The 40,469-nt window shown below is 43.8% G+C and carries 27 protein-coding genes and 2 pseudogenes; all 29 read right to left on the bottom strand.

The genetic code is table 11. The features are described from left to right. Positions 1-411 precede the first annotated feature (411 nt). Positions 412-687 (bottom strand): annotated as a pseudogene (locus ACH2DQ_RS24365) (EscU/YscU/HrcU family type III secretion system export apparatus switch protein); the annotation flags it as partial. Next, on the bottom strand, positions 674-2,074 hold the full coding sequence (locus ACH2DQ_RS24360; RefSeq protein WP_394912089.1) for an antitoxin: 1,401 nt from the start codon (positions 2,072-2,074) through the stop codon (positions 674-676). The gene ACH2DQ_RS24360 and the pseudogene ACH2DQ_RS24365, both read right to left, overlap by 14 nt. A gap of 107 nt (positions 2,075-2,181) precedes the next feature. Beyond that, positions 2,182-3,702: a DUF342 domain-containing protein gene (locus ACH2DQ_RS24355; RefSeq protein ID WP_394912088.1), complete on the bottom strand. Its 1,521-nt coding sequence runs from the start codon at positions 3,700-3,702 to the stop codon at positions 2,182-2,184. A gap of 68 nt (positions 3,703-3,770) precedes the next feature. After that, the gene (locus ACH2DQ_RS24350) at positions 3,771-4,502 is read right to left on the bottom strand and encodes a flagellar hook-basal body protein (RefSeq protein WP_394912087.1); all 732 of its coding nucleotides are present in this window, start codon (positions 4,500-4,502) and stop codon (positions 3,771-3,773) included. A gap of 14 nt (positions 4,503-4,516) precedes the next feature. Beyond that, positions 4,517-5,254 carry a flagellar hook-basal body protein gene (locus ACH2DQ_RS24345; RefSeq protein ID WP_394912086.1) on the bottom strand — a complete coding sequence of 246 codons (738 nt, stop codon included), beginning with the start codon at positions 5,252-5,254 and terminating at the stop codon, positions 4,517-4,519. 3 nt (positions 5,255-5,257) lie between these two features. Next, a complete protein-coding gene (locus ACH2DQ_RS24340) occupies positions 5,258-6,028 on the bottom strand; it encodes a sigma-70 family RNA polymerase sigma factor (RefSeq protein ID WP_394912085.1) in 771 nt (256 codons plus the stop codon). A gap of 19 nt (positions 6,029-6,047) precedes the next feature. After that, positions 6,048-8,096 (bottom strand): flagellar biosynthesis protein FlhA, encoded by a 2,049-nt coding sequence (gene flhA, locus ACH2DQ_RS24335; protein WP_394912084.1) that lies wholly within the window; start codon positions 8,094-8,096, stop codon positions 6,048-6,050. After that, positions 8,093-9,121, bottom strand: coding sequence for a flagellar motor switch protein FliN (fliN, locus tag ACH2DQ_RS24330; RefSeq protein ID WP_394912083.1), 1,029 nt, complete (start codon positions 9,119-9,121; stop codon positions 8,093-8,095). Before fliN ends, flhA begins: the two co-directional genes overlap by 4 nt. Positions 9,122-9,127: 6 nt before the next feature. Continuing rightward, the gene (locus ACH2DQ_RS24325) at positions 9,128-9,973 is read right to left on the bottom strand and encodes a motility protein A (RefSeq protein ID WP_394912082.1); all 846 of its coding nucleotides are present in this window, start codon (positions 9,971-9,973) and stop codon (positions 9,128-9,130) included. 23 nt (positions 9,974-9,996) lie between these two features. Then, positions 9,997-10,275 (bottom strand): flagellar FlbD family protein, encoded by a 279-nt coding sequence (locus tag ACH2DQ_RS24320; RefSeq protein ID WP_394912081.1) that lies wholly within the window; start codon positions 10,273-10,275, stop codon positions 9,997-9,999. 4 nt (positions 10,276-10,279) lie between these two features. Continuing rightward, positions 10,280-11,977, bottom strand: coding sequence for a flagellar hook protein FlgE (locus ACH2DQ_RS24315; protein WP_394912080.1), 1,698 nt, complete (start codon positions 11,975-11,977; stop codon positions 10,280-10,282). Between the two features lie 72 nt (positions 11,978-12,049). Continuing rightward, entirely contained in the window at positions 12,050-12,457 is a 408-nt protein-coding gene (locus tag ACH2DQ_RS24310) for a TIGR02530 family flagellar biosynthesis protein (protein WP_394912079.1), read from the bottom strand. A gap of 42 nt (positions 12,458-12,499) precedes the next feature. Beyond that, positions 12,500-12,970 (bottom strand): flagellar hook assembly protein FlgD, encoded by a 471-nt coding sequence (locus tag ACH2DQ_RS24305; protein ID WP_394912078.1) that lies wholly within the window; start codon positions 12,968-12,970, stop codon positions 12,500-12,502. An 84-nt stretch (positions 12,971-13,054) separates the two neighbouring features. Beyond that, a complete protein-coding gene (locus tag ACH2DQ_RS24300; RefSeq protein ID WP_394912077.1) occupies positions 13,055-14,434 on the bottom strand; it encodes a flagellar hook-length control protein FliK in 1,380 nt (459 codons plus the stop codon). Positions 14,435-14,465: 31 nt separating this feature from the next. Next, positions 14,466-14,915, bottom strand: a complete 450-nt coding sequence (gene fliJ / locus ACH2DQ_RS24295; protein WP_394912076.1) for a flagellar export protein FliJ — start codon at positions 14,913-14,915, stop codon at positions 14,466-14,468. A gap of 10 nt (positions 14,916-14,925) precedes the next feature. Beyond that, entirely contained in the window at positions 14,926-16,233 is a 1,308-nt protein-coding gene (locus ACH2DQ_RS24290) for a FliI/YscN family ATPase (RefSeq protein ID WP_395028578.1), read from the bottom strand. A gap of 15 nt (positions 16,234-16,248) precedes the next feature. Next, positions 16,249-17,010, bottom strand: coding sequence for a FliH/SctL family protein (locus ACH2DQ_RS24285; protein ID WP_394912074.1), 762 nt, complete (start codon positions 17,008-17,010; stop codon positions 16,249-16,251). Then, positions 16,994-18,001, bottom strand: coding sequence for a flagellar motor switch protein FliG (fliG, locus tag ACH2DQ_RS24280; protein WP_394912172.1), 1,008 nt, complete (start codon positions 17,999-18,001; stop codon positions 16,994-16,996). Before fliG ends, ACH2DQ_RS24285 begins: the two co-directional genes overlap by 17 nt. A gap of 1 nt (position 18,002) precedes the next feature. Beyond that, positions 18,003-19,637: a flagellar basal-body MS-ring/collar protein FliF gene (gene fliF, locus ACH2DQ_RS24275; RefSeq protein WP_394912073.1), complete on the bottom strand. Its 1,635-nt coding sequence runs from the start codon at positions 19,635-19,637 to the stop codon at positions 18,003-18,005. A 65-nt stretch (positions 19,638-19,702) separates the two neighbouring features. Next, complete coding sequence (locus tag ACH2DQ_RS24270; RefSeq protein WP_394912072.1) at positions 19,703-20,017, bottom strand: flagellar hook-basal body complex protein FliE; 315 nt, start codon at positions 20,015-20,017, stop codon at positions 19,703-19,705. A 469-nt stretch (positions 20,018-20,486) separates the two neighbouring features. Further along, the gene (locus ACH2DQ_RS24265) at positions 20,487-21,011 is read right to left on the bottom strand and encodes a spore maturation protein (protein ID WP_394912071.1); all 525 of its coding nucleotides are present in this window, start codon (positions 21,009-21,011) and stop codon (positions 20,487-20,489) included. 91 nt (positions 21,012-21,102) lie between these two features. After that, a complete protein-coding gene (locus tag ACH2DQ_RS24260) occupies positions 21,103-22,407 on the bottom strand; it encodes a diguanylate cyclase domain-containing protein (protein ID WP_394912070.1) in 1,305 nt (434 codons plus the stop codon). A gap of 131 nt (positions 22,408-22,538) precedes the next feature. Next, positions 22,539-23,384 carry a carbohydrate ABC transporter permease gene (locus ACH2DQ_RS24255; protein WP_394912069.1) on the bottom strand — a complete coding sequence of 282 codons (846 nt, stop codon included), beginning with the start codon at positions 23,382-23,384 and terminating at the stop codon, positions 22,539-22,541. A gap of 1 nt (position 23,385) precedes the next feature. Continuing rightward, complete coding sequence (locus ACH2DQ_RS24250) at positions 23,386-24,306, bottom strand: carbohydrate ABC transporter permease (RefSeq protein WP_394912068.1); 921 nt, start codon at positions 24,304-24,306, stop codon at positions 23,386-23,388. Positions 24,307-24,408: 102 nt separating this feature from the next. Next, positions 24,409-25,851, bottom strand: a complete 1,443-nt coding sequence (locus tag ACH2DQ_RS24245; protein WP_394912067.1) for an ABC transporter substrate-binding protein — start codon at positions 25,849-25,851, stop codon at positions 24,409-24,411. A 134-nt stretch (positions 25,852-25,985) separates the two neighbouring features. Continuing rightward, positions 25,986-32,339, bottom strand: coding sequence for a malectin domain-containing carbohydrate-binding protein (locus ACH2DQ_RS24240; protein ID WP_395028577.1), 6,354 nt, complete (start codon positions 32,337-32,339; stop codon positions 25,986-25,988). A gap of 45 nt (positions 32,340-32,384) precedes the next feature. After that, entirely contained in the window at positions 32,385-33,497 is a 1,113-nt protein-coding gene (locus tag ACH2DQ_RS24235) for a hypothetical protein (RefSeq protein WP_395028576.1), read from the bottom strand. A 47-nt stretch (positions 33,498-33,544) separates the two neighbouring features. After that, a complete protein-coding gene (locus ACH2DQ_RS24230) occupies positions 33,545-34,285 on the bottom strand; it encodes a hypothetical protein (RefSeq protein WP_394912065.1) in 741 nt (246 codons plus the stop codon). A gap of 396 nt (positions 34,286-34,681) precedes the next feature. Beyond that, positions 34,682-40,469 (bottom strand): annotated as a pseudogene (locus ACH2DQ_RS24225) (hypothetical protein); the annotation flags it as partial.

The following is a 40,469-nucleotide window of genomic DNA, read 5'->3' as shown; positions in this document are numbered from 1 at the left end:
CCAGTTTGTTATAGTTGATTTCCGGGAACTCGTTTCTGCTGTCACTTATATCTATGTAGCTGTCTCTGATCTTACGCAAGGTACCCATGGTAAGCAAATCATTTTTTTTGGTTTTGATTACGCAAGAGGAATCTACATATCCTTCTGGTATTAAGATCATCTGCCTGTCTCCTCTGTTTTATTCGTCTCATCCGGCGTACCTGACCGAAGTTTTGTTGAAATCAGTCTGGATCGTACGGATTGCCTTACTGGTTCTTTTCCTGTTTCTTGTTGGGATCCTTGTTGGGATCCTTGCATAGATCCTTGCTGAGATCCTTGTTGGGATTCTTGTCTGGGTTGTTTTTTTGTTTCTTTACCTGGCTGCTTATATTCTTTGGCAGTATGCCTTTCTTCACGGCTGTAATACTGTACTTCTTTTCCTTTTATGGATTCCGACACTTCCATCAGCTTGCCGTAAATCGCCGCTACAACTTCATATAGTTCTACCGGAATATCACATCCCACCTCAAGCATACACAGCATGGATGCCGTGCTGTCATCTTTATAGACAGGTATCCCCTTTTTTTCAGCAATATCTATAATTTTCTCTGCTACATTTCCATACCCGGAAGCGATTACAACCGGCGCAGTATCCTCGCCTGCATTATATTTTAGCGCCACCGCTTTATTTTTCTTATATTTTGACATCCACACCCGTCCTCTTATAGGGAAGATCCTTAAACACATCCATCAAAGAACGTACCTTCTCCATTTTATCAATATTGATTTCTTCCATCTGGTATCCATGTTCCTTTGCAATGCCCGTAAAATCACCGGTCAATTTCTGAAATATATTCAGATATTCCGCCGGACACAGCAAATTGATGCGAAGCCCTTTTCCTTTTGACCACAATTCCGCCTCAAACTGTCCGATTCCATTAATATCAAAAGAAATTAAAATATGAATGCTCCGTTCCCCATCAGAACTTCCGGCAGCACTCTCACGCCCATCATTGGGATCAATCCACAACTCTGAAAAGATATTCATTCCATGATAGACTACCGGAATCACATAATGTAAAAGAGGGGTATAGTTGCAGGGAGAAGACAGCAAACTGGTGATAATTTTTTCAATTTTGTCACCATTCAAACTGTTCATATCGGTTTCCTGATCCTGCTTTCCAATAATATCCGCAAGGATATTCATAATTCTGGACCGGTTTTCATTGCGCGCTCCACCAGCAAAGGAGTCAATGTATTCCCGAATGAGTTCTTTTAAATGTTCTTTATTCTCTCTCCCCTTAACATGCACCAACACATTAAGAAGCGCCTCATTGAGATATACGGGATTATCCTGGAACCTGGAAAGGTTATAAATAATAATAGGAACCACTTTTGCAGTCTGAGGAGTATAGAGTATGCTTCCTTCTACCTCTCTGATGATTGCCATAATATCCTGTTTCAGTTCCTGAAAATGTTCCATATTTTCCGGCCTGCGAAGCATTGCTGCAAAGTCCTCCAGCCTGGCTGACAACAGACTGTTTCCACGCATCTGACCTGCCAGATATTCCAGACTGTTGGCAACAGAGTCCATGACATCCTGTTTTGCAATTGTTCCGTTTACCGCTTTCAGCAATGAAGCTATTTCCATTTTCAGTCCCGGGGATTCTCTTAGCATAGTTCTCAGAAATTCAAATAGTGCACCTTTAAATAAGGTGGAAGAATACTCCTGTTTTAAAAGTTCTTCTACTATCTGATCCGGGTTTATCAGCAGTTCCCTAAAAAGCTGCCTGATCTCCTGGGTTACGGTGTTATTATTGACGGGAAGAAGGTTAATAATTTCTTCCAGCATGTAGATATTCTTAAGATAATTCACGGTCACTGCAGGATCTTTCAGCAAATCCATCAGCGTCGCAGCACCAGTTTCATTTTTCAGGATATTATGATGTCCAAGCAGCCCGCTGCTTTCCGGATTCTTTACAACATGGTTAATCTCCTGCAGGTCAAATGGAATAGACGGATCCTGTGCCGCTTTATTCGGCGATATTACATTTTTGCCGACTGCCGGGGCAGTTACTCTTAATATGTCTGCCATAATCCTCTATTCCTCCATTTATACGTATCTTTTATGACTCGTTCTCTGTCAAATCTCATGTCCGGTCTTTCCTTACTCAATCTAAGTGCCGACCGGCACTTAGTCTGTTAAAAAGTTCCCCTTTTTATCTCTCCATCCATATAATAGAACATACACATGGACTCTACCCTTTTAATAATTAACTTGGATTCACCCATGGTAATAACCGTTCCCGGATAAACCAGATCTGCCTCCAGCCTGCTCTTGCCCACCTGCATAACCAGCTGCTCCAGCTCCTGCCGCCTTTTCTTTAACTGGGTTATTTTCAGACGGTTTACCGGAATCTGGATTTTAAACTCACTTAACTGCAGTTTCTGCGCTTCCGTCAGCCTTCCTGTCTCTTCCCGGTTCGTAAGGTATTCAACATTTTTCACGCAGTCCTCATAGCTTCTCTGTATATTTTTCAATTCTTTCTGGACTTTAGCTGTCTCTTCCAGCAGCTCGGGAGTGATGCCCAGAGCCACCGCCGTACTGGTCTGGCTCGCCGATCCCAGATTTTTTACTCTCAGTCTGTTAAAAACCGCACAGCTTCCTCCGATCAACGCTCCCCGTCTGCCCATAAGGGTCAGATCTTTATTACAGGATACTCTGGAATTAATGATATATTCTGCCTGAATACTGCCCTGCGCCCTGATGGTACTGTCCTCCAGAAACTTTCCGGTTATATTTCCCTTTGCCTCCAGAATGCCTTTTTTCATTCCCCGCATCCCTTTGTGAAGTATGATATCTCCCCCGGACTCCAGATGTGCACCTTCCACAATTCCGACTACGGTGATATCCCCTCTTGCCTTTACGGTGTAACCCTCGAACACATCGCCTTTAATATATACACTGCCGGAAAAATCAATATTTCCTATGGAGTTATCCACATTACCCTCTACCGAATATACATTCTCTACCTGGAAACGTCCCGACCGGAACGTAAGGTTTCCTTCACAGGATGCAACTAACTTTAACCGGTCTTCAGAATAAACAATATTCCTGCCCTGAGGTATTTCCGGCATTTTACCACGCTGTCCATGAACGGGTCTGCCCAGAATATCCATGCCGTCCTCTGGTTCTGTAGGCCGGGTTATTTCGCACACTACCGTACCCTTTTGTACGTTATGGATCAGATTCAGATTTTTAAAATCAATTCCTCCATTGGATTTGGACGAAAATTTCAGCTTATGTTCCCTGGGAAAAAAATCCTTGATTTTCCCATTGCTTCCATCAACCGGGGGTTTACCCGCTGCAATTTCGAATAACTGTCGGTATTGCTTTTGTTCTGCAATCTCTGTTATCTTTTCCCGGTTTATGCCAAATACGATTCCCTGCCTCAGCAGCTCATCTTCGATGTCCTGCTGTTCCACATCCGGTCCCCCTCTTAAGGGTGGATGTACATACAGAGTTGCCCGCATATCTCCATTTTCGATTACAACCTCCACAGCTGCCGGCCTTGGCATCAGATCCTCTTCCTGCGGGTCCGGAGACTCCTCCTCATTGAGTATGCTCCGTATCCGCTCCTGGTCTTTATCGTTCCAGTCCTCAACCGTCTCAATAAGGTTCTCTTCCTCATGCACTTTCTCATGCATATTTTCTTTTTCCATCTCTCATACTCCTCAATGCTCGCAGGAACGTGTTAATATTGCGCCCCGGAGCGTGCTTGCCGGCAAATCTACCTCAAATTATTGATCATTTCTTCTACCTGGTCTGCAGTCTGTACAATCCTGCTGTTCATTTGAAAAGCTCTTTGAGCCTGTATCATATCAATCATCTCTGAACTGATTTCTACTTTTGAGGATTCCAGGCATCCACTGAGTATTCTGTTTACCGCACTGTTTGGGACTATGTTCCATCCCCCGGATGTCTCTGTCTCGGCAACCTGGTTGTCTCCCAGCGGTCTCAGCCCGTAAGGATTTTTGAATTTATACATCCCGATCCGTCTGGTGATCCCCACCAGATTCGGAGTATTCGTGCCATTGTACATGGTAATCTCAATACGTTTCTGAGTAGCGCTTAACACATAGCTTCCATCCTGGCTCATCAGGTAATATTTGTCGTCATTCCCTTTTCCTACCCGGAAGGAGCCGTCCCTGGTAAATACCGGGGTGTTACCTCCATTGTCCAGTGCAAAATAACTATCTCCCGCAATGGCAAAGTCCAGGTTTCTTCCGGTATTTTTCAACAGTCCCTGTCCAAACATATAATCCGTATCTGTAATTCTGGTTCCATGTCCTGTCTTATGCTCTTCTTTGGTATTCATATTGGTATATAACAGGTCATTAAATGACGGTGCAAGCGGCTTATACCCTACAGTATTTACATTTGCCATGTTATTTGCCGTGATATCCAGTTCCTGCTGAAAAGCTTTCATTCCAGTCACAGCAGAATAAAATGCTATATTCATCTTTTGTCCCCCGTCTACAATTTTCCAATCTCAGAAGCTGTCTTCTGATTCATCTGGTCAATAATCGTCAATGCCTTGCTGCAGGATTGGAATGCTCTTTGTATTTCCATAATATGTGTCATCTCATCATTTAAGTCCACATTAGAACCCTCTATGGAACCTTGTACCGTATCCGGATATACACGCACCATCTGCGCCTGTCCTCCCGCATACAAACCATTCTCAAGCGGCGTAAGGTTAGCTTCCCCCTCAGGCTGTACAATCTGCAGCTGATCAAGCAGGTTGCCATAAGAGCCATAGATATTCCCGGTTTTACCTACTACAAACTCACTGTTTCTAACCTGAACCGGTCCTCTGTCTCCCAGCACGCGCCCTGCTCCGGGAAGTACGAGATACCCCTCCTCGTCCATATCAAAATTTCCGTTTCTGGTGAGATATTGTCCGTTTTCTCCCTGAATGGTGAAAAATCCCTCACCCTCGATTGCAATATCGAAGGGCCTGCCCGTCTCCTTAATATTGGTTCCATCAAAATTTGTCATCACTTCTGACACCACTGAAATTGGAGAGCCGGTTCCAATATCTGTTTTCTGCTGTCCCTGTACCCTCTGCAGCTGTGTCTCAAACGCTGTTCCCACTACTCTTTTAGCACGAAATCCGGGAGTATCCTGGTTCGCCATATTGTTCGCACTTACATCTAAGGAACGCCGGTTCATTAACATTCCGGATGCTGCGGTATAAAATCCTGAATACATTTTTTACCCTCTCATATATTCTTCCATAATAGTTTTCAGTTTTAAGATTGCCTTGGTATGTATCTGGCAGACACGGGATTCACCGATTCCCATAATCTTTGCAATTCCTGCATACTTTATTTCTTCATAATAATAAAGGGATATAACCGTCTTCTCTTTATCCGATAAGCTGTCTATTCCCTCCGCAAGTATGGTCTGTATCTCCTGCCTCATGAAACTGTCTTCCGGCTTTAAATCCATGTCAGTCATGGGAAGCTCCTGTTTCATTGCCATGCCGGTAACCTCATTCAGCATTCCCTCAAACGAAAGAATAGCACTGTTATTAATATCCTTCATATATTGATTCAGCTTATCTGCATCAACTCCCATATAGCCGGATAACTCCTCTAATGTGGGTTCACGCATTGACTGGTTCGCCAGATGCATATATGCCTCATTAATCTTTTTACCCATATTTCTGGTTCTATGAGGAATGAAATCCTGTTTTCTGATATAGTCAATTAAAGCACCTCTCACGCGAATGTAAGCATAGGTTTCGAATTTAGCACCTTTCGAAGCATCAAACCGCTCCATGCACTCCATCAGCGCCAGAACTCCCTGGTTCAGAAGATCCTCTTCCTGTCCGGTACTGGCGGTGACTCCTCTTAACTGAACTGCAGCAGAACGGACGATATAGAGATAGGACAGCACAAGCCGGTTCCTAACCTCTAAATCACCACTTTTTTGATATTCCAGCAGTTCTTCCATAGAATCTTCTATATATGCCTGCTCCATTCTCTCATTTTCACCTCTTTTAATTCAGTGCAATACTTCCCAATGCCTGAATCTGTATATTATTGTCTATCTCACTAAAGGACACTACCGCCACATTGGGATAAAACTGGTCGATCAGTTTCTTAAAATATATTCTTACAACCGGAGAGGTCAGAATAATGGGAACCTGAACCAGGTCTTTGATCTTATTGATCTCATCAGTTACGACAGATACAATTCCCTGGATTGTGTTTGGATCCAATGCCAGGTAAGAACCAGTATCTACTTTTTTTACGGATGACATAATCATAGTCTCTATTTTTTCATCCAGACTGATGACTTTCATCTGCCCCGCTTCGGAGAACCGGTGGGAGATGGTACGTTTTAACGCCTGTCTCACATACTCCGTCAGCATGTCCGTATCTTTAATCTGATTCCCATAGTCACTTAAAGTTTCCAGAATAGTTTCCATATCTCTTATCGGTACGTCTTCTCTCAGAAGATTCACCAGAACTTTCTGGAGATTCCCCACCGTAATCACTGCCGGTATTGTATCTTCTATAATGTTGGCATTGCTCTTTTTGAGATTTTCCAGTAAGTTGTTGACTTCCTGTCTGGTCAGTAATTCGTGCAGATGCTCTTTAATAACCTCTGATAAATGTGTGATAATAACAGAGGTGGGATCAATTAAGGTATAACCTGCAAGCTCTGCCTGTACTTTTTTATCTTCACTGATCCACTTTGCCGGAATATGGAATGCAGGATCAATGGTGTCTATACCGCTGATTTCCTCCGCCATGTCTCCCGGTGAAAGCGCCAGATAGTGGTCTGTCAGGATATCTCCGCTGGCAACCTCTTCTCCTTTCAGACAGATGCTGTACTGATTGGGATTCAGCTGACCGCTGTCCTTTAATCTTACGGATGGAATTACAAATCCAACCTCTAACGCCATCTGTTTCCGGAACATAACCACACGGTCAATAAAGCTTCCTCCGCTTGCTTCATCCACCAGAGGGATCAGGCTGTAGCCAAATTCCATTTCAATCGGTTCCACATTCAGCAAACCATATACATTTTCTATATTCTTATAAAAAGAAGCTTCACTGGTCACTTCAGTTTCAATAATCCCCTGTTCCGGCACCTCTTCCGTCTGCTTCTGACGCCGTCCCAGATAAATACCGCTGCCGATTAAGACCGCAGCTATAATCAGAATCTGGAACACCGGAAATCCCGGTATCAGGCACAAACAGGAAACTGCACATCCCGCCATAATCAGTACCCTGGGCTGCGCAAGAAATTGCCGGCTCACCTCTTCACTCAGATTACTTTCCGAAGCGGACCTGGTTACTACCATACCAGTGGAAACAGAGATCAGCAATGCAGGAATCTGGGACACCAGTCCGTCTCCAATCGTAGACGTGGTATAGATCTGCATAATTTCCTGAAAACTTCCCTGGTTATTCATAAAACCTATAATCAGACCGCCTACAAAGTTGATCATGGTAATAATAATAGAGATAATCGCATCCCCTTTTACAAACTTTGTAGCACCATCCATAGACCCAAAGAAGTCAGACTCTCTTTGAATCTTATATCTTCGCTCCCTTGCTTCCTGATCATCGATCATTCCTGTATTCAGATCCGCATCAATCGCCATCTGCTTTCCCGGCATTGCGTCCAGGGTAAATCTGGCTGCAACCTCTGCAACTCGTTCGGAACCTTTGGTAATAACAATAAATTGTACCAGTACAATAATCAGGAATATGATAAAACCGATCACCGCATTGCCACGTATTACAAATTCTCCAAAGGTTTTTACTACCTGGCCTGCATAACCATTGTCAAACAAGATCTTTCTGGTGGACGAAATATTCAGTCCCAGCCGAAATAAAGTAGTAATCAAAAGCAGAGAAGGAAAGATTGAGAATTCCAGCGGCTCCCTGATATACATGGTCATACACAATATCAGAAAGGATATGGCTATGTTCACAATAAACATAAAATCCAGCACAAAAGTCGGCAGGGGAATTATGATTAAAAATATAATTCCTATGATTCCGGCTGTTATGATATAGTTAAAACGTTTCAAATCATTTCACCATTTCCAATAATGTTTTTTGTGTTAATAATCTCTGTGATTCTGACGCCGAAATTGTCGTCAATTACAAGCACATCACCCCTGGCAATCAACTGTCCGTTTACAATAATATCTGCCGGTGCATCTGCCTGCTTCTCCAGTTCTACAACGGTACCGTTGTTAAATCCAAGAATGTCTTTTAATTTACGCTTTGTTTTTCCCACTTCAACAGACACATTGAGGGGTACGTCCATAATTAAATTAATATTGCTCTGATAAGGCATCTCCGGTGCTTCACCCGTATTTCTGGTGCCACGGCCTGCCCCTGCCTGTCCGATGATTCCGGATTGTTTATTGGTACCCACCAGGATATCAGCTTTTCCACTTGCCGACAGCTGTGATTCCTCCTTAGATTCCAGCTTCTCTTTTTCTTCTTTCGCCTCTACTTTTTCGCAGATGCTCTGGGCTGCATCCAAGGACAGGATCTGAATGAATTCGCTCTCAATCATCTCCTGAATCATTATTTTATAAGTAATAGTTAGAACCTTACGATCCCCTTCTTCCCCAAAGACCTGGGCAAGTTCCTGATCTTCCTTTCCAACCATGGATTTTACATCTGCAGACTCCATGGTACAGCTCAGGTACTCGGCAAGGGCCGCTACAGAAGTTTTCATCATCTGATTCATCACTTCATTTGTGGCACTCAGCGCTACCTCATCGAATTCAAAATCAGGCTCCGGAAGTTCGTCTATTCCCATGAGTTCATTCAAAAAAATCTGAACATCCCTCTGCCTGAAAACCAGCATTGTCGTACCTGCTGCGTTAGAGGTCAGGCAGCTTTTTACAAATACCACCGGTTCCAGTATGGAATACTGCACCTGGTTCAACGAAACCTCTTCCACTTTTGGGTCATATATTTCAATCTTAGATTTTATTATTGATGATATCGCTTGTGATGCAGACTCCATATAGATTTTTACCAGTTTCGGGAAATCCTGTTTATCTGCCAGTTGAATACGCTCCGTTTCATAGGACATATCTGCTTACTCCTTCTTTGCTTTCCTGCTTCTGCTCTTTTTTTCTTTTGGCTCCCCGTTTTCCTGACCCTCTTCTTTAGCCTTTCTACTTGCGGGTAGTAATTTATATAGCTTTTCTTCGATAAATTTGGGGTTATCACCTTCCTGTATTGCAATAATCCCTTCCATGATTAAGTTCTTACATAAAAATTCCTCATCATGCCTTGCTTTTAATTTTGTTGAAATTGGCAAAAATATTATGTTTGCCAAGATAGATCCGTATAATGTAGTAATCAGTGCTGTGGACATTCCGGCTGCCAGAGTATCTACATCAGACATGTTTCCTAACATCAGAATCAACCCTACCAGGGTACCAATCATACCAAATGCCGGTGCAAAGGATGCCCCTTTTTCATAGAATTCTCTGTCCAGAGCATGCCGTTCGTCCAGCTGCTCCAGTTCTGATACCATTAGTGCCCGTACTTTTTCTACATCCACGGAGTCTACAACCAGCATGAGACTGCTATGTAAAAAAGGATCTTCGATTTCATGAAGCTTGTCCTCGAGAGACAGCAGTCCCTTCATACGAGCCTCCAACGCAAGTTCTACTATTTTGTCTATATACTGTTTCGGATCATATTTACGAGGTTTCACCAGTATTTTCAGATGTTTGCCTACTTTTAAAAAGTTCTTGCCCGGAAATGAAATCATCATTACGCCGATGGTTCCGCCAACGGTAATAAAAATACTGGACACATCAAAAAACGCTGTCATATTTGACCACATTACCTTCATGGTTTCCTGATCAAATACCATTCCAAGTAAGGTACATAGAACCGCCAGTACAATTCCGACGATTGACATTATATCCATAACCTTTTTCCATCCTCTGTCATTTACTGAAATTCTTTATCTCCGCGGGAGCGTTCATATATCTTCCTGCGGAACATGATTACCTTTTCGGTAATTTCCTTCATACTTTCCTGCACGATCAGATATCTGCCGTTGGTCAGCAGTATTGTAGTATCTGGATTTTCTTCAACCATTTCGATCAAATCACAGTTGAGCATAAACTTGTCTCCACGAAGCTTTGTTAACTCAATCACATAATACTCCTTTCCAACAGCAGCCTGTCTGCTATTCTTATACTTATGCCCCTTGCATACCGCTGACAAATTTTTATCTCTTCAGATTAACCAGCTCATTCAGAATCTCATCCGATACCGTTATAATTCTGGAGTTTGCCTGGAACCCTCTCTGGGTAATAATCATATCTGAAAATTCTGAGGAAATATCCACATTTGACATTTCCAGTGCCGCCGCCTGAATTCCTCCGGAGCCATTGATACCCGGCTGTGTGCGGGAAGCTCTTCCTGAGTTATCTGACTGTGAGAAGTAGGAATTCCCCACCTCCTGCAGTCCGCCCGGATTTTCAAAGGTAACCACGTCTATTCTTCCCAGCTGAAGCCTTCCAAGGTTCGGATGAATAGCCTCAATTACACCGTTTGATAAAATGGATACGCTGGTACAATCTTTTGTAGTCTGAGGTCCCCCCGACGTTCCCTTTGTAAGCTTAAAGGTTCTCCCTCCAAATCCGATATCCCTGGATACAGTGGACGGGCTTGCTGTAGCACCGGCAATTGCCCTGAATTCGGAACCGTCCACCAGATCCTGGTCTTTATTTTCACTTTTCCAGGCACTTGTGATAGCACCAAATCCACGATGGGACATTTCAATATACTGACCTGTGCTTTCAACGCCATTTTCATCGACTTCTTTCAGCAGTACAGATTTAGCCGTTGTACTCTTGGAATTTACTTTTCCCACAAACTGCCTGCCATCTCCCAATACCGCAGTGATCGTCCATTCTGCAAGAATACCCGCATCTTCATCAGCCGGAGTATATTTCGCACTGAAGTTCACATCTCCCGTCCCGTCAAACATGGGGTTGCTGCTTACCGACTTGGGCAGCATTCCGCCAAAGATACCGCTTGACTTTAAGTTCTGAGGCAGTGTCACGGTTCCTTCTTTCACAGCAAAGTTCTGCCCTACAATTTCTTCTCCGGTAAGTCCGCCAGCCGGAAACAGGCTGTCACTTGGAACTGCCATAATATTGAAGTTTCCGCCCGGATGGGTTTCTCCATTGTTCGCCTGGGCAATTGCTCTGTTCATTTTCTCCGTAAAGTCATCCAGGCTCGTAAATATTGCCGCTTCATTTACACGTACCGTAATCGTTGCATTTGTTAAATCTCCGGATTTTACAACTACATCGGAGCCATCCGGCAGTTCCGGATCCAGAATAAAGTTAAACGCAACATTGGCATCCGTTGTAGCCTTCTCAGAAGAAATCTGAAAGGATACATCATTAATTGTCTCTGTGGTATCCGCTCTTGTAGGCTGTACAGACGGAACATAAAGCTGCAGCTTTTCTGATCCTGCGGCTTTTCCCAGCGGATTGCCGGCAACACCTAAGATGATATTTCCATTTGAATCCGTCAGATTTCCCGCACTGTCTATATTCAGTGCGCCTGCCCTTGTATAATAGATATTCCCGTCTGCATCCTGTACCTGGAAAAATCCTTCGCCTGCAATCGCAACATCTAAGCCCCTGTCCGTTGCCTGAAAAGTTGAACGGTTCATATTCAGATCAATACCTCCGATCTGGGTACCGAATCCCACCTGGCTTGCATTAGTTCCACCGGAAACGGCAGTTCCTCCCGTAGCATTATTTACAGTCTGGTAGAACACATCCTTGAAACTGGTACGGCTGGCTTTAAATCCATAAGTATTTACATTTGCTATATTATTACCGATAACATCCATCTTTGTCTGATGGGATTTCATACCTGATACGGCTGAATATAATGACCTTAACATATTTCTAATCTCCTTTTCTTACCGCTCTGTCCTTCCGTCGTTCGGGACAGATGTAGCCTCCATAAGGTCCGGCTAAACTAAAACGGTTCCATCAATATTTGTAAACACGGTACCTTTCAGGTTTTCCTGATTCACCACCGTAATCACTTTGTTATTCTTTACGTTTACCACAAATGCTGTTGAACCAACTAAAATCAGCGGATCACTCAATCCCTTCTCCACTGCAAGCTTCAACCCTTCATTTAAACGCTCCATATTCGGACTGGAGACATTTACGTTTCTGGAAATCACTCTTTCCATTGCATGTTTGGTGAAAACCAGCTGGCTGTCTTTCTCAATCCGGCCTTTTAGTATTTCCTTAAATGACTGTCCGTCCGCCTCTGTATCCATGTGGCCGGCAGCTCTCTTTTGTTGAACCTCCCAGGGTGATCCAGTATATATCGTGTTATTCAACATCTTATTATATAAAAATTGATCCATACACCGCTCCTTACCTATGACTTCCTTGGGATAATGATTCGCTTATTCCGTAACCCGTTTAGGTTCCGGCTTCACTTCCATAATCTGGCTCAGGTCAAATGTCTGATCTCCCACCGAGAATTTAAATTCATTATTTACAAAGGAGATTTTATCCACTACTCCTTCGGTGCGTTTAACAGAACCGCCCACTGCTATCTTCGCAGCAACTACCGTCTTGCCTACCAGGGATGTAAGAAATGTAGTCTTGGAATTGTAAGCCATTTCCTGCATTTGCTGCATGGTAGTAAACTGCGCCAGCTGTGTAATATACTGGGTATCATCTACCGGATTCATAAAATCCTGGTTTTTTAACTGGGCAATCATTAACTGCAGAAAATCATCTACCGACACATTCTGGTCAGAATCATCTGCAAATACCGCATCTATTACATTTCCCTGTGTATTTGTCTTACCTGCCGCACTATTTGCCCCATAGGGATTTGCGTAACTGGAACCATCAAAATTTACTGGCATATACTGTCCTTTCTATTTTTTATTATTTTTTTGATTTTGTGTTTTCCTTCTGGTTTATTTCCTGTTTTTTATCACTTTCGTTGATCAAATATATGTATTCAGCATCTCCGTATCACCGGCATACACGGGCTGAAGCCCTATCTCAGAAACAGCCTCGTAAATATCTTCGTCCTCTGTCCCATCCTGTCTGACAAAATGGTTTCTTCCTGACATCTGATTTTGCTGCTGGTAAAAACTCTGCTGGTAATTGGTAAATTCCATTCCTCCCGTGCCATTATGGTAAATTTCCTCCACCTGTGCGTTAAACGGCTGGAGCGCCTCTTTTAAGTTCACCAGTTCACTGCTCAAAAGCTTTTGCGTCTCTGCATTGGTCACACCGATACTCATAGAGATCTTACCTCCGGCGGAAACCATATTTACGATAATCTCACCCAGACCTTCCGGTTTCAGCTTTATCGTAAAGTGCTGCAGTTCCTTTTGGATTCCCCGCTCAATGCCGCTTTTTACCTGGTTTAACAGTGCTGTGCCCTGCTGTTCTCCCAATGTCTTCTGAATGCCGGTATTTCCATAGAGATTTTTGCTGATTACCCTGCTTTGGTCCAGATACATTCCGGAATCCACTCTTTTTTGCAGTTCCTGGAAACCGGGCTTCTCCTCTGTCTTCGCCGTTTTATTGATCTCTGCCTTCTCTTCCGGCTTTCCGCCCGTACCGCTGAACCCCTGTGCACTCTGTTCTTTCCCCGCTGTCGTTTCCCCTTCTTTGGATACCACTGTCATGATTTCCCGGGCTGTGTTTCCGGCCTCTGTACTTCGAATTGTTTCACCGCTTATGGCTCTGTCTGTGTTCTTTGGCTCCAGCCGGTTTCCTGTAACAGGCACTTCATTCTGGGTCACCGATGCCTCAGGTATCCGCTTTTCTCCCTCTTGTACATTTACAGCCTGAGTCATCCGGGGCGCATCCTGAACCCTGAGCGCCTCTGCCAAACTGTCTGCATCGATTTTATTCTGCTGCGTCACCATTGGTATATCCTGCTGTACCTGTGCCTTTTCATTTCCGGTTATGAAGACTTCTGTTTCGCTTAACTTACCGTTTTGCACCAGGTTTACAGCAACTGTCTGATACCCGCCTTCATTTTCCGGAACGCTTTGTGCGCTAACCTTTTCCCCTGATTCGGGAGGGCATACCCCATCCGGATTCTTGAGTTCAGGCTGCATTGCCTCTGCCGGCTGCTCCTGTTTTGTGTCTCTTGCCGCTTCTGCTTTTTCTTTCTTCTGCTCTTTTGTTTTCTTCACTTCTTCTGGTTTCTTCTTTTCCGGCTCCCTGGGTTTGTCATTCTTTACCTCAGGTTTTTGAGCCCCGGATGCTTTTTTAAATACATCCATAAAAGTTTCCACCGGTTCCGGCTGGTTTTTCTTCGTTCGGCCTCCCGCAGCAAAATCAGCCATATTCACTTTAAATACCACTGCTTATCACCTCCTGCACCTTCTTATCTATTTAGGAAACGCCCTGCTTTACAAACTTTCCGGAAATGTACTCTAATACGTTTTCCTGTTCTTCCTTTGCAACTGCCTGGCGGTATTCCTCCCTTTGTTTTTCTTCCAGCTTAGTCAGCTTGGATACTTCTTTAGATGCCTCTACTACAATCTGCCGCTGCACTTCAATTTCCGTTTCTAATACACTTATCTGCCGTTTAATATCTTCCAGGTGGGTCTTTCCGTTTTTTATCATCATGGTAAATGTATTGATCCGGTAAATCGTTGTTCCCTTTCTGATTTCACGGTCCATCTCCCAATGAATGTCCTGGAGCTGAATTTTAATTTCTTCCTGACAGGCTGCCAGCTCATTTCTCCTTGCCTGCAGCTGTCCCATTGCATTTTTTTCTTTCTGCAGAACTTGTTCCTGATAGTTCTGCATCTTTTTCAAAGTAAATTCAAACTTCTTCATAACCGCCCTCTTATTCCACCAGGTTTATCAACCGGATTACGGTTTCTTCCAGGGTAAAAGCCTCATTTGTTTTTTGCTGTAGGAAATCATAAACCTTGTCAATATGCAGCATTGCCTCATCCAGCTCTTTGTTGCTTCCTTTTTTATATGCTCCGATAGATATCAGGTCTATATTCGCCTCATAGACGGAGAGTATTTTTCTGAATCTGGCGGCTGCCGCTTTGTGTTCCGGCAGCGCAATATCATTCATCAAACGGCTGACACTGGAGAGAATGTCAATTGCCGGATAACGGTTTCTCGCCGCTACTTTTCGGGATAACATAATATGCCCGTCTATAATTCCTCTTACTGTATCTGAGATCGGCTCGTTGGTGTCGTCTCCCTCTACCAGTACGGTATAAATTCCGGTAATGGACCCTTCCTCAAAATTACCTGACCGCTCCAGCAGTTTCGGCAGATCGGAGTAGATAGACGGTGTATATCCCCTCGCCACCGGAGGCTCTCCTATACTGAGCCCAATCTCCCTCTGTGCCATGGCAAACCGGGTAAGGGAATCCATCATCAAAAGTACATCCATTCCCTGATCTTTGAAATAATCTTCAATTGTTGTTGCCCTAATCCTACATTTGGAACGCATCATAGCAGACTGATTAGATGTAGCGACTACCAGAACTGACCTGCGGGCGCCTTCCTCTCCCAGATCCCGCTGGATAAATTCCACCACCTCACGGCTTCTTTCCCCTACCAGTGCAATTACATTCACATCTGCTTTAACATTTTTGGCAATCATCCCCATAAGGGTACTCTTACCCACACCGCTCCCTGCAAAGATGCCCATTCTCTGACCTTTACCGATCGTCAGCAGTCCGTCAATTGCCTTTACCCCCATCTGAATCGTCGTATCAATTCTGGGACGGAGCATGGGATTGGATTCTTTTCCCGTGATAGAGTAAAACCTTTCTCCCCTGATTGGACCTTTTCCATCTATCGGCTGTCCAAGGGCATCTACCGTTCTTCCGATTAAATCATTGGTCACCGGTATTCTCAGTTTGTCTCCTGTATTGCTTACGGCGCTGCCGTATCCGATTCCCTGAATCTCATCATAAGGCATTAAGAGCACCTTATTTTCCCGGAATCCAACCACCTCCGCATATGCCGGGGCAGTTCGGTTTGGGATTTCAATTGTACAGACATCCCCGATATTGCAGACAGGTCCAATGGATTCCACCGTCATTCCCACGATTTTGTCAATCTTCCCCATCTGTGTATAGAGATTTGCTGTCTTTATTACATTCATTACTTTTTCAATGTTCCGCATATTTCACCTGACATATTAGTCACTCTCAAGTTTTTGAAGCTGTCTTCTGAGATTTTCGATCTGAACGGAAACCGATACATCCATGATTCCTTCTTCTGTCTCAATCCTGCAGCCCTCTTTTTCCATGCCGTTGGTCTTTATTCTTATATTCCCGGGAATCCGTTCCCTGACAGAATCCAGTTCCCATTCAAGTTTATCTATCAGTTTCGTCATTTCTTCGGATAAAACAATGTTAATCTGCCGTTTATCTTTTTCAGCCAATACCGCAGTCTTCACCAGCTCTGCCATCTGGGTTTCATCCTCCTGTATACGCATACTCATAATCCGTGATGCGATTTCCAGAGACATATCCACAACGCTCTTTTGAAGGCTGCTGCTGCTTTTGGCAACCTGATTCTGTAACGTCTCAAGTGCCCTATTCAATTCATCCAGAGAAGCCGCCACCTTCTCTTCCATCTGGCGGATTCCTTCTCTTTTCCCTTCTTCAACCGCCTGCTTTTTTAATCGTTCGGATTCTTCAATTGCAGTATTTACAATGGTATCCCGCTTTGCATAAGCATCTTCTAAAATCTTGGCCACAGATTTTTCAGCTCTCTTGGTTGCTTCAGCCAGTAAATCCTCCAGCTCTTCTTCCGGACCTGCCTGGTTATCTTCCACCTGCCCGTTTACGATGGTGATTTCTTCCGGTATATCCTGCTCTTCTCTTTTGTATAATTCAATTTTTCCATCTTCCAGGATGGTGTCTTCCGACTTAATAATCCTATACAAGAATGTCATCCTTTCCATCCTTAGAAATTACAACTTCTCCTTCTTCTTCCAGCCTTCGGATTACAGCCACAACTCTCTGCTGTGCTTCCTCCACATCCCGCATACGGATATTGCGAAGGTATTCCATATCTGTCCGAATTGAATCCCGCATTCTGGCGGACATATTAGAGAAGATAGCATTTACCACTTCTTCATTGGCAGCCTTTAACGCCACTGCCAGATCCTTAGAATCCACTTCACGAATAAACCGCTGTATAGACATAGGATCCAGGTATGCAATATCTTCGAATACGAACATCAGCTTCCGTACACTGTCTGCCAGTTCCGGATTCTTTATTGTTAATTCATCAAATATATCCCGTTCTGTTCCACGGTCTACATGGTTCATAATATCTGCAATATAGTTCAAGCCGCCCACTTCCATCATGTCAGCCATTCCTGTTGTATCCAGCTTGCTCTCCACCACATTTTCTACAATTTTTATAAAATGGGGCTGTGCCCTTTCCATATTAGCAATCCGCTCTACCACATCTACCCTGACTTCTCTGGGAAGACTGGCAATAATCTGAGATGCCTGTTCTGCATTGGCATAGGACAGGATCAGCGCCAGCGTCTGCGGGTGCTCGTTCTGAATGACAGTCATAAGGCTTTTATAATCAACTTTCCGAAGAAATCCAAACGCCTGGGTCTTTAAGGTTCTCCCTACACGTTCCATAAGATTATTCGCCTGCTGGGAGCCAAACGCCTTTTCCAAAACGCTTTTTGCATAGTCCATTCCGCCCTCAGTGATTATCTTCCGCGCCATACAGCATTCTGTAAATTCTTTTGCTATAGTATCCAGTTCATCTTCTTTTAATCTCGGCATCCTTGCCAGTTCAACCGATAACTGTTCTATTTCACTTTCTTTTAATAACTTAAATACAACTGACGCATCATCTGTTCCCAAAATGGAAATAATGGCAGCTGATTTTTCCGCCAGGCTCCTTCCCTCTAAAGCCATCTTACTTTTCATCCTCCTTCAACCAGGAACTGAGCATGGCAGCAACAATCTCCGGATTGGACTTTGCAAATGACCGCACTTCCTCTGTAGGCGCTTTATTCAGCTTAACTTCCTGGTTAATTGTATTCTGTACCGCATCTTCTTCTGCACGTTCTGCCGGATCGGTACCATCCGCTGTCGTTTCCGGATCCAGACTGACCGCCAGTGCCTCTTTGAAGATTTCGTCTTCTTCTTTTGATATCTTTTTCCTGCGGCGTACCAGCAGGCATAACAGCAGAACGATCAGCAGTACTGCTGCCACCCCGCCTCCAATGACAATCCGGTCATCTAAATTACTAAATATTGATTTTGGTTCTTCCGGTTTTGCAGCCGGTTCTGTCTGCTTTGTCTCCTGTATCTGCTGGAAACTTGTCACAACAATATCAGCCGGATCAATATTCGCCGCCTTCGATGCAGAATTGATTAACTCCTGCCGCTTCGCATCGGTCAGATTATTGTCATTAACCGTTATTGCCACCGTAGCCTTCTCCAGCTTGACATTATCTTTTTCAATTTGTTTCTTTATGTAACTTACTAAGTAATCCTCACTTCTGGAATAGTCTCCGGTTGTTTTATCCGCACCGGTATTATCCCCATTTGTATAGGTAGGAACATCTGTATTATTCTCTTCCCCCGCAACAGCCCCGGCTGCTTTTGCTTCTTTGTCTGTCAAATCCCGATTTTCTTCAAAATGTTCCTGTACCCCCTTATTATCTTCGGAAGGAACATATTTTAAATTTTCCGTAAGCATTTTATCATAATCAATCACTACGGTAGCCGATACCCGGAATTGATCCGCAGGGTAACCCAGGGACATGACATTGCTTATTTTATCTTCCAGCTTTTTTTCTACTTTTGATTCAAAATCCAGGCGGTCCAAACCATAGTAGCTGCTGTCTTCACCTTCATTTGCAGCCAGTTCTTCCATTGTATCGGAGTTTACTACCGTTACCTTATCCGTGGTCAGCCTGGGTACACTGTTTGCCACCAGATTCTTGATAGCCGTCACTTTTTCCGGTGTTAGAGAAAAACCCGGAAGCAAATTCAATGATACCGATCCCGTACTCCCAGACTCATTATCATCCCAGACATAATTACTTTCATCAGGTACATTCAGCGTAACAATTGCTTTTTTAATCCCCTGCATATTATTTAAAGTTCGTTCCATACGATCCTGAAGGTTCAAAAGCAGGTATTGCTTCTTCTCGAATTCCGTAGTTGTAAATCCTGTATTGTCGGAAAATATATTAAATGGAAGTGTTGTCTTTGGATAACCAAGCGCAGACATATCCAGCATAATATCACCTAATTGTTCCGACGGAACCATAACTTCGCCTTCCGCATTCCTCTTTGTTTCCACGGAACGGCTCTGTAAAACTGCTAAAACTTCTGTATTCTCTTCTCTGCTCATACCGGGAAACAGCACTTCATAGGACTGGTTATTCATATTCAGTGCTACCGTTAATCCAATAGCCAGTATAACTATTCCCGCCAATACCCCGATTAATATCTTTTTCTCTTTGCTGCCCTTCTCTAACAGCCTGCCCAGGCTTTTCTGATTACCTGCCTTCTCCTTTATCTTATCCACTGCACTCATTTGCTCTCCATCATTATCCTATCTTTTTCATATTCCACGCCTTTATTTACTTCCAGAAACATGCTCTAGACCTGCATTCCCATAATCTGATTATAGGCTCCTACTGCCTTACTCATAAGCTGTGTCGTAAATTCCACTGCGGCCGCACTCTGTTCCGCCTGTATCATAGCTGTATGCAGATCATCCAGTTTTCCCGTTGCCAGCAGCACATCTGTCTCCTGCGTTTTCTTAACTTCATTCTCTGTATTCTGTATGGCTTCTTTAAAAATATCCTGAAAAGATTTCCCCGTCTTATCCTGGACGTTTCCATTATCCGAGGGCTTATTTATTTCTTCTAACGATTTTACTGGCTCCATTCTTGTTATTGGCACTAAATACATATCTTCTCTCCTTTACACCGCTTCTTATTTATTCCATTAGAGTAAAACCCTTTTTTACATCTTCGCTCAATTTCGTTAACCTTCCAAGTCACATCCGACAATAATTACCAATTTTCGCATAATATTATTAATTATACCATATAAAATTTAAGAAAGACATCATTATTTTTATAAAATATTACTATATTCTTCCAATATTTTAGGCCTTCTGTATTTAATTCGTAATAAAGATTTTTTTTTACAAAAACATACAAAATTTTGTTCTGCTATATATTTTATTTTTTCTTATTCTCCATCACAAATAAGGTTCATTTCATGCTGAAATTAAAAGTTATCCACATTTTATTCAAATAAAGTAAATATTGTATCCACATTTTCCACAAAAGAGTGTGAATTGTTCACAAAAAAGAAAGGCATGCTAATATCTCAGCACACCATACTTATCATTGTTTCATTATTAAATTTTCCCTTACATCCTCCCAGCCAGTACAACACTGGCAATAATACCAGCAAGCGTAGCCACCAGGGCTCCTGCCAGAGTATATCTGGTCTTCTTTACTTTCGCTGTCATAAAATAAACAGACATGGTATAAAATATGGTCTCCGTACAGCTCATCATAATGGAGGTAAGAATCCCCATTGCAGAGTCCGGTCCATATTCTTTGAAAATATCCAGAACCAGTCCTGTTGCAGCGCTGGACGAGAACATCCTGACAATCGCAACCGGCATGAGCTGGGGCGGAAATCCTACATTTTGCAAAAGCCCTCCCAGCACACTAGACAGCATATCCAGGAATCCGGACGCCCGCAGAATTCCAACCGCTACCATAAGCCCAATCAGCGTAGGCATGATCTGGATTACTGTGTGGAATCCATCCACAGCACCTTTTATAAATGTTTCATAAACATTTTTCTTCATTAGCAGTCCATATCCCACGATATAAAAAATAACAAAGGGAATCATAAAAGTAGAAAGAAAGACGAGTACCTTCATCCGTATCTCCTGCCTGTACATCTCTTACTCACAGCATATGAACGTTTTTCTTGTTTTATGTCCCATGAAATCGGGGTCATCAGAACTTTGTCTAGAACTCTTCCACCTTTGATATAAACCCGGCAAACAATTCCGGAATATCATACTTGTCACGAAACAGATAGCCTCTGCACCTGAGACGAACCCATTCTCCATTCCGGTTTTTAGCACGGTATACGACATTATGGGTGTCTACCCTTCCATCGGCAATTTCCTGGTTTGCCTCCAGAAAACATTTTTTATCATCCGGGTGGATAAAACTCCCCCAGACTGCTGCTGCATTGGGAATAACCTGTCCTGGAAGTCCAAATTCTTCTACCATAGCCGCAGAGTACCGAAAAGTTCCTGTTTTCATATTACCCGCATATATGTAGTCATCTGTACTTTTCATCAGAGCATCATACAGATGCTCCTTATCGTAGTCAAAATCCTCTACCGCCGCCTGATACTCACTCCGGCTGCTGCTCAATTTTTCTTCCGCCTTCCGGATGTGATACACCTTTTTCTGGCGGTACATTTCCTCATCGGCAAGGGAAATTACTTTTGAGACTGTAAAATTGTCCCTTCCTGATATTTCTACAATTCCAAAGCAGAAGGATACCTCATAGGGAATATCCTTTTCCTTTACAATTTTCCTCAGGTCCTTTTGGATAGAACGGACCCGTCCGCCTGCCTCGTCCAGACCGATACCCGGAAAAATAATTACAAATTCATCACCGCTGAGCCGAAATGCCATATCCTCCGCCGTTAAATTGTCCAGTGCTGCCTGGGCTATGCAGGAGATACTTTTATCCCCTTCATAATGTCCGTAAAGATCATTAATCTGTTTTAATCCATTGAGATCATACAGACAGACGCACAGGGACCGATCTGTACCCTGCAGCTTTTTTAAAGCCTCCTGCAGTAGTACTTTCCCTGCACGTCTGTTAAACATCCCGGTCAATTCATCCGTACTGGCGATTTCCGTAATGCGCTTAAACTCGGTAATATCCACGGAGTGTTGCAAATGCACCAGCCTGCCGTCCGCCCATTTAATCAGGCTGTCATAATTTTCATAGATGCGTCCCGTTGCCGTATTTTCCTCCTCCCAGATACAGAAAGGCGTTTCGCTTTCCTGCTCCAGCAGACGCGCAATCGGGCAAAAGGAACACCTTTGATTCATTCCCCGCTGCAAAACCTGCCAGCAGATCTTACCTTCCGGATTCTCCACACCAAAGATCTCCTGCATGTTTTTGCTCATAAAAATAATCTCATCTGTTTCAATATCGCTGACATACAACACAGCATTCATATTATTTAACAACGAGTCAAATACGAAGCTCTGCATATTCAATGCTTTTCTATCATCTTTGTCCATAGAAAATCCCCTCTGCCTGTTATTACTGCAATGCGGTTTATGACCATAATTCAATATTTTTATTATACCATGGAATGATAAGTCCTACAATAATATACGGGTAATTTTCCGTAGGGCATTTGCCGTACCGTTTATTCCTTCACTGCTCCCGCAGACACACCTTCTAATATATATTTCTGGAAGAATATATAAATGATAATCGTAGGAATCATGACGATAATAATGCCAGCTGCCAGCCGCTGCCACGATCCCTGCTGCGCATTGGCAAAGTTCATCAGGAAGGTTGTCAGGGTTCTGAGGGAATTCTTCGGCATATATAAATACGGAATATACATGTCATTAATAATTGTAATTGCTTTGATAATGACTACTGTTGCGGTTGCAGGTGCCAGCAGCGGGAAGATGATTCTTCCAAACAGCCCAAAATATCCGCATCCGTCCAGAAGAGCGCTCTCATCCAGGGAAACCGATATCTTGGATATAAACTGCCGGTAAATATAGAGCTGCATCAGATCCGAAGCTACATAAATGATGATTGGCGCTCCCAGTGTATTATAGGCACCGATTCCCTGAATGATCTTAAACCTTGCAATTTCAGTTACAAAAGTAGGGATCAGCATTCCAAGGAAGAAAAGAGCAAATACAACTTTCTTAAAGCGGAATTCAAAGCGTTCCAGAATAAATGCAGTTACAGATCCCAGCATAATATTGAAGATAATACTGATAATTGCAATTAAAAAAGTGTTCTTAAATCCTACTAATAAATATTTATCTCCTAATACCCTTTCAAAGTTTTCAAAGGTAATTTTGTCCAGTGCCGGGAGCAGCAGGGGGGATGTCTTAATCATATCACCCCTTGTCTTCAGTGCCGCAAACAGCGTCAGGAGAATGGGGAGCACCACAATGATGACCATTCCGATACAGATCAGCTGCTTTGCGCACTGGGTCATAATTTTCTTAGATTTGCCTGATGTCATACTATTTTCCTCCCTTTCTTCTGACTTTCAATACTTTTTCCGGTTTGGGTTTGCCGATATGAAGCACTCTGTTTTGAACTACATAGATAATTACAATTAAGACCATAATTGCAACCGCCATAGTAGATGCCAGACCAAAGTTGTTAAAGGTAAATGCCGTCTTAATGGTATACAGCGTAAATGTGGAAGAGGCATATCCCGGACCGCCCTGAGTCATTACAAACGGGATATCGAATACCTGTAATGCACCTCTGATATTGTCAAACAAGATGAAGTCCAGAACCAGAGAAATGGATGGAACCTGAATGTAACGGAAGATCTGGAATGCATTTGCACCATCTACATTTGCCGCTTCTACAATATCTTTGGGTACGGACTGTAATGCGGCTATAAACAATACGATATGGTAGCCGCTGAACTTCCACAAAGATACAAACGCCAGCACAAAGTTCACGATTTTCGGATCGGATAACCAGTTTCTGCTCAGTCCGCCCAGATGAAGTACTTCTAATATAGAATCAAATGCTCCGTTTACCGGGGAAAAGAAGTACGAAAATGCATAGGCAATTGCCACACCATTGATGATATATGGCAGGAATACGATGGTCTTATACGCCTTAGCCGCTCTTAACCTGGAGGTTAAGATGACGGCAACCGCCATTTCCACCGGAATCATCAACAGATGGACTGCAAAGTAAATGCCGTTGTTGCGCAGTGACAGCCACAGGTCTTTATTTTTAAACATAGATATGTAATTTTCGATTCCAATAAAATTGCTGTTTGCTGAGTACCCGTCCCAATTTGTAAAACTCATCCGAAATAAATCCACCGCCGGAAATACAACGAATGCTATGAGTAATACCACCGGAACTAACAGACTCAGAATGATAAAGCGATTCCTTTTTTTCGTTAAACTATTCATGAGATCCCTCCATTTCTATTTCACACACACGCTTATCTGCATAAAAAATGCTGCCCCATCACAGACTGTTGCAACAGTTGTGCTGAGGCAGCCTATTTCTATTTATTTAATTCCTAACTTTTCTCTGGCTGCTTTCCATTTTGTGTTCAGGTCATTTAATGCCGATGGAAGATCGAATCCGCTTACCAGCATTTCAGCCCCTAATTTCTTGTAATCAAAGGTTGTCTCTGCTACCAGTGCGGTAAAGTCATCCCCGCCGCCGTCATACATAACCAGTTCTTTGTCCGGCTGTAATTCGTCAGCCTGTGCAAGGATCGGGTCTTTGTCTTTCTGAACAGTCTTCATGGTATTGTCATCCGCCTGGGATTTGATGTACTCCGGATACCATGCATCACTGAAATAGAACTCTACGAATGCCTTAGCCAGATCAGGGTTCTTTGCATGTGTGGTAATTGACATGAAGTTATCGCCCTGTGTGATTGCTCTAAATGGATCTTCGGCCGTATCTCTGGTTGGCAGATAGAAGGTTCCCAGCTCATCTGTGCTGTCAGCGCCTTCGGATATGCTGGTAAGTGCCCATCCGCCGGATGCAACCATCGCTGCCTGTTTCTGGGCAAATAATGCAGTTGCCTGATCATTTCCGATACCTACCGGGTCTTTTCCAAATACACCGGAGGTGAATAAGCTGTTAATCTTTGTATATGCTTTGTAGAAATCAGTTCCTTCTGAAAAAGGCTCATCCTGAGCAGCCATAGAATTCCAGTTCTGTCCGTTTCCGCTTTCCAGTGCCGGCATAAACTCTGTAAATGGATATGTAGGCCATTCATCCTTGCCTCCCATTGCAATTGCCATAAAGTCACCGTTTTCTGCTCCGAAATGATCCTGCAGTTTCTTGGATACCTCTTCCAGTTCTGACCATGTTGTGGGAACTTCTACGCCTGCTTCTTTGAACATATCTTTCCAGTAATACACGTATTCAGCCGTCATTTTTTCCGGAAGTCCCAGTACTTTGCCATCTACCGCGTAGCCTTGTGCAATGTTATTATTCTTATTCGCCTCTGTGTCGGACAGGTCCACTAAATAATCTTTAAATCTGGACAGGGTAAAGGTCTTGTTGAACATAATGTCCGGAAGCTGATTTGCGGATGCACGCATTTTCATTGCATTCCAGTATTCGGAATCATCTTTTAGTTTTTCAAATTCAATGTTGGCATCCGGATATACTTCCTGGAATTTACCAGCCAGATCCAGATCTTCGAATAACTGCATGGATACATTATCCCAGAGTGCAACCACTAACGTTCCGCTCAGTTCTGTATTTGCATCTGCTTTCTCTGTGTCATCTGCTGCGGCTGTTTCTCCTTTTGCTTCAGTTGTGCCTGCCTCAGAAGTCCCTGCTTCTGTAGTCCCAGCCTGGGTTGCTGCCTGGGACCCTTCTGTTTTTCCAGCCTCTGTAGTACTGCTGCCTGTGGATCCTCCGCATCCTGCCAGGATGCCTGCAACCATAGATGCGCAAAGAAGTACGCTTATTATTTTTTTCTTCATTATTTGTTTCCTCCCTTTCACTTTGTAACTGTATTCTACCATTTACCCTCAATCCGTACTATGCACAAAAGTTTGATTTCTTGATACATTATCAGATGATTGAGGGTATTTGATTATCTCTTTGACCTGAATTCTTACTTCACCTTATACTTCTTTACATTTGAATCACTTCCATAGTAATTCTTTCCCTTCGTCCTGATGAAGGTACGTACTTTAAAACGATAGGTTTTTCCTTTTTTCAGTCCTTTAACCACTGCATTTGTTTCTGAAGATGTGGTTACTTTCCGGTAATCTCCTTTACCGGTCTTCATATAAATGTCGTACCGGGCGCCATTGACTTTACTATAAGATAGTTTTATACTGCCGGAACCATTCTTTTTAATGGTGCCTAATCTGGCGGCTGACGGTCTTGTTGCTGCAGAAGCTCCTGTGGAGTAAGCTCCTCTGCCGCCTTTATTCACTGCCGCAACCTTTACCGTATATTTCGTGCCTGCCGATAACCCTTTTAAAGTAATGCTTGTTTTCTTTGTGGTTTCAAAGTCTTTCCACTTCTTATTGGACTTATAAACATATACTTTATAAGAATCCGCACCTTTTATCTTATTCCAGGATAGGGTTAAGGTTGTCTTTGTGGTCTTGCTGACCTTTGTTCCGGTTACTTTTGCCGGTTTCTTCACAATCTGTACTTTGACTGTGCATTCTGCTGTCTTTTTCCCATCTTTTGTGGTAACGGTGATCCTGGTGCTTCCGTTTCCGACTGCCGTTACTTTCCCCTTTGCATCAACGGTTGCAATTTTTTTGTCTTTTGATCTCCAGGTTACGGACTTATCACTGGCATTTTCCGGCAATACGGTTGCTTTTAATTTAATTGAAGCTCCTTTTGCTGATAAAACTGCACTTTTTTGATCCAGCTTCACTCCGGTTACTTTTACAACGGGTGCCGGGATATGCGTAAGCCCTGCCGCCGCTTTTTCTAGTTCTCCATAAGCTGCATCTACCTGTTCCTGGGTTGCTTCATTGTCATTTAGCACTGCTTCTGCCTGATTCATGGCATTTGTAAATGCAGTCCAGCTGTCCGGGGTATATTTTGACTGGTCTTTTCCGTTATTTGCATCATACAGGTTCTTAAGTGCTGTTTTATTTACTTCCGGAACCGGCTCTTTTATTATCAATCCGTCAATTGCGCTCTGCAGTGCATCTTTTGCCTGATCCACCTGTTCCTGAACCGCCTGGGGATCATCCAGCACACGTTTTGCTTCATCCATGGCTTCTGCAAATACATTCCAGGATTCCGGGGTATATTTGCCTTCTTCTCTTGTGATGTTAGCTTCATAGAGTAACCGGAGCGCTTCTTTCATATCTTCTTGGGAGCCTGCGTCTTTTAGCTGTGCAATGGCATCTCTTAATGTCTGTAATACCTGATCCACATCATCCTGGGTGGCTGTCTCCAGGTCAAGTACCTCTTTTGCCGCTTTCATTGCCCCATCAAATACTGCATAGCTGTCCGGGGTGTAATCTTCTGCTGCTTTATCTGCATTCTGATCATAGAGTGCCTGTAATTCTGTCTTATCCGCCGGCTGTGGTTTTACTTCTTCTAATCCGCTGACAGCCGCCTGAAGCAATTCTCTGGCTGCATCCACTGCCGCCTGATCTGCTGTCTCACTGTCTAATACTGCTTTTGCTTCTTTCATTGCCGAATCAAATTCTGCCCAGCTGTCCGGGGTATAATCTTCTGCAAGTTTTCCGGTGTTTTCATCGTATAGATTCTGTAACGCTGACTTGTCAACAACAGGAGCTTCTGTCTCTTTAAAGGATACTGCAAGGGAATGATTTCCCGTAATATCGGTAAAGGTATACTGAGAATCCGTCACCTCTGTCTCTGTGCCGTCTACCAGTACTTTATCAACTGCATATCCCGCATCCGGTGTAAAGAAAATAGTCTTATTGCTGAGGCCGAATACGGTGACGCTGCCTTCCTGGCTCGCCGAACCATGTTCCCCTGTGGTTACATCAATCCTATATTCATCTTCCGTGGTGTAATAAACTTCTTTTACTGTATAAGTCTTACCTGTTCTTCTGGCACCGAAGCCAAACTTACCGGGAGTCTGTGCATAAGCTAATGTTTTGGTTCCCAGATTTACGCCATCCACCACAAGCGTGATGTCATAATTTGTTGTTTCATTTTTGATAAAGGTAACCTTTAACTCATGTTCTTCATTTGCGGTAAGCGGGGTTGTCTCGTTAAAATCTCCCCATCCCGGATTGTTGCCGGACTTATCATAGAACCAAGCTGCTCTGCCAGCAGCGGCATCTACTTCATATCCAATCCGAATGAATCCTCCGTCCCCTGTCTTGATATCAAACAAGTTCTGGTCACTCAGGTCATCAATTGCAAACCTGGTATAGAAAGTTCCTTCTGTAATTTCCGGAGCATTTGTGTCCATTGCCATTGGGAAATTACTGTCGCTTCCCTTATTCAGTTTAATTTTTACGCCATCTTCTTCTACAACGCTGCTTTCCAGGAGATTTCCTGTATAGTCAGCCGTATCCTCTACATTGTAGTCCTGGTGGTAGGTAACCTTTTCTTCCTCTTCTCCGCTGCCACCGTCGCCTGTAAACGTCGCTTCCAGAGTATGGTCATCCCGGATATAGGCAAAGGTATAACCGTTGTTCACTACCTGGTCCGTTACATCTACGCCGTCTGCCAGCACTTTCGTGAGGCTTTCTCCTTCTTCCGGAGTAAAGAATAATGTCTTGTCCGCTTCTTCAAATGCAGTCACTTCGCCGGTCTGGCTGACGCTTCCTTTTCCCAACGCGGTAACATGAATCACATGTTTTGGTGCGTTTGTGAAATAGAATTCTTTCACATTAAAGGTTCTTGCCACATTTCTGGTGGAGAATCCAGCTCTGCCTGCCGCCCCGTCGTGATAAATATTTCCGGATTTTCCAAGGGAAACCCCATTTATAATTGGCTCTAAGGTACAAGTATTGGCTCCGGTCATAACCAGATTCACCTGCAATTCATATTCTGTATTAACACTTACGCCAAAGCCTTTGAAGTATCCGTAGGTTTTACCATCTTCCCAGAACCAGTTGCTGGTTCCGTCAATTCCCACTACGATCTCATTTCCGGTTGTCAGCTTAATTACAAACCTGGTCTGGTCAGATAAGTTGTTGACAGAGAACCTTGTATAATAAGTACCTTCTTTTAATGGGGTGGAATCCTGGTCTGTTACATGAACTTTTCCGCTGCCTGATAAGCTCAGTTTCAGGGCCTGGTTTTCTACTGTGGCTGTTCCGCCGGAATAGTTTGCTTCTGTATCAATTTCATAATCCCTGTGGTAATTTGTATATTTGGCAACTATTACGCTGTTCTTAAATACAGTCACCGCTTCCTCCAGCGCCAGGTAAGACTCTTTATAGCTGTCTGCCGTTGAATCCGGGTTCTCTGCTGTTACCTGTGCTGCCATTATCGCTTTATGAAATGCATCTTTTGCTTCTTTGGGATACTGTCCGCGCATGTCGCCTGTGACAGCTTCATCATGAAGAACCACTGCATCTGCAATAAATGCAGTTAACAGCTCTTTGCTTACCTCATCGGGAATAAATACTTTCTTCACCGGAAGGCTTGCTGCATGTCCTGCCGCATTTGTCAGGGCGATTTCTGTAAAGACCGGTGTTTTTTCCTGACTTAACGCCTTGAATCTGGCGGATAAAATTTCTCCCGCCTCCATAAATCCATCCGCTTTTTTAATGCTGAAGACAGATGTTACCACTGCGTTTTCCGGGTCTGTAAGATCCGGTTCTGATGTGGATACATGTACCAGAGAAGCTGCATTTAAATCTGTCTTTGACTCCACATACTCCGCATTCCTGCTGTCATAAGTCAACTTAACTGTCATTGTTTTGTAACGTTTGTATATATTTTGGGCACCGATGTTCAGATTATAATCAAGGTCTGTGCCATCTATATGATTTGTCTGAACATTTACACCTGCATTTCCACGTACTTCCGTACCGTACACGCCAAGCTCTGTCATGGAAATACCCCAGGAATCATTTTTCTCTTCTCCTGTTATACGGATGTAACGTGCCACTTCGGAATCCAATCTGGTTACATTTAATCCCGGCAATGCCGCATTAACAGATGCCGCTGTAGTAAAGTCCACACCATCTTCCGAGATCTCTACACGGTATTTTGTGGCATATGCCCCCGGAGTCCAGTCAACTGCCACATTGTTAATCATGTAGTTCTTACCCAGATCCACCTGATACCACTGCTCTCCGTCATCCTGTGCAGACCAGCGTGTGGACTGGTTATCATCAATCGCCTTTACTGCCGTATTGGTGCCCTTTTCGGAACTGGCGCTCACAGTCTTTCCAACAGCCAGATTATCACCCTCGATACCAGAATATGGTTCCGCTACAATGGCATTTACCATTGCTGAAGTTCCCTCCTTGCCGGTAAAGTGAATGTCAATCAGTCCGTTCTGGGATTCGGTATATGCGGTAATATCCACCGCTTTTTCTTTTCCTCCCGCCGCTTCTTTGATGTTAAAGTTTTCTTTGACTGTTTTACCGTTAATAGTTACATCAAAGGTATGTTCTGCCTCCGTCACTTCATTAAAGTATAATTTTATACGGTAATTACCGGGCTGGGCTTTAAATTTATAGCCAAAGTCCTCACCTGACCTTGCAGATTTGAGAACCGTGCCCATTCCTGCATCCGGGTCCGGAAGCCTTGCACCTGTCTCTGTCTTGGTATTTTCTCCGTAATATCCGCTGCCGCCTGCGGGGAATAAGGAATCGGCATATAAACCGTCAAATGCTTCGCCGCCGCAGTTCAGACGCATGTTGACATCCGACATTGCATTTCTTTCCAGTGAAATACCGTTTAAGATTGCCTCAGTCAAATCTCCGTCCCCATTATAAGCACTTACCAGACGGATATCAATGATACCGTCCACCGGATAAACAGATCCTATTTCCTTCACTGCACTGCCGCCTGTGATAGTATAGACCTCATATGGATCGCCATTTACCAGAATATCAAAGGTTCTGTCCTTTACATTCTCTAACTCCGCAAAATTCAGCTTAACGTTGTATTCGCCCTGTTTTGCATAGATTTTATAACCAAAATCCGATCCGGTAAGAGCAGTATTATATACTTCTTCGGCTCCTGAAGCGGTGCCGCTGACCTTCTTTACCTCACCGTAATAACCGGAGTGCCCTTTTTCTTCTTCAAATGCCTGATCCGGAGAAAATCCTTCCACTTCACCGCCTCCGGTATTAAAGGAGGAAGAATGTTCTTCCAGTTTCAGATACCACTGCTGTGCCGCTGTATCTGCTGCTGCCTCTGCTGCAACTTTTCCATCTGCCAGGCTCAGATACTGATCACCTGCATGAATGCGGAACAATCCATTGTGCAGGTCCTCGGTCTGCCAGACGGTCTGCTCTGTCTCGGATAAAGCAAATTCATCTTTGACTAAAGCCAGATACTGATAGCTGTTGGCTTCCGAATCCCAAATGCGGATCTTAACCCCGTCATTTGTTCCCACAAGCTTGAAGCCCTGATTATTATCTTCCGATTTATTTAACACCAGTTTACTGCCGCTTATTTCCAGATAAGACATTTGACCGGTATTCATAAGGCGGTAAACAGCATTTTTTTCAATTTTGAAATCACGGCTGCTTTCTGCTGTTGTCTCATGGATTCCAATATCAGGCACCCCGTTATAAAGCGGATTTCCGTAGAAATCTTTCGTTGCATTACGGTCAGAAGTATAATCCCACTGCCCAGCATTGGACTGTTTGGTCTGCGGCACTACATTTACATAAGTACCTGCGCCAATGGCTGCAGAGCTGTCCGTAACCTGGTAAGCTTCCAGTGTGGACCAGATATTATCCTTATTTCCATTTTCCCGGTCTGCGCCTCCTCCGGGATTTACGAATTCCGGATCTCCGTGTATTGCACCGGCAATTTCATTTTCGGAATAAGTTCCCGTGGCATTATAGACCAGGTTGCCCGCAACCCCTGCCTTAGACCAGTCCACATTGCCCCATTCGCCGTTGCTCTTGGTACTGGTGTTGTAAAATATATTGTTGTAGAAATTCCAGTTTGATGCTACGGAATTAGGGGAGCCCAAAGACCACTTCCAGTTATCTCCATTGTAATAAAATACGTTGTTATAGACATAACTTGGCGTGCTGCTCCCTGCGGCAATGTGCCTCCAGACCATGCCGTCATTCTGGCTTAAGTTATACCGGACTACATCCGTGTCATTGCCGCCCATCAGCAGCATAAATCCCATGGGTGTATCATGGCTGTAGTTGTATTCAAAAATAGTGCCTGCACTCAGATAATCGCTGTCATAAGAGCATCCGTCCTGGTTATAAGACGGGCCTCCGTAGCTTTCATTATACCGGAACACCGTATCAAACGCATTCCAGGACCATATTCCGGCATTGGCACCAGGATTTGCACGCATAGTATGGTTGTGCAGTAAGTTATTTTCTACAATTGCTCCTTTTGTCTAACATACCAGGATTCCGTCTCCTCCAATATCAGATACGTCATTGTTGAGAACCTTATAGTTTCTCTGCGCCTGGTCTTTGTAACGGATATTGTTGCTTCGGGATCCGTCATTGGCTCCATTGTTATCCGCATCGTTATTGGGATCATAATCGCTTTTATTTGGATCATTGTGCTTAAAGTTATCTAAATCAGAGATACGGATTCCTTTAATTCCGGTACGGTCACATTTCTCAATCCGGTTATTTTGAATGGTTACACCGTCAAAATACGGATAAACTCCTGCTTTGGAACTGAAAATAACCTCGATTCCAATACCGCCGTCTACCTTATTTACGCCTCTGTTTTCATTGCCGTCAACATCATGAACGTAACATCCGTCTATTACAACGCCTTTATAAGAACGGTCTTCCAGCCCTTTATAGGTATCTGCTGCACGTTCATCCACCGTTACATGGATACCCAGCCTTCTTGGAAGTTCATCATCCTTGTTGGATGCACCGGACTGCCAGTTTACCGTGAAATCATCGTCATTGGTTACTTCAATACCGGTAACCGTGGTGTATTCCATGTTTTCAATCAAAATTGCCTCTTTATGCCCGTCGTATTTTGGCGTTCCATCCTTGTTGGTCCCACCGCTTTTACGAAAACCGCCTGCATTAATTACGGGCATATTTCCTTCGCCGTAGCTGCTGATCAGAATCGGTCTTTCTTCCGTTCCTTTTCCCTTTGGATACAGCCGCTGGTTATCAAAAATACTTCCTTTCTTCAGCAGAATGGAATCCCCCGGCTTCAGCTTCACACCATTCACTTTATCCAGAGTCTGAAATGCCTTTCCGGGCGATGTTCCATCATTTTCATCGCTTCCAGCCTCACTATCTACATAATAGACGGTTCCGTCAGCTACAGGTGCGTATTCCTTTACCACTGTCTGGTAACCATGCTGTTTCTGTGTACCTGCCTCTGACGCACCTTCTGCCCCCGTTTCTGCCACAACCTCTGACGCACTTTCTGCTTCCGCTGCCTGTGCCATAGCCGGCAGACCGGAAACGGTCATCGTACATGCCAGAAGAACACTCATTGCTCTGGCGGTCCATTGCTTTTTCAATCTCATTAAATTTTCCTCCTTTTTCTCTGATATAGCCAGCCTTTATTTTTTAGCTACATCACTGCCTTCTTAACTGCCTCTTCCATCACCTCCGGCTTTTTTATTTGAATGTCTGCTTTCGCAAGCATATCTTCCATATATTGATCAAATTTTTCCTTTAATCCCAGATCCTCCACACTTGCCTTCACCGTCTCAAAATCTTCATGTTGGAAATATTCCAGGTTCTCTTTGTAGATCTCCTGCATCTCCTTATCCGATAAAGCAAGGGACTTGTCCCCGCTTAATTCCCGGATTAACTGAAGTCTTAAATTCTGGTTCAGATAGTCATAATACTGGCTCTCAGGGAAGCTTGTAATCCCGTAAAACACCTTATCATTGCTCTTTTTCTCCTGTCGCTGTGCGTTCTCGCTCTCCATCTGCTTTTGAATAGACGGATAATCAATTGCTTTTATTAATCCCTCATCCTGTGCCAATTTCTGAAGCAGCTTATCCGCTGCAATTTCCCGGACAGCCTTATCCATTACACTGGATAAAGCGCTTTCCTCTCCGTTATAACTTTTTTCCCAGGAAAATCCTGCTGAATCCAGGTGATAGGTATTCATCCATTCATTGCGGATAGACAGCCGTAACCCGGTTGCTGCAAATGCAATTTCTTCCTGATAAATGGGAATGTCATTTACAACAGCTACAATCCTTTTATTTTTCCCTGGAAAACAGGTAAAAAGAATACCTGCTGCAACAATTAAAATCACTGCTGACAGTATGTATAATTTAAATTTCGTCTTTTTTATCAAAATATCCCGCTCCTTCCCACATGACTGGTCTCATTTTGTTACAGTTCAGACAAGCTGCCCTGTTACTGCAAAAATCCATTTATAATCGCTTACGTGATGGGATTTTTGAACTCCTGAATCACTTTCTCACAGTATGCGCAGTAAATGCGCATACCTGTCTGAACTGTTACCTCATTTTATCATTGAACTTGATCTATTTCCTTGTACCCTGGTTATTTTTATTGATCTAAAGTCAGGTATGGAGATGCAGTCCACGCCTTTTTTGGATCTAATAAATACTGGTACGGTGCTTATTTCATGCCCGAACACATAAAAAGACATCTGGTTGAAAACACAGGTTTTCAATTCAGATGTCTTAATGTCTTAGTTCCTTTTAAAAGTAAGAGGAGGTATCTGTTATAGCTCTATTTTCTTTAATTTTGGCATAGATGTCCCTTCTTCCATATACCACACATGATTGAAGTCCCAGTCCACAAAGGTTTTTCTCTTCTTAAGTTCCCCCTCTGTCCTGCCTGTATCCTGGCAGTATTTCGGTTCCAGAGACTCTTTATTATAATAACAGTTATCTACATTGGTCTCATCACTGTGATAGCCATAGGCATTGAATGGATATCCTTTATACTCTATTTCTGCTGTTCCTGTTGTATAGCAGTTTTTCACTTCCAGGTAAGCGTTACTGGCCACAAAGCTTAATCCCATTGCTGCACTGTATGCCTTTATTTTACCATCAAAGAAGCAGTCTTCAAAGATTCCGCTTCGGGTATCTCCTATCAACCCGCCTACATTCTTCTTTCCATAAATCATCCCGTCAAAATAACAGCGCTGCATAATGATTTTCGTGGCGGCACCTCCCAGTCCTCCTGTCTTTTCTGTACTAAATGCCCCCAATACATCCGGATCTCCGATCTGTGCCGAACTGCTGCAGTCCATGATTCTGATATTCTGTGCAAATCCAAATAATCCTCCCGAATTCCATGAATTATATGAGACAAACAGGCTTCCAAGTACTTCCCTATAAGATCCCACAATCTTACTGGCATCATCAATCGTACAATTCTCCATGTATGTATCTCCTGCCGCAAGGGCAACCAGCCCCGCTGTCCAGTAATTCCCCCTGACATCAAAGTTCTCTAAACGGATATTCTTGAAAACGGCTGACTGTGTCCTTGAAAAAAGACCGGTCGCATCCCTCTCCCGCTTCCCACGGATTACAGCATTTCGAATCGTATAGCCACCACCGTCCAAACTCCCCGAGAAGCTTTCCTCTGAATTGATACTTGAATTTGTGTCAAAATATCCGATTGGCTCCCAGTCTATCCCGGCTAAATCAATATCATTTACTAATTTATAATGTCCCTTGAGGTTATCTCTAATCTGAACCAGTTCTTCCGCCGTTGCAACCAGGTATGGGTTGTTTATTGTGCCCGGCTCGCTGGAATCTTCCCAATTCCCCGGAACTGCTATCAAATAGGGCTTATTCTCCGCAGTCTTTGCCCAAATAGATGACCACCAATAGGAAGCATATGCATTTTCTCCCAGAGCTTTTGCTTCCTCCGTTAAAGCTTGATTCCCTTCCTCTGTAAACGTTACATCCCCGGTAAAATACACATTTTTGATACTGTTCTTCTCAGATAAAGGGTTAATTCCCAGTACGCTGGTAAATCCCCTCCCTGTTCCTGAAAAATGGCAGTACTGGACTCCATCATATCTTATAAGTGAAGTTGTAGTATCAAATAATGCTTCCCCAAAGAGACCGCCTACATGATCATTTCCGACCACGGTTCCATCTGAATAACAGTTTTTATAATTACCACCTGTTACCTGTCCGGTCATACCGCCGACGTAGTCCACACCTGTGACTTCTGCATCGGAATAACACTCCTCAACATACATATCGCTAATCCACTTTTGATTCGCAAATCTCTCCTGGCTCCCAATCAGACCACCCACATATCGTACTCCTTTTACCTGCAAGCCTCTGTCTGTGTAGCTTCTGTATATCCTCACTGTCTTATCTGTCTTGCCGATCAGACCGCCCACATGCTCACCGCCTGAGACCATACCATTTGAAACAGAACAATTCAATATACTGCTGCCTGTATAATTATCAATTACCGCTCTTCTGACCTGGGCTTTCCCGGCTAAAACGCCTACCGCCAAACTTCCCTCTGCATTGATCCTGACCCCATCTATTGCAACATTCCTGACAAGGGCATTGGTAAGCGAACCAAAAAATCCCACATTTTCTGTATCTGGCTTGTCTATTTTCAGGTTCTGAATCTTATATCCATTTCCATCGAATACGCCGCTGAAATTCTGGATTGGTTCCCATGGCTCCTCTTCCAAATCAATATCACACACTAATTTGTAAGAACCTGTGGGATTATCTGCAACCGCTCTTAGCTCTCCCGGCGTACTGATTTCCGTAAAAGCCTTTTTGGTTGTATCGGTCTGTGTGACCTGCTCTTTAAATCTTGCCGTAATTTCCAGATCTCCTTCTGCCCGGAACCTGTACTCTGCATCTTCCGATACCTTCCTTCCATCCGTATACCAGCCTTCTAATACATATCCTTCTACAGGCTGGGCCATAACCTTCACAAAGCTTCCGAACCTGACTATTCCGCCGCCAGTTACAATACCCTGCTTCGTATTTTCTGAAGAAGCTTGTATCGTGTAAACAGCGTTAGCTGCCTCTTCTCCGGTCATATTGACATCGGGTTTTATCACCTTATTACCCGGATCCCGCAGCGTATAATCCACGCCGGAACCATTTACTGCAGTCCCATTCTCGATATCCTCCTCATCAAATGCCGGTACTTCCGCCTGGAAGACATCCCCTTTACGGAGAGGTACGTCATAGTTGCAGACAATCCGGTTAATACTTTCCACTACAGGGTTAAATTCATTCACGGTATAAGTCATATCTCCATTATCTACTGCCGTCAGGGTCAAATGGTAAGATTCTGTTGCAGGCAGAAAAAACTGCTTTTCCCCATTACTGTTCACCGAGGAGATAATGCTGCTGTCTTCTATCTCCACAGGAGTATCCTGAATAATCGCTGCCACTTTCACACCAGAGGAGTCATAGACCTCCACATCCACAGGGCAATTGACAGACAAAACCCGGTACGAACCGTTGCTGAAGTGGTTCAGGTTCTCCAGGGGGGTGAAATTAGGGTCCATGGACTGCATCCAGGCAAGGCATAGCTCCGGATAATGGGCAGATGCGATCTGTTCCATATTCCCAATCAGCGTAACTGTTGCATCCAGGTCTTGTAAGGCATAATCTATGAACATCTTCGTCAGGAAATCTGCCATATTATCCACTGTTTCATCCGATATCGACTCGATCCCTACTTCCGCCAGGCTATCCTTCACGGACTGTTTCACGTCCGGAACCAATATTCTTACCATTTCATCCTTTGTAGACTGATCCTGGATTATAGTTGCAAGTGCCATTCTATTTATCAGTGACTGTATGAGGTTTGCAGATAATTGTTTTATAAATTGCTTCCATTTATCCGGCTCTTGTTCATACATACTTCCCATCATATCCCGGAGAATACTTTGATAATTCTCTACGTAATTGGCACGGCTGACAAAGACTTTCTCCGATAAGTCGTTTACGGTCTGTTCCAAAAATGCCTCCTGTGTTCTTGTATCTTTCGGATTATCCTCCAGCGTTAAACTTTTAATGACCTGTCCTGCCAGCGTCCCTTTTCCAATACCCAGCCCGACAATGGCTGTGATGCCAATCACTCCGGCATTCAAAAGCACATCAGCGCGGATTCTTTTCATTCGAAAATCATCCACCACATATTCCTCCGTACTGTCCAATACCTGAAAGCTTTTCAGCATGGTTTCTTTTGCCTCATCGTAACCAGCCTGGCTGCTGGTTGTCGGTATTGTATGGTCAATTCCATACCGGGTAAAATCAAAATATTTTGGTGCCACTTTAGGCACCGGATCATTATTATTAATAATGTTATGGATATATTGGTATTCGCTTTTGGGATCTAAGTTTTCATCCCTGGCTAAATCAAGCAATGTCCCCGCCGGTACTTCAAATCCATATGCAAATACATCACCCGGAAGAATCCGTTTGTCTCCTCCCACTACCTGATCCCGCAGGAGCGTAGCTGCAGTCAGGTTTACTACTGCTGATGCCCGGCTGTATCCGGTCATCCAGATTTTTATTTCATTTTCTATATTTTGTTCCTCCACATAGTCATTCAAAAAACTGATAACATGATCCCTGGCAATTGAGAAGCCCTCATGCTCTCCGTTCTCTCCCAATCGGAAATTACCTGCCCATTCCGCCTCATAGCCTGCTCCCCTGACTGCCACCGCAATTAAGGTGTAATCCTTTTCCCCATCATTTATGATTTTCTTTCCTGCAATCACCCCAATGGAATCCCGTTCCGGCTTTACCTCGAATGCATGATTATACCGGATATCCCCAAAACCGATATCCGATAACAGCCTGTCTGCATTCTTGCTTTTTTTATCATAGGGCGCTTCATTGCTTCCAAATGCCGACATTGCAAGGCTTAATGACATTGTTGACAGACTGGGGTTATAGTGTAAGGAATCCTCATAGAAGTAGGAGTCCTCATAGTAGCATATACTGCTGTAATCCTGATCCGAACCGGATGCATAGAGAAATTCCAGCTCCCCCGAAGCGCCCCCTTCCACGTATTCGATAGAATCCAGAATGGGGTATCCATCATTTCGATTCTCTTCGTCAATTAAAAAGGGCTTCTGTATGGAACCATTAAAATCCCTGAGTTTTTCCTTTTGTAAAATACGAATATTGGTTTCTGAACCGGATGCACTGCCAGCTGCACGTCCAATCCCTCTGATGCCATTGGCTAATATATAACTTTTCAGAATCATACTCTCTGCATATCCTGCTATACCCCCAAGCATCATCGAATTGGCGGCCACAATTTCACCTGAGTTGTAGCAGTTGCTTAAGGAGGCATACTTATCGTCCATATTAAACCGCCCAATTACTCCCCCTGCCACAGAGGCTGTGAGCGCAGCTACGGATGCATTGTTATAACAATCTGAAATGGTAATATTGCCATCTACTTTTCCTACCAGTCCTCCTACGATGCTCTCCGCAGCTACCTGTCCTTTATTGGCATTCTTCAATAAATTCACCCGGATACGGGGGTCACCGTTATTAATCACGCTTCCGATCACCCCTCCAACTTCTTTTATACCGTAGACGTCCGCTTTGTTGTAATTGGACTCCGCCACAGATGTCAGAATCCCCTGTACGGTAACCGGCGTACTGAACAACTGCCCAATGATGCCGCCGGTCTGTTCACTGCCGCGGATTTTCCCTGAAGTGATACAGCTTTTTATATCACTGTCTACCGACATTCCCACGATGCCACCGGTTATTTTTCCCCAAAGTGTTCCTGCGAATCTGCAGCCGGATACCTTCGATAAGGATAAATATCCAACCAGCCCTCCTGCATACTCACTTTCCGTGTTCAGTTCCCCTTGTACGGAGCAGCCGGATACCGTGCTTTGTACCGCCGATCCTGCTAATACACCTGAATAGGTTGCCGCTCCCTCTTGCCCGGATATCTTCACCGTCAGATTTTTAATTTCTGCATCTTGAATGAGTCCGAACAACCCCTGATATACTCCCTGGGATCCCAGATACAAACCAGTAATCATAAATCCATTGCCGTCAATGGTACCGCTAAAATTCGATATGGGACTCCATGGAACGGAACCCCCGTTTTCCCCTCTATTCAGATTGATATCTGCGGTAAGCTGAAAATACGTTCCGGAAAACGCATTGCCAGAATCGGAATACTCCTGCAGCTGTATCAAGTTCTCCGCATTTTCAATCAGATAGGGGTTTTGTTCTGTACCCTCTCCCCGGAAATCCAGGATTGCCCGTGAAGACCTTGCATCTATCTTTGCCGCCTGCTCTTCATTTGATTTCCTAACCTCCTCGGCTTTCTCTAATTCCTCCCTGGCTTCCTGCCTCCAGGCTTCAAGTTCCAACTCCAGCTCTTCCTGCATCACCTCTTCTGTCGGTTCATCAGATAAAGTACTTTCCTCCTCAGAATCCTCCTCCAGAACCTGCTGTTCCGTCTCCTCCTGTATCGCTTCTGTGATTACCTCTTCCGTCGATTCATCGGATAAAGTGCTTTCCCCC

This window comes from Robinsoniella sp. (assembly GCF_034124845.1).
Note: the sequence above shows the minus strand (reverse complement) of the source record. Positions and strands in the feature narration are given on the sequence as shown.

What these genes read in the sequence shown, in the direction of transcription:
- ACH2DQ_RS24360 (WP_394912089.1), bottom strand. Translation starts at nt 2,074, where the DNA reads ATGGCAGACATATTAAGAGTAACTGCCCCGGCAGTCGGCAAAAATGTA.
- ACH2DQ_RS24260 (WP_394912070.1), bottom strand. Translation starts at nt 22,407, where the DNA reads ATGGACAAAGATGATAGAAAAGCATTGAATATGCAGAGCTTCGTATTT.
- ACH2DQ_RS24345 (WP_394912086.1), bottom strand. Translation starts at nt 5,254, where the DNA reads ATGTATTCAGGATTTTATACCGCAGCATCCGGAATGTTAATGAACCGG.
- fliG (WP_394912172.1), bottom strand. Translation starts at nt 18,001, where the DNA reads ATGGCTTTAGAGGGAAGGAGCCTGGCGGAAAAATCAGCTGCCATTATT.
- ACH2DQ_RS24325 (WP_394912082.1), bottom strand. Translation starts at nt 9,973, where the DNA reads ATGGATATAATGTCAATCGTCGGAATTGTACTGGCGGTTCTATGTACC.
- ACH2DQ_RS24245 (WP_394912067.1), bottom strand. Translation starts at nt 25,851, where the DNA reads ATGAAGAAAAAAATAATAAGCGTACTTCTTTGCGCATCTATGGTTGCA.
- ACH2DQ_RS24270 (WP_394912072.1), bottom strand. Translation starts at nt 20,017, where the DNA reads ATGTATTTAGTGCCAATAACAAGAATGGAGCCAGTAAAATCGTTAGAA.
- fliN (WP_394912083.1), bottom strand. Translation starts at nt 9,121, where the DNA reads ATGTCCTATGAAACGGAGCGTATTCAACTGGCAGATAAACAGGATTTC.
- ACH2DQ_RS24255 (WP_394912069.1), bottom strand. Translation starts at nt 23,384, where the DNA reads ATGACATCAGGCAAATCTAAGAAAATTATGACCCAGTGCGCAAAGCAG.
- ACH2DQ_RS24310 (WP_394912079.1), bottom strand. Translation starts at nt 12,457, where the DNA reads ATGGATCAATTTTTATATAATAAGATGTTGAATAACACGATATATACT.
- ACH2DQ_RS24235 (WP_395028576.1), bottom strand. Translation starts at nt 33,497, where the DNA reads ATGAGATTGAAAAAGCAATGGACCGCCAGAGCAATGAGTGTTCTTCTG.
- ACH2DQ_RS24290 (WP_395028578.1), bottom strand. Translation starts at nt 16,233, where the DNA reads ATGCGGAACATTGAAAAAGTAATGAATGTAATAAAGACAGCAAATCTC.
- ACH2DQ_RS24305 (WP_394912078.1), bottom strand. Translation starts at nt 12,970, where the DNA reads ATGCCAGTAAATTTTGATGGTTCCAGTTACGCAAATCCCTATGGGGCA.
- ACH2DQ_RS24240 (WP_395028577.1), bottom strand. Translation starts at nt 32,339, where the DNA reads ATGCGTGCAAATCCTGGTGCCAATGCCGGAATATGGTCCTGGAATGCG.
- ACH2DQ_RS24265 (WP_394912071.1), bottom strand. Translation starts at nt 21,011, where the DNA reads ATGAAGGTACTCGTCTTTCTTTCTACTTTTATGATTCCCTTTGTTATT.
- ACH2DQ_RS24350 (WP_394912087.1), bottom strand. Translation starts at nt 4,502, where the DNA reads ATGAATATAGCATTTTATTCTGCTGTGACTGGAATGAAAGCTTTTCAG.
- ACH2DQ_RS24355 (WP_394912088.1), bottom strand. Translation starts at nt 3,702, where the DNA reads ATGGAAAAAGAAAATATGCATGAGAAAGTGCATGAGGAAGAGAACCTT.
- ACH2DQ_RS24285 (WP_394912074.1), bottom strand. Translation starts at nt 17,010, where the DNA reads ATGACATTCTTGTATAGGATTATTAAGTCGGAAGACACCATCCTGGAA.
- ACH2DQ_RS24315 (WP_394912080.1), bottom strand. Translation starts at nt 11,977, where the DNA reads ATGTTAAGGTCATTATATTCAGCCGTATCAGGTATGAAATCCCATCAG.
- fliJ (WP_394912076.1), bottom strand. Translation starts at nt 14,915, where the DNA reads ATGAAGAAGTTTGAATTTACTTTGAAAAAGATGCAGAACTATCAGGAA.
- fliF (WP_394912073.1), bottom strand. Translation starts at nt 19,637, where the DNA reads ATGAGTGCAGTGGATAAGATAAAGGAGAAGGCAGGTAATCAGAAAAGC.
- ACH2DQ_RS24340 (WP_394912085.1), bottom strand. Translation starts at nt 6,028, where the DNA reads ATGGAGCAGGCATATATAGAAGATTCTATGGAAGAACTGCTGGAATAT.
- ACH2DQ_RS24250 (WP_394912068.1), bottom strand. Translation starts at nt 24,306, where the DNA reads ATGAATAGTTTAACGAAAAAAAGGAATCGCTTTATCATTCTGAGTCTG.